Below are 57,671 nucleotides of genomic sequence, written 5' to 3'. Positions count from 1 at the left end.
ATGCCGACGTCGCTGCGCGCCTTGAGACTGGCCTGCTCGGTCGCAAAGTTGACGCTGACGTCCTGGACGCCAGGAACACCGGCCAGCGAGCGTTCCACACGCGCCACGCAGGACGCGCAGCTCATGCCCTCGATGGGGAGTTGCCACTCGCTCAGCGCGGCCGTGGCAGCAGGTGTGTTTTGGGGGGATGTGATGTTCATGTCTGCAGTCTGAACCTTACCACCATGGGAGGGTCAAGGCCTCTCAGGCAATAGCCCTGCACGCGAACAGGGCTTGGCAGGCGCCGCTTGACCCTGCCCCCATGGGAAGGTTCAGACTCGGGCCCAGGCTGTATCAACTTTCAGGAAATACGTTTATGGAATTCACCATCCCCGCCATGAGCTGCGGCCACTGCGTCGGCGCCATCACCCAAGCCGTCAAATCGCTGGACCCAGCCGCGCAGGTCGACGTTGACCTGGCATCGAAGAAAGTCGTGGTGCAGTCTTCGCAAGATAAGCCCGCCGTGGCGGCGGCGCTGGCCGAGGCGGGTTATCCCGCACAGTAGCGCGCCGATATCCGGCGGAAAAGACGTTTCGGCGTCGATAGAATGGCCCTTCCTCCCTCCATTCAAGCCGCCTAGTGTCCGACCGATTCGCCGTCCTCCCCCAATACCTGTTTCCCAAGCAGGCGCTGACCAACTTTGCCGGTTTTGTAGCTTCGCGCGAGCGTGGCTGGGTCACCACCGAAATCATCCGCCGCTTTGTCGCCAAGTACCAGGTCAACATGGACGAGGCGCTCAATTCCGATATTGGCAGCTATCTCACCTTCAACGACTTCTTCACGCGTGCGCTCAAGCCCGGCGCGCGGCCGCTGGCCAATGCCGAGCTGATTTCGCCGGTGGACGGTGCGATCAGCCAGTTCGGTGCGATCGAGAAGGACCAGATCTTTCAGGCCAAGGGTCACAGTTATTCGACCACTGCGTTGGTGGGCGGGGATGCGGCGCTGGCGGCGCATTACCAGGACGGCCATTTCGCTACGCTCTATCTGAGCCCCCGGGACTACCACCGCATCCACATGCCTGCAGGCGGTCGGCTGACGCGCATGATTTATGTGCCGGGCGACCTGTTTTCCGTCAATCCTGTTACCGCACGCGGCGTGCCGGGGCTGTTCGCGCGCAATGAGCGCGTGGTCTGCGTTTTCGAATCGGCGCGCGGGCCCTTTGTGCTGGTGCTGGTCGGCGCGACCATCGTTGGCAGCATGGCCACGGTGTGGCATGGCGTGGTGAACCCGCCACGCGGCAAGGTGGTGCGGCAATGGGATTACCCCGACGAGCCAACCTCCGCCATCCGCCTCAAGCAGGGTGAGGAAATGGGCCGATTCCTGCTGGGCTCCACCGTCGTCATGCTGTTTCCCAAAGGGCCGTTGCAGTTCAATGCCGAGTGGGCGCCCGGCCGCGAAATACGGCTCGGCGAAGCCATGGCGGTCTATGGTTAAGCAGAGGGCGTGAAGCCCAGGCGGTTTAAAAACGCCATGGCCGCCGCCGGCGCCCTTTCCTTGGCGCCGTTGATGAAATACACAAACACGTCGCGCGGCTTGCCCTTTACGGGAGCTTCTTCCAGCGTCGGCAGGTCGGCCGGCGCGGAGCCGTCAGCCCATTGCCGCGCGCGCTCAGCCCACGCGTTCAGCGCGCTTTCCTCGTAGCCGGTCTCCAGCCCTGCTTCGCTCATCATGAGGCGGGCATAGGCGAAGTCACCCGTGAGGTCGGCGAAAGACGGAAATTTGTCAGAGTCGGTAAATACAGTGGCGACCTTGTAACGGCGCGCCAAGGCCAGGTAATCGGGCGACATAAAGCTCTCGTGGCGAACGTCGACGACATGGCGCAGCGCCCGGCCGTCCACCTGTTTGGGCAGCAGCGACAGAAACGCCTCGAAATCCCCTGCCTCAAACACCTTGCCGGGCATGAATTGCCAGACGACGGGGCCCAGCTTGTCGCCCAGCTCGCTGATGCCGCTTTCAGTGAAGCGCTGGATGGACTCGCCCGCCTCGGCAAGCACCCGGCGGTTGGTCGCGTAGCGCGAGGCCTTGAGGGAAAACATGAAGTTGTCCGGCGTCTCGTCGTGCCATTTCCTGAAGCTGGCCGGCTTGAGTGTGCCGTAGTAGGTGCCGTTGACCTCGATGGCGCTCAGCCGGCGGCTTGCGTATTCGAGTTCGCGGCTGTGCGCCAGGCCGGCCGGGAAAAAGTTGTCGCGCCAGGGCTCAAAGGTCCAGCCGCCCACGCCAGCGCGGATGCGGGAATCGGCTGCCGTGGAAGGCGTGGCGGCGGAAGATGGCGCGTGTGCGCGGCTTGCTGGTGTCATGGCGGCTCCGTGGCGTACTTGTCTGCTTTCTCGTCCAATTAGAGGGGTTATCTTTGCCCACGCCGCCTGCGAGGCGCTGTAGGTTGAGTTCTCCAATTGCGGGTCTTCCCTTGGCCGGTGGCACGGTCTGTGTCGGAAGCGTACAGTAGCAGGTGCGGCAGCAAAACGCTGTCCTAAAAAAGCCGATATTCCTGTTCCCGGAGCCTTTCCAATGAACGCCCCACTGCACCGCGAAATTCCCGCCAGCATCCTCAACGCCGCCCAGGCCCTGTCTCAGGTCACGGCCCAATGGGACGGCGACATCGTCAAACAGATCACCGACTACATCTCCATCCCAGCCAAGTCCCCCACGTTTGACAGCGACTGGGCGCAGCACGGCTTCATCGACACCGTCATGCGCAATGCGGCGGCCTGGGTCGAGGCGCAGAAGGTCGAAGGCCTCAAGCTGGAGATCGTGCGCCTCGAAGGCCGCACCCCGGTGCTGTTCTTTGAGATCCCGGCCACGCGCGCCGATTCGACGCAAACCGTGTTGATGTACGGCCACCTCGACAAGCAGCCCGAGTTCACCGGTTGGCGCAATGATTTGAGCCCCTGGATGGCCAAGTACGAAGATGGAAAGCTTTATGGCCGTGGCGCCGCCGACGATGGGTATGCGGTCTACGCCAGCATTGCCGCGGTGCAGGCGCTCAAAGCGCAGAACGTGCCGCACCCGCGCATCGTTGGCCTGATCGAAACCTGCGAGGAAAGCGGCTCCTATGATTTGCTGCCTTACGTCAATGCGCTGCGTGAGCGCCTGGGCGACGTCGCGCTGGTGGTGTGCCTGGATTCCGGCGCGGGCAACTACGACCAGCTGTGGCTGACCACCAGCCTGCGCGGCAACGCGGCGGGCGTGCTCAAGGTGGAAATCCTCACCGAAGGCGTGCACTCCGGCGACGCCAGCGGCTTGGTGCCGTCGAGCTTTCGCATCATGCGCCAGGTGCTGGACCGCCTGGAAGACAGCAAGACCGGTCGTCTGCTGCCGCAGAGCTTTCACTGTGAGGTTCCGGCCGACCGGCTGGCGCAGGCGCAGGCCACCGCCAAAATCCTCGGCGAAGAAATCTACAAGCGCTTTCCCTGGGCGCACTACGACTGCGAAGGCTCCAGCGCATTTGCCTTGCCCACCACGACCGACCCGGTGGAAGCCCTGCTCAACCGCACCTGGCGGCCGACGCTGAGCGTGACGGGTGCCGAAGGTTTTCCGGCCCTCAAGGATGCAGGCAATGTGCTGCGCCCCTACACCGCTTTCAAGCTCTCGTTGCGTTTTCCGCCGCTGATCGACGCCGGCGCCGCGGTGCAGGAACTCAAGACACTGCTGGAAGACAATGCGCCTTACCAGGCCAAAGTCACGTTTGAAAGCAACGGCGGCGCCACCGGCTGGAATGCGCCCAGCACCGTACCCTGGTTTGAGAACGCGCTCAACGATGCGTCGCAAAGCTTCTTCGGCGCGCCCTGCGGCACCATAGGCCAGGGCGGAACCATTCCGCTGATGAACATGCTGAGCAAGGGCTTCCCCAAGGCGCAGATGATGGTTTGCGGTGTGCTCGGCCCCAAGAGCAATGCGCACGGCCCTAACGAGTTCCTGAACGTGCCCTATGCGAAGAAGCTGACCGCCGCGGTCGCGCATGTGATGGCCCGTGTTCCCGGTTGATGCGGGTGAGCTACCCTTCTTTGCGCCGCGGTTTGCCGGCAGCGCTTGTTTCAAGCCAGGCTTTTGCTGCCGCATGCATTCCACCGTCCTAGCGCCTTTTACCGCCCGCGACGGCGAGAACCTGGCTCTCTATGAGTGGCCACTGGATGCTTTGGCCATCGAAGGGGGTCAACATGCGTTGCCGCCGCGCGCCATGGTGCTGCTGGTCCATGGCTTGGGCGAGCACGCCAGCCGCTACGACCATGTCGCCAGCCAATTGCTCGACTGGGGTTTTGCCGTGCGTGCCTACGACCAGCGCGGCCATGGCGAATCGGGCGGGGTCCGTGGTGTGCTGCCCAACGAGACGGCACTGCTGGACGACCTGGCCGAAATAGTCGACGACACGCGCCTGCGTTGCGTGCGCCTTCTGGAGGAGGTCAACGCGGACGGACGAAGCCCGCAGCCGCCTGCGCATCTTCCCCTGGTTCTGCTTGGCCACAGCATGGGCGGTCTGGTGGTGAGCCGGTTTGTCGCACTGGGCATTCGCCCCGTGGATGGCCTCGTGATGTCTTCTCCCGCGCTGGAGCCGGGGCTCAACGTCTTGCAAAAGCTGCTGCTGGCCTTTATGCCGAGGCTGGCACCCGACCTGTGTGTGGGCAACGGCCTGGACGCGCGCTACATCTCGCACGATGAAGAGGTGGTCAAAAAATACTTCACCGACCGGCTGGTGCACGACAGAATCTCGCCACGCCTGGGCAAATTCATCGCAACAGCGGGTCCCGCGACGGTGGCGGCCGCCGCCCAATGGCGCACGCCTACGCTGCTGATGTATGCGGGTGCGGACCGGCTTGTCAATCCGGCCGGCAGCCGCGCTTTCTCGGAAAACGCGGCCCACTCACCGGCCGTGACCGCCGGTACGGTGACGTCGCGGTGCTTTGAGGGCCTCTATCACGAGATATTCAATGAAGTCGAGTCGGAGCCGGTGTTTGACACGCTCAAGGCCTGGCTGGACGCCCGCTTCTAGCGGTTAAGAAAATCTCAAGAGAAATTCGGCTTCAGCCCAATAAGAACGGGCGCAAACAGCTATAAAAACAATAGCAGTAACTGGCGACATCACCGGGTTCCATGCCCAGCCTGACCGCAATGTCGGACACGGTGCGAGGCGTAACCAGGTTCTCAGGCCTTCTGTCCCTTGCGTTGGCCGAGTGCAAGCCAGGCCAGAGCGGCGGCGGTGAGCCCCAGCGGCAGCAGTGACCCCAGGTTCAACAGCGCCCAGCCTTGGGTGGTCACCAGCACGCCGGAGGCCAGCGAGGAAACCGCCAGCACGGCAAAAATACAGAAATTGAGCGCGCCCTGCGCCTTGTCTTTTTCTTCCGGCCGATAGGTCTCAAGCGCCAGGGTGGTGCTGCCGGTGAAAAGAAAATTCCAGCCCAGACCCAGCAAAAAGAGCGCCGCCAGAAATTCCTTGAGCTCCACGCCCGAGAGCGCAATCAGCACGCACACCACGTTGAGCGCCAGACCCACCGCCATGATGGGCAAAGTGCCGAAGCGCCGGATCAGGTGACCGGTGAAAAAACCGGGTGCGAACATGCCGATCACGTGCCACTCCAGCACCAGCGCGACGCTGGAAAACGGCAGGCCGCAAACCTGCATGGCAATTGGCGTGGCCGCCATCAGCAGGTTCATCACGCCAAAGCCCAGGGCACCGGCTGCGGCGGCCACGATGAAGATCGGCTGCCGCATGATTTCGCGAAGTGGCCGGCCACCGCGGCTGGCATGCGCCTCGGGCGGCGGCGGAAACCGGATGAATGCCAGCAGCGCCATCGACAGCAGCGCCACGCCGGCCAGCGCCAGGTAGGCGCCTGCAAAGGGCACGTCGGTCAGCCCCCGCGTAGAGGCCGCCAGGTTGGGCCCGGCGACGGCGCCCAGCAGGCCGCCTGCCATGACCAGGGAAATGGCCTTCTCGCGAAAGGCCGGCAGGGCGAGCTCGGCCGCGGCAAAGCGGTAGAGCTGGGCATTGGCGCTGTAGTAGCCCGCCACCACTGTGGCGGCCACCAGAAGCCAGAAATTTTTGCTGTAAGCCGCATAGCAGCACAGCAGGGCCGAGGCGGCGGCCACCAGCAGGCCCAGCTGGAAGGAAATCTTGCGCCCGAAGCGCATTTGCGTGCGCGCCACCACGGACGTGGACAGCGCGCCACCCACCACATAGCCCATGACGGGCAGTGTCGCCATCCAGCCCAGCGGCGCCAGGTTCAGGCCGACCAGGCCGTTGATGGCGATGAAGGTGACGTTGTTGGTGAGAAAGAGGCCCTGGCAGACGGCCAGCAGCCAGAGATTGCGGTTCATGGCGTGCCGCCTGTCACTGCGAGAAACGACAGGCAGGCGAGCGGTGCGGTTTCGGCCCGAAGCACGCGCGGGCCGAGGGTGACGGCCGCAAAGCCGCAAGCCATGGCCGCAGCCTCTTCAGCCGCGCTGAGGCCGCCCTCGGGACCGCTCAGGAAGGTCAGTGCGCCGGCACCAGCTGCGGCCACCGCTTCGGCCAGCGGCCGGCTGCCGTCTTGTAATGAGAGTAGCAGCCGGGTGCCGCCAGCTGCGCCCTGCCCCGCGCCTTTGAGCCAGTCAGACAGGTTAGCGACGTCGTGAACGGGTGGTATGCGGCTGCGGCCGCATTGCTCGCAGGCCGCGACGGCGACGCCCCGCCAGTGCGCGATTTTTTTGTCGGCTCGCTCACCCTTGATGCGCAGCACGCTGCGCTCGCTCATCAAGGGCTGGATGCTGGCCACGCCCAATTCGGCGGCTTTTTCAATCAGCCAGTCCATGCGGTCATTGGCAGGCATGCCAACGGCCAGGTGAATGGAACGGCTGGCTTCGCGTGCCGTGGCGGTGTAGCCGCCGATAAGGACCTCCACGTCGCTGCGGCCCATGCGCTCGACGGTGGCGGCAAATTCCCCTTCGCTGCCGGGCTGGCCGTTGCCTTGGCCGTTGAATATTGTCAGGGCGTCGCCGGGCTGCATCCGCAAGACCTGGACGTGGCGCGCAGTGGACGGCGGCAGGCTGACGGTGCTGCCAGACGCCAGTGCGATGTCAGCGAAAAACCGGGCGGTCATGGTGCTGGTGCAGGAGGATGCATTGTTAGGTGCTTGCTGTGAATGCTATAAAAATAATAGCTGCTTGCGCAGAACCAGCGGGGGCTATGGCCTGATGGTGCATCAGAAGGTGTAGCCCACACGGGTTTCATTGCCCTCAATCTCGTCGAGCAGCACCATCAGCGGCCCGAGCTGCCGGTAGCGCGCAGCGGTGTTGCGGGCGTATTTGATGAAGCGGGGCGTGTCGGCCAGGTATTTGGGCTTGCCGTCACGCAGCGTGAGGCGCGCAAAGATGCCCAGAATCTTGAGGTGGCGCTGCAGGCCCATCCATTCCACGGCCCGGTAAAACTCGCCAAAATCGTCACCGACCGGCAGGCCGGCCTTGCGGGCTTTTTGCCAATAGCGCACGGTGATGTCCAGTACGAAATCTTCTTCCCAGCTCAGGAAGGCGTCGCGCATCAGGCTGGCGATGTCGTAGGTGATGGGGCCGTAGACCGCGTCCTGAAAGTCCAGCACGCCAAGGCCTGTCGCGCCGCGCTGAGGGGCCGTGAAATTTTCCGACGGGCCGCCCCTAGGAAAATTAGCCCCTTGAGGGGGCAGCGTAGTACGCGAAGCGACAAGCGTGGGGGCTATCAGATTGCGGGGCATGAAGTCGCGGTGCACAAACACCCGTGCGCCATCCAGCGAATTCAGGTTGCTGGCCTTGATCTGTTCGAAGATGACGTTCAGCTTGTCCTGAAGGCCAGTGTCCAGCGCCAGGCTGCGATGTTTGGCGACATACCAGTCTGGAAAGAGTGATAGCTCACGCGACAGGAGTGCATCATCGTAGGGCGGAAGCACACCGGGCTTGGAGGCGAGTTGCCAGCGCACCAAGGCCTCCACCGCATCTACATACAGGTCGTAGTGCGCCGGAGTGGGGCTGGCGATAGCGTCAACCTCGGCGGGCGGTCTAATTGCTTCCATCATGGTCTGCGCACCCAGGTCGCTTAGCAGCATGAAGCCCATTGGTTCATCCCAGGCCAGTACGCGCGGGGCAATCAAGCCGGCGCCGCTCATCAGGCCGGCGACCTTGACGAAAGGTTTGCAATCTTCCTGCGCAGGTGGTGCGTCCATGACGATGTAACTGCCATCGCCTGTTGCGGCGTCCACCCGGAAGTAGCGGCGAAAACTTGCGTCAGCTGATGCCGGCCTGATGGTGTCGACCCGCAGATTGTGCTGGGGGGCAGCGGCAGTCAGCCAGGCTTCGAAGGCCATGGCACGTGCCGGGTCGGCCCAGGCAATGGAAGGAGTGGTCATGTTTCTGGAGTCCCTGCCAGCCCTGCAATTGGGCGCTGGTTCGACATTGTGGGGACGGGGTGGAGGGTCATGGATAATCAGGCCTGATTTTACAAACGGGTTTATCTCACATAAACGATGCGCCGCGCATCCCCTTCGCCCTTTATTCTTTCCCCGATAGCTCAAGCTGTCTCCACGCTGGTGGTTTGCGCAGCACTGGGGATGACCGGTGCCGGGACGGCGTTCGCCCAAACTCCGGCTGCGTCACCTGCTCCTTTTCAGGCCGCTTCCGCCGTCCCCCCCGCGGACCGGCCCGCAGGCGACACCCCGAAACTCAAGTCTTCGCCCCAGCTGGCCGAGCAGGTTTCCAGCGATCCCCAGGACAAGGGCCCCACATTTGTTTTTGGCGACCGGATTTCCGGCCGCCCCGATCTTGAAACCGTGATTGACGGCAATGCGGAATTGCGCCGCGGGTCTACCGCCATCCGCGCGGACCGCATTGAGTACTACCAGCCTGAAGACCAGCTTAAAAGCCGCGGCAATGTTCGCATCAACCGGGCGGGCAACAGGTTTGAGGGTCCCGAGCTTGAGATCAAGCTGGACCGGTTTGAAGGTTTTTTCACCACGCCGACTTACCGTTTCCTCAGTAATGGGGGCAACGGACAGGCGGAACGGGTCGATTTCATTGATGAAAATAACCTGACAGCACAGCGCGCGAGCTATACCACCTGCGAGCGCAATGACGAGGCCAGTTGGGAGCCCTCGTGGGTATTGAGCGCCAGGAGCTTCGAGTTCGACCTGGAGCGAGAGGTGGGTGTTGCCAACGGGGCGGTTGTGCGTTTCAAGGATGTACCCATTTTGGGCTTCCCCCGGGTGAGTTTTCCATTGAGCGACAAGCGCAAGTCGGGCCTTTTGCCGCCCACGGTCGGCATGGGTTCGGTGAACGGTTTTGAGTATCGGCAGCCCTATTACTTTGATATTGCGCCCAATCGGGACGCGACTTTTTCACCGGGAATCCTGACCAAACGCGGGATAGACTTCGCTGGCGAATTTCGTTACCTGGAGCCAAAGTACACGGGCGAGCTGCGAGGAAATTTTCTTCCCGGCGACAAATTGCGCAACCGCGACCGCTGGTCCTACAGTTATCAGCACGCGGGTGCCATCAGCAGCGGCCTGTCATCCGTCGGCGACCTGGGCATCAACCTCAATCTGAACCGGGTGAGCGACAACGATTATTGGCGCGACTTCCCGACTCTCAAGGGCGCGACGACCCAGCGCCTTCTGTCCCAAGATGCGAGTTTGTCGTGGAATCGTGGATTCTTTTCTTCGTCCGTGCGAACGCTCAAGTGGCAGACCTTGCAGGATGTCACTTCGCCCATCGTCCCACCCTACGACCGTCTGCCCCAGTTTGCAGCGGCATACACCCGTGTGGACGCGCCCGTGGTGGGATTGGGCAAAGGCTTTGACTGGTCGGTGGAGGGGGACTTCACCCGTTTTTCCGCGAACCGCCAGCTGACCAACCAGCCCAACAGTGATCGGGCGTTCACGCGGCTGCAACTGAGCCGCCCCTGGCTGCTGCCTGCGGGGTACATTACCCCCAAAGTGCAGCTGCATGCCACGAGTTACAAATTTGATTCGGCGCTGCCCAACGGCGCAACAACGGCGTCACGTGTGGTGCCTACGTTCAGCCTGGACAGCGGCGTGCAGTTTGAGCGTAACGCCGGGTTCCTGGGCCGGAACTTTACCCAGACGCTGGAACCGCGCGCCTTTTATGTGCGCACGCCCTATCGTGACCAGAGCCTGCTGCCCAACTACGACTCAGGGTCCAACGACTTCAACTTTGCCACGGTCTTCACCGAAAACGCATTTGTCGGCAATGACCGCATTTCAGACGCCAACTTGTTGACCTTGGGCGTTACCTCGCGCCTGCTGGATCCTGCGACCGGCGCAGAAGCCGTGCGCGTCGGCATTGCTCAGCGCCTGCGATTCGAGGATCAGAAAGTGACCTTGCCGGGGGCGCTGCCGGTCACTGATCGCATCAGCGACTTGCTGGTTGGTGCGTCCGTCAATTGGGTGCCGCAGTGGTCTTTCGACAGCACAGTCCAGTACAACCCGAAAACCAGGCAGTCCGAGCGGACGTCGATCGGTGTGCGTTACAACCCCAGCAATTACCGTGTTATCAGCGCCGCATTCCGGCGCCAGCGCAATGTCAGTGAACAAATTGACGTGGGCTGGCAGTGGCCCATCAATGATTTATGGGGCGACAAGGGAAAAGATCTGGGCGCTGGGCAGGGCCAGGGAGGCGGCCGCTACTATGCCGTTGGGCGCCTGAATTACAGCGTGCTGGACAAAAAACTGGTCGACTCGATCATCGGTGTTGAATACGATGGTTGCTGCTGGATAGGGCGCGTGGTTCTGCAGCGCTCTCAAACCGGGACCGGAAGCTCGGATACCAAAATCCTGTTTCAGCTTGAACTTGTGGGGTTTTCGCGCCTCGGCTCCAACCCCCTGGAAACCCTGAAGTCGAATGTTCCACGTTACCAATATCTGCGTGAGAATACCAGCACGCCAAGCCGCTTTACTACTTATGACTAATAACCGCGCCGTCCCAAGATTCTTTTTGAACTCCACTCAAGCCGCCACAACGGTCTTGGCATTGACGATTGTGCTGATGGTGGGTGCTCAGGCGCAGGGGTTGCGGCCATCCGGTACATTGCGCCTGCCCGACGCGGCCACGGGCTCCCGGACTGCGTCGGCGCAAGGAAGCGCGCAGCGGCAGGCTGACTTCATTGTTGCCGTGGTCAACTCCGAACCCATTACCAACAACGAGGTTCGAAGCAAGTTGATTCGGACCGAGCAACAAATGCTTCAGATGGGCGCGACAGTGCCGTCGCGCAGTGAGCTGGTCGGACAAATTCTGGAACGCCTGATCAGCGACAAGGCGCAGCTGCAAATGGCGCGCAATTCGGGTCTGCGGGTCGATGACAATGCCGTCGAAGCTGCGGTCCAGACCGTCGCCAGCCAAAACCAGATCACGGTCGACGAGCTGCGCAACCGCCTGAAGGCAGACAGGATTGACTATGCCCAATTCCGCTCGGAATTGAGGGACGAGCTTTTGGTCAGCCGCCTGCGCCAGCGAGAACTGGAGGCGCGTGCGACGGTTACGGAGCAGGAAGTCGACCAATTTCTGCGTGATCAGGATGGCGGCACCCCATCGTCTTCGCTGGCTCTCAACCTCGCGGAAATTCTGGTGGCCGTGCCGGAAAATGCCACGCCCGATCAAGTCGCAGCACTGCAGGCCAAGGCCCAGCAGGTGATGGACCGTGCCCGCAACGGTGCCGACTTCACGGCACTGGCCGCCGAAGTTTCAGCGTCTCCTACGCGCGCTTCAGGTGGCCTGATGGGGCTGCGGACTGCAGACCGCTATCCTGATCTCTTTGTTGAGGCGACAAGCAAATTGCAGGCGGGAGGTCTCGCGGGGCCGGTTCGAAGCGGGGCGGGATTTCACATCCTCAAAGTCATCGAAAAACGGCAAGGCGGCATGCCCGGCATGATGGTGGCACAAACCCATGCCAGGCATATCCTGCTCCGGTTGACGCCACAGCTCAGTGAAGCCGCCGCGGTGGAGAAGCTGGCGGGTTTTAAAAGACGCATCCAGGCCGGGCAGGCTGATTTCGCGGCACTCGCACGTGAGAACAGCGACGATGCCTCCGCAAAGGAAGGCGGTGACCTCGGCTGGGCAAGCACCGGCATGTTTGTGCCTGAGTTCGAGAAAGTCATGAACGGGCTGGCACCCAATCAGGTCTCGGATCCCTTGGTATCCCGTTTTGGCGTCCATCTTATTCAGGTACTTGAACGCCGCGAGACCCAGCTATCGCAACGTGAACAGCGGGAGATGGCGCGCGGTGTGCTGCGCGAGAAAAAGCAAAACGAAGCCTATGCACTGTGGATTCAGGAGATTCGGGGCCGCGCCTATGTGGAGTACCGTGACGCTCCGCAGCTGTGAAGGTCGCCTCAGGCCTTCCTTCAGGCTCCATTCGCGCTGCGTGGGCGCGTCAACTTTCCGGGTGACTTCTCCAAAAACGGCAGCCTTGTTTGTATGCCAGTCTGGCGGCTTTAGGTCGCCCTCAATGTGAAACATATTCCGCGCAAGCGTTTTGGCCAGCATTTCCTCACCGACCAAGGCATCATTGAGGGGATTGTGCAGGCGATTGCTCCACGTCCCGGGCAGGCCATGGTGGAGATCGGGCCTGGGCTGGCTGCGCTGACCCAACCCTTGGTTGAACGGGTGGGGCACTTGACGGTCATTGAGCTGGACCGCGATCTTGCCCGTCAGTTGCGGCTGCATCCCCAGCTTGCCGTGGTTGAGTCCGACGTGTTGAAAGTGGATGTCCGCCAGCTGGCGCGAACAGCCTGCGTCGAAGGGCAAAAACTTCGGGTGGTCGGCAATCTCCCCTATAACATTTCTACACCCATCCTGTTTCATTTGCTGGATGCCGTGGAGGTCATAGAAGACCAGCACTTCATGTTGCAAAAAGAAGTGATAGACCGGATGGTGGCGGTGCCAGCTACCAGCGATTACGGCCGGCTCAGCGTGATGCTGCAGTGGCGCTACGCGATGGAAAACGTGCTGTTCGTGCCGCCGCACAGTTTTGATCCACCGCCGCGGGTCGACAGTGCCGTGGTGCGCATGGTGCCGCATGCGGCGCCTGTGACGCTGGACGTCAAACTCCTGAGTGAGCTGGTGCAGGTCGCTTTTAGTCAGCGCCGCAAGCTGCTGCGTCACACCTTGGGAAAGTGGCTGGACAGCCACGGTTTTAGCGGACGGTTTGATGTCCAGCGGCGCGCTGAAGAAGTCGCGGTGACCGAGTATGTGGCCCTGGCGCAGAGCGTAGCGCAACTGCACAATTAGCGGTTCGGTACACCTGATATGAAGATATTTGTCATCTCACTTCCCGAGGCGACCACCAGGCGAGCAAGCATTGACAGGCAAATGATGGCGCTAGGGTTGCGCTATAGCCTGATTGATGGTGTGCGGGTTGATCCAGGACGACTGGCCGAGGTCGGCTATAGCGAAAGCATGCGTTTGACTCGCTATGGTTACGGCATGTCGCTTGGGGAGGTCGGCTGTTTTCTGGCGCATCGGGATGCATGGAGAGCAGTGCAGGCCCAAGGCGAAAAATGCCTGGTGCTGGAAGATGACGTATTAATTTCCGCGCTAAGTACAGCGTTGCTCGCCAAGCTTGAATTGGCACCGTATCCCATGGTCAGGCTCGCAGGCGTTTTTGAGAAACGACACAAATTCATCAGCGGCACATCGTACGCAAAGTACTGGGGTGACCCTTCCGGCGCGGCGGCTTATGTGCTGGGACCGCGAGAGGCCACGGAGTTGATACGGCGATCAGCGCGGTTTTACATGGCCGTTGACGACTTTATGGAGGCGAGGCATTTACACGGTATCAATACCTATGCCTTGTTGCCCTATCCGGTCCGCCAGGCGGGAACCGACACGCAAATCGGCCATCGGGTTCGACCGCGATTGTCCGGCATCGCGCGTCTTCAGCTGATGCTGGTGCGCATCCCGATTGATATCAGCAAATATTTTCACCGCATTCTTTACTACATGTTTTAAGTCGTGGCGCGGTGTTGTCGGATGCGGCCATTGTCTTTAACTCCCGGTCTGGCGAAAAAAAGCCCGCAACAAGCGGGCCTTTCGTGAACCGGACAGCGCGCCTTTTTCAGGCAGCTGCCAGCCAGTAACCCGCATTAAACGGGCTGCTCATGCGCAACGCCAGTGGCGACACGTCTACCAATTTGTCGGTTGGCATGACTTCTTCGCCTTCCGCGGTTGCTTGCTGGGCCTCATTCGCCCGATCCCCTTGGCCAATGTCTGGGGAGCGGGCTACAGAAAAGAATAGAAACATCTGAACGGTATCTTGCGATCCGCCCAGTAATCAGAGGCATCCCGGAAGATGTCGAGCAACTGCTCGCGCGCTTCCTTGTCAAATTTGGCGTTGGCCGGAATTTGCTCAAGCACGACGATAAAGCCGGGTTGCGGGCCTGACTTGTGGACCAGGTCCGTCATGCAGTCATACAGTGCGTCGAAGTTCTTGCCGAAATGCGCCGGAAAGGTGTACTGCGCCGCAATCATGTCCAGCACGTCCTGCTTGCTCTGGGCGTTGCCCAGGTTGGCGTACAGGAAATGCTGGTTTAGATGTGTCGCGGCATCCTGCAGGTCTTGCACCCGGAAGGCCCGTATGGATTGAACGATATTGGGACGTACGCCGCGCAAGGGCGTTTCACCGTCCTTGCGCAAAGGCGTTTCGTTGTCCCGACGAAGTGGTGTATCCATCTCCGCTACTCTTTCTCTTAAGTCAAAAACTCAAAATAACGATCACAGTTCAATTTATTGAACGATTTTGCGAAAACTCGCATAGTGATCGTCGGTGTAATAACAGGCATCAGGTGCGACAGGTTTCAAGCCACCACAAACGATGCGCCGGGCTCCCCGGCTGCGCTCACCGGGCGTTCTGACGGTGTATTCACGGTAGTAACCGCGACGTTGAGCCGGTAGAAGTCGTTCCCGGTTCCCAAACACCACGCCGTCCTTTTCATGCTTGAAAGGCCCGCCCTGGTAGATCAGCACCATCATGTCGCGACCCTGGGGGGGCAATTGGACGGTCGCTATGGTCCCGATCGGAACCGGGCCCTTTGCCTGCACCATGCTGGGGATTGACCCGGCCAGACCGGTTGCCAAAACCAGCAACATGGCCGTTTTGGCCGCCCACCCATTGCGCAACATGAAAAAAACCTTTTCTCGAATCCAGAGTTACCCACCGATTTTTCGGGTTAACCCTTAAATTTCAAGAGAGGTAGTTTGCCGCATGTGGCTAAAAAACGCAAGTGGATGCTGAAAATTTAGGCAGTAAAGAGAGAGGTCATTGATGCGCTAAGTTAGTGCTAGCTATCTAATTTTTGCTTATCGACTCGCATTAGCATCCGCTACCGTCAGTGCGGTCATATTGACAATACGGCGCACCGTTGCCGTGGCGGTCAGGATGTGCATGGGCTTGTTTGCTCCCAGCAAAACCGGGCCGATGGCGATATTGCCCCCTGCCGCTGTTTTCAGCAGGTTGTAGGAAATGTTCGCTGCATCAATATTGGGCAGTACCAGGAGGTTGGCCTCACCCGTCAGGGTGCTGTTCGGCATGATGAGGGCGCGCGCATCGGCGTCCAGTGCCATGTCGCCATGCATCTCCCCATCAACCTCAAGCCATGGCGCTTTTTCGCGCAGCAACTCCAGCGTGCGGCGCATCTTCAGGGCGCTGGGCAGGTTGGAAGAGCCAAAATTCGAATGCGACAGCAGAGCCGCCTTCGGTTTGATGCCAAAGCGCATCATTTCCTCGGCCGCCATGGTGGTGATCTCCGCGAGCTGCTCCGCAGTCGGATCGCAGTTGACGTGCGTATCGAGCAGAAACACCTGGCGCCCCGGAAGCAACAAGCCGTTCATGCAGGCATAGGTGTTGACGCCTTCGCGCTTGCCGATGACCTGATCCAGATAGTCCAGATGATGGGCCGTCGTGCCCCAGGTGCCGCAAATCAGCCCGTCTACATCGCCTTTGTGCAGCAACATGCCGGCGATCAATGTGAGGCGGCGGCGCATTTCGATTTTGGCGATCTGCACCGTCACACCGCGGCGTTCCATGAGGCGGTGATAGGTTTGCCAGAAGTCGCGGTAGCGATGATCCTGCTCGACATTGACCACGTCGTAGTCGAGCTCCTCCTTCAGGCGCAGGCCGAATTTTTCGATGCGCTGGGCAATGATGGCGGGTCGGCCAATCAGTGTCGGGCGTGCGAGTCCTTCGTCCACAACGATCTGGCAGGCACGCAGCACGCGTTCTTCCTCACCCTCGGCATAGGCCACACGCTTGCGGCTTGCGGCCTTGGCGGCCGCGAAAATCGGTTTCATCACCGTGCCCGAGGCGTAGACAAAGCTTTGCAGCCGCTCGCGGTAAGCGTTCATGTCCTGAATGGGCCGCAGGGCCACACCGCTGTCGGCCGCCGCCTGCGCGACGGCGGGCGCGATCTTCATCATGAGGCGCGGATCGAAAGGCTTGGGAATCAGGTATTCGGGCCCGAACGCCAGCTTTTCACCCACGTAGGCGGCTGCCACGACTTCACTTTGCTCGGCCTGTGCCAGCTCGGCTATGGCGTGTACAGCCGCGATTTCCATCTCGATGGTGATGGTGGATGCTCCGGCATCCAGTGCGCCGCGGAAGATGTAGGGAAAGCACAGGACGTTGTTGACCTGATTCGGGTAGTCGGTGCGGCCGGTTGCCATGATGGCGTCGTCACGCACAGTCCGGACGTCCTCCGGTGTGATCTCGGGATTGGGATTGGCCAGCGCCAGGATGATGGGCTTGGCGGCCATTTTGGCAACCATGTCTTTCTTGAGCACACCACCGGCGGAAAGGCCCAGGAAGATGTCCGCGCCAGCGATGACGTCGGCAAGCGTGCGTGCATCGGTCTTCTGCGCGAACTGGATCTTGTCTTCGTCCATCAGCTCGGTGCGGCCTTCATAGACCACGCCGGCCAGATCGGTCACGAACACGTTTTCGCGCTGGATGCCCAGTTTGAGCAACAGGTTCAGGCAAGCCAGGGCGGCCGCGCCCGCGCCGGACGTCACGAGCTTGACTTGGCCCGGGCCTTTGCCGACAACCTTGAGCGCATTCAGGACGGCCGCACCTACGGTGATGGCGGTACCGTGCTGGTCATCATGGAAGACCGGGATCTTCATGCGCTTGCGCAGCTCACGCTCGATATAAAAACAGTCGGGCGCCTTGATGTCTTCAAGGTTGATGGCGCCGAAGGTCGGCTCCAGCGAAGCAATGATGTCGACCAGTTTGGCCGGGTCTTTTTCGTCGATCTCAATGTCGAACACGTCCACGCCGGCAAACTTCTTGAACAGCACGCCCTTGCCTTCCATGACCGGCTTGGAGGCCAGCGGGCCGATGTCGCCCAGGCCCAGCACGGCTGTGCCGTTGGTCACGACGGCCACAAGGTTGCCGCGGCTGGTGTACTTGAAGGCGTTGTTCGGGTCCTTGACAATTTCTTCGCAAGGTGCGGCAACGCCTGGCGAATAAGCCAGGGCCAGGTCGCGCTGGTTGGTCAGCTGTTTGGTCGCCGCGATGGCGATCTTGCCCGGGGTCGGAAACTCGTGGTATTCAAGTGCGGCGAGGCGCAATTCGGCGCGTTTTTCTTCGCGATTGGCTTCAGTGCTATTGGGCGTCGCGGTGGGGGGTGTCGGCATCAGCAAGGTCTCCAGCGGAAACGGTCGGGTCGACCGTCAATTTCTTGTAAGGTCTGCGATTGTAGGCCGTCGAAGGGGAAAACCCTAGTAAGTGAATCTACGCAAAAAGGTGTATTGCTTTTGACTTTTCAGCACAGAAAGCCGCTTTGCCCCGGAGCTCATTCATGATGGCGACGCGTAGCCGTTATTTGAGCGCTTTAAGCGCAAATTAAAAAAGGGCAGGTTGGCGGGCCTGCCGCCGCTCAGCGCGCAACACCCAGCAAATGGTCCAGGCGCTCGGGCTGCTCGCGCAACGCCTGGGCCGTTCCGGTGTGGACTACCATGCCGCGGTCCAGCACCACGGCGCTGTCGGAAATCGCCAGAATGGCCTGGGGGTGCTGCTCCACGATGATGGCGCTCAGGCCCTCTTCGCGCGTGATGCGGCGTATGGCGCGCAGCAGCTCCTCCACGATGATGGGCGCCAGGCCCTCCAGCGGTTCGTCAAGCAGCAGCAGCTTCGGGTTGAGTACCAGCGCCCGGCCCACCGCCAGCATCTGCTGCTCGCCTCCCGACAGCTGCGTGCCCAGGTTGCCCTTGCGCTCGGCCAGGCGCGGGAACATGGCGTACACGCCCTCGGGGTTCCATTTGCCCGGGCGCGCCACCGCCGTCAGGTTCTCGTGCACCGTCAGCGACTTGAAGATATTGCGCTCCTGCGGCACCCAGCCTATGCCGGCCGCCGCGCGTTCGTGCGAGGGCAAATGGTGCAACGCGACCATGGATGTGCCTGCCCCGAACGAGATGGTGCCGCCGTGCTGCCGCGTCGCGCCTGCCAGTGTGTTGATCAGCGTGGTTTTGCCGGTGCCGTTGCGGCCCAGCAGCGCGAGCGTCTGACCCTCGCCCAGTGCGAACGACACCTCGTGCAGCACCACTGCCTCGCCGTAGCCGGCGCGCAGTTTGTCGACCTTGAGGAGTTCAACCATGAGCCACCTCTTCGCCATGGCCCAGATAGACCGCCTTGACCTGAGGGTCGGCCGCGATTTCCTCAGGCGTGCCCTCGGTCAGCAGCGTGCCGTTGACCAGTACCGTCATGGTGGTGGCGAAGCTGAACACCAGGTCCATGTCGTGCTCGATCAGCAGTACCGACACGTCAGCGGGCAGTGCGGCCACGGTCTGCAGCAGTTCTTCGCGCTCGCCGGCCGGCACACCCGCCACGGGTTCGTCGAGCAGCAGCACACGCGGCTCGCAGGCCAGCGCCACGGCGATTTCCAGCAGGCGGCGCTTGCCGTAGGCCAGCATGCGGGTCGGTTGATCCATCACTCCGGTCAGGTGAAACTGCTCCAGCAACTGTTCGCAGCGCTCGGCCACGCGCTGGTTGCGCCCCAGCGCCTGCCACCATTTCGCGCCGAGCCCCGCTTGTTGCGATACGGTCAGTGCCAGCGTTTCCAGCGGTGTGAGCGAATCGAAGAGCTGGTTGATCTGGAAGGTACGCACCATCCCGCGCTTGACGCGCTGGTGCGGCGCCAGCCGCGTGATGTCTTCGCCGTCGAGGAGGATGCGGCCTTCCGTCGGCTGCAGCACGCCCGTCAGCAGGTTGACCAGCGTGGTCTTGCCCGCGCCGTTCGGGCCTATCAGCGCATGGCGCGCGCCGCGCTGCAGGTTCAGGCTCACGTTGTTGGTGGCGGCAATGCCACCGAAGCGCATCACCAGCCCTTGCGCGGACAGTACCGCGTCGCTGTTCGGTGTCGCGCTCATGGCTGGCCTCCGCGCTGGCGCTTGGGCAACCATGTCCAGGGCCGGACCAGGCGCTCGCGCCCCACCAGCACCAGCACCACCAGGAAGAGGCCTATCCAGAAGGTCCAGTACTGCGGCGTGATGGACGACAGCGCGTCCTGCATCAGCTTGAACACAATCGCCCCAGCCACGCCCCCATACAGCCAGCCCGCGCCGCCGACCACCAGGATCAGCAGCACGTCAGCGGAGCGGTGGAACTCAAACAAGTCCAGCGAAGCGAAACCGGTGGTCTGCGTCAGCAGCGCCCCGGCGGCACCCGCCACGCCCGCCGCCACCGTATAGACCACCGCCAGGCGGGAGGCGACCGGAATACCGATCGCCATGGCGCGCAGGCGGTTGTCGCGTATCGCCTTGAGTGTCGCGCCCAGCGGTGAATGCACGAGGCGACGCATCAGCACAAACAAAATGAGCAGCACGGCCAGCGAGTAATAGGCGGCGGTGCGGCCCGACAGGTCAAACTCGAAGCGGCCCAGCAGCGGGCCCATGACCACGCCCTGCAGGCCGTCGGCGCCGCCGGTCAGCCAGTCAAGCTTGTTGGCCAGCTCCAGCAGGATCAGCGCCACGCCCAGTGTCACCATAAGCCGTGTCAGGTCGCTGCCTCGCTGGATGGTGAGTGAACACACAGCACCCAGCAGCGTGGCGGTGGCGATGCCCACCGCCAGGCCCACCAGCGGGTCCGGCATGACCAGCTTGGCGAACAGCGCGGCGGCATAGCCGCCTATGCCGAAAAAAGCAGCATGGCCCAGCGAGACGATGCCTGTGTAACCCAGCACCAGATCCAGCGACACCGCGAAGAGCGCGACGATGGCGATCTCATTGATGATGGACGCGTGGCTGGGCATCAGCACCGGCGCGGCGAAGGCGGCGAGCCAGAGCACCGGTTCCCAGAGCTTCCAGCGGCTGTTTTTAAGCAGGGACGTTTGAGGGTTCATTTATCTGCCGCCCTTGCGCACAAAGAGGCCCTGCGGCCGCCAGATCAGGATCGCGATCATCAGGCTGTAAACGATGAAGGCCCCCAGCTTGGGGATGTAGTACTTGCCCGCCACGTCGGCAATGCCCAGCAGCAGCGCGGCCAGCAGCGGTCCGGTGATCGACGTGGTGCCGCCCACGGCCACCACGATCAGGAAGTAAATCATGAACTTGAGCGGAAAGCTCGGGTCCAGCCCCAGCACTTCGGCGCCCAGCGCGCCGCCCAGGCCGGCCAGGCCCGAGCCGACGGCGAAGGTCGAGAGGAACACAATGTTGACGTTGATGCCCAGGCCGGCCGCCACGCGCTGGTCGTCCACCGAGGCACGCAAGCGGCTGCCGAAGCGCGTGCGAGTCAGCACGTATTGCAGGCCCAGCGTGAGCGCGGCGCACACCGCAATGATGAACAGCCGGTAGTGGCCCATGCCCAGCATCCAGGCGCCGCTGCCGATCTCGGTGCGGCCCTTGAGCCATTGGGGCAGCTGCACGATCTGCTGCGTCGAGCCGACGAAGTAGTCCACGCTGGCCACCGCCATGAACACCAGGCCGATCGAAAACAGCACCTGGTCCAGGTGCGGCTTGTTGTACAGCGGCCGGTACAGCGTGCGCTCCAGCACAGCGCCCAGCAGCGCTGAGCCGGCGAAGGCAAGCGGCAGGCACAGCAAAAAAGGCACGCCGAAGTGCTGCATCAGCAACACGGTGATGTAGCCGCCGGCCATGGCGAAGGCGCCATGCGCGAGGTTGATGAAATTCATCAAGCCCATGGTCACCGCCAGGCCCACCGCCAGGATGAACAGCAGCATGCCGTAAGCGATACCGTCGAAGAGAATAGTGAGCATGTGTCTTTACCAGGAACACCGCGGAACCGGCTTCGCCGGGCCGCTGGTGTTGCCCCAGCAGGGGGGAGGCGACGCGAAGCGGCGCTTCGGGGGGTTACTTATTCTTCCCGGGATCTTTCACGTCCTTGATCACGTCAAATTCCACGTTGTAGAGTTGCCCGTCCTTCTTCTCGACTTTGCGCAGATAGACGTCCTGCACGATGTCGCGCGTCTGTGCGTCGATGAAGATCTTGCCGCGCGGGCTTTCAAAGAGCTGGCCCTTCATGGCTTCGAGCAGCGCGTCGCCGCCACCCTGGCCCTTGCTGGTTTTGAGCGCCTCGTAAATTACCCGCATGCCGTCATAGCCGCCCACGGCCATGAAGTTCGGGCGCAGGCCCTTGTTGGCTTTGGCAAAGGCTTCCACGAATTTTTTGTTCATGGCCGAGGGGTGCGCCGCCGAGTAGTGGTGGGAGGTCACCACGCCGATCGCGCCGTCACCCATGTCGTTGAGCTGGTCGTCGTCCGTCACATCGCCGGTGGCGATCAGGCGGATGCCGGCCTTGTCCAGGCCGCGCTCAAGAAACTGCTTCATCACCGCCGCGCCCGCGCCGGAGGGCACGAAGACGAAGAGCGCATCAGGCTTGTTATCCCGCACTTTTTGCAGGAAGGGCGCGAAGTCGGGATTGCGCAGCGGCACGCGCAGCGCGTCGGTCACCTGGCCGCCATTGAAGGTCAGGCGGTCCTTGAAGAATTTTTCGGCATCAATGCCGGGGCCGTAGTCAGACACCAGCGTGACCACCGTCTTGATGCCGTTCTTGGGCGCCCAGTCAGCCAGCGCGACCGAGACCTGCGGCAGCGTGAAGCTGCTGCGCACGATGTAGGGCGAGGCCTGCGTGATGCTGGACGTTGCCGCAGCCATTACCACCATGGGTGTTTTGGACTGTGTCGCGATGGGCGCGGTGGCCAGGGCCGAGGGCGTGATGCCAAAGCCTGCCAGAACGTTGACCTTGTCGTTGACCACCAGCTCCTGCGCCAGGCGGCGCGTGGTGTCCGGCAGTGAGGTGTCGTCCTTCACGATCAGCTGGATTTTCTTGCCCGCCACGCTGTCGCCGTTCTGCGCCATGTAAAGCCGTACGGCCGCTTCAATCTGCCGGCCGGTAGTGGCCTGCTGGCCCGTCATCGGCAGGATCAGGCCGATCTTGAAGGTGTTGTCCTGGGCCAGTGCCGAAGTAGCCGAAGCCAGGCTGGCGACGGCAAGGGCTGCAGCGGTAAAGAGGCGTCTTTTCATGGTTTGTCTCCAGTGGTCGATTTTGAATTTATAAGGGCGGGATGCTGGCGTTAGTTTACTGAGCGTTCGCAACAAGTACCAATGTTCTGTATGCGAACTTCACTGGCGCGCCATGGTGGACCGGTTCAGAGATCAACTGTCGGGCCGGTAGGAAGAGTCCAGCGTCACCGAACCCACCACCCGTGAGACACAGGCGCACAGCCGCGTGTTCTGCTGTTTCTCGTGCTCGCTCAAAAATACGTCGCGGTGGTCGATCTCGCCGTCCAGCGCCAGCACGTCCAGTGTGCACAGGCCGCATTCGCCGCGCTTGCAGTCGAAGACGGCCTGCACCCCAGCCTGCTCCAGCGCATCCAGCAGGCTGCAGTCGGCCGGCACAGTGATGTCCAGCGCGTGGCGGGGGAGCTGCACCCGGAAAGCCTGCGGTGCGAAGCGCCCGCTGTTGCCGAAGGTTTCATAGCGCAAGTCGGCCGCCGGCCGGCCCGAAGCTTCCCAGGCATGGCGCGCAGCGTCCAGCATGGGCACCGGGCCGCAGACGTACATTTGCGCGCCCGCCGGCAGTGCCGCAATTTCGCCGGCAAAGTCGATGCGCGCGTCGACGGCCGCATGCAGCCGTTGGCCCAGGAAAGCCCGCAGTGTTTCGCCGTAAGCCAGCTCAGATTCACTGCGCGTGCCATACAGCATGCGCAGCGGCCGGCCCGACTGCGCACAGCGGGCGGCCAGCGCTTCGGCCATGCCAACCAGCGGCGTGATGCCGATGCCGCCGGCCACGAGCAGGTAAGCCGGGGCATTGAAGTCCAGCGGGAAATGGTTGCGCGGCCCGCTCACCTGCAACCGGTCGCCGGCGGCCAGCTGCCACATCGCGCGCGAACCGCCGCGGCCGTCATCGAGCCGCTTCACCGCGATGCGATACGTTTGGTCATCGGTCTCGCCGACCAGGGAGTAGGAACGAAGTTGCGGCCTGCCGTCCACCAGCAGCTGCACCTGCAGGTGGCTGCCGGGTTCGTGGCGCTGCACGCCTTGGGCACTGCCTGTGGGCCGAATGATGAATTCACGCACGGTTGGCGTGAGGTCACAGAAGGACTCAATGACTGCATCGGTCCAGGTAGCGTTGGCTCTCATTCTTCAGTTCTCCGTGGTCTCTTCAATTCAGGGCCGCCGTGGAACCGGCTTTGCCGGGCCACAGGCGGCGCCCCCTTTGGGGGGAGGCGGCCGCAGGCCGCTTCGGGGGGTCATTTTTTTCTAATTAGACGCACGCCGGGCATCTGGTCCAGGTTGTGGCTGGCCACGGCAGCGCGCAGGTTGCGTTGGGCCAGGCGTGAGTGCTCGCGCATGATCGCTTCGGCGCGCGAGCCCTCGCGCTGCTCAATGGCGTCGAGCACCTGGCGGTGCTGGTCTTGCGCCACGACCAGCATGTCGCGCGCGCCCGGGGAATTGGCCTGCACCACCACAAAACCCGAAGGCGACGCAAACGGCAGGCTGAACACGCGTTCGAGTTCTTTGGCAATGACGCTGCTACCGGCCATTTCACCCAGCAGTTCATGAAACCGCTCGTTCAGCGCGACGTAGGAGGAGAAAGCCTCATCGTCCAGCGCAGGCTGGCTGAGCACAGCATCAATCTTGCTCAGGCATTCGCGGGCTTCGTTCAGCACCACGGTAGGTGCGCCGCGCTCGGCGGCCAGCCGCGCCGACAGCCCTTCGATGGTGCCGCGCAACTCGATTGCTTCGGACACATCGCGTTCGGAAAACGTGCGCACGGCGTAGCCTCCGTTGGGCAGCGATTCCAGCAGGCCTTCCTGCTCCAGCCGCATCAATGCCGCGCGGATCGGCGTGCGTGAGAAGCCGAGTTTTTCAACGATGGACAGCTCGGCAATGCGTGCGCCGCCGGGCAACTCGCCGGCCAGGATCATCTCGCGAAGCTGCAGCTGCGCCCGTACCTGCGCGCTTTCAAGGCTATTTTGGCCTGTAGCCCTTTCTGAATGGGCGCCAGCAGCTATTGAATTGATAGCGGTTGTTGTGGTTGGCATGGGAGGTGATTTCCGCCTCAGGCGGCCCGGCGGATGGCGATGACGGGTGCCGGTGGTTTTTCCCGCGCGATCAGCCCGTCGATCAGGCGCCGGGCCCACATGGAACCGGCATCGATGTTGAGGTTGTAGAACTGGTGGTCCGGGTGTTCATCGATGGCGATTTGCTGGGCTTCCAGCACATGCTCGTCCTCGCGGAAGATCCCGGCCACGCCCTCGCGCAGCTGGTGCGTCAGGCGCTGTTCACCCAGGCAGTAGTTGCGTGCGAAAGCCCAGAAGTAGTGGCAGCTGCCGTCTGTTTCTGGCGTCACCGTGTTCAGCACAAAACCATTGACGCCCTTGCTGCGGTCGCCCGGCTCGCCGTCTTTGGGTGGCGCGCCTGATCCGGCTTCGGCCACGCCGACGTCGATGTTCACAGTGCAGGGCGCTTCGAATTTGATGATTTGCCAGCGATCCACTTTGCCCCTGTAGCCGCGCGCGTGCTCAATCTGCCCGGCCCAGAAAGGCGGTGCGTCGATGTTTTCCATCCAGCGCGTGACGGTGGCGGTGCGGTCGCCATGCGTGGCTACGAAGGGTGCCTCGGCCACCGCGCGCTGGCCGATGCTGGAGCCATGCACAAAGGTTTCGTGGGTCAGGTCCATCAGGTTGTCCACCACCAGGCGGTAGTCGCACTTCACCGTGATCAGCTTGCCGTCGCCGGCCCAGTCTGCGTCGTCGTTCCAGTGCATGTCGGGCACCAGCGCCGGGTCGGCCTTGGCCGGGTCGCCGGGCCAGATCCAGACAAAGCGGTGCTTTTCCAGCACCGGGAAGGCACGCACGCAGGCCGAGGGGTTCAGCGTTTCCTGGCTGGGCATGTGGGTACAGCGGCCTTGGGCGTTATAGACCAGGCCGTGGTAACCGCAGGTCACCTCGTCGCCGTTCAGCGTGCCCATGGACAGCGGCAGCAGCCGGTGCCAGCAGGCGTCTTCCAGTACTGCGACCTGGCCGTCGGTGCGGCGGAACATCACCACCTTCTGTTTGCAAATCGTGCGCGCCAGCAGCGTGCGGCCCACCTCCACGTCATAGGCGGCGGCATACCAAGCGTTCAGGGGAAAAGTCGATTTCTGGGCATTCATGGATACTCAATGTATACATAAATTGCAAAAAATCCAAGAAAAATAGGGAAATTCAGGGTAAATACGGAGTTTATGTATTCAATGAGGGGAGATTTTGCTGGAATACCATGGGGGTTTGTTCCTGCAACCGATGGAGACTTTCCCATGACCGCCAAGCTACCCGCCCGTTATGACCATGTCGGCAGCTTTCTGCGCCCGCAGTACCTGCTGGAAGCCCGCGAGCAAAAAGCCAAGGGCCAGATCACGCCCGAACAACTGCGCAAGGTCGAAGACCAGGCCATCACCGAAATCGTGAAGTTCCAGGAAGACGTGGGCCTCAAAAGCATCACCGACGGCGAATTCCGCCGTACCTACTTCCACATCGACTTCCTCGAGCAGATCGGCGGCGTGAAGACCGACATCCCGGTCACCATCCAGCGGCCCGACGGCAGCATGGAACTGGCGCCGCCGGTGATGCGGGTGATCGACAAGGTGCGCCACGTCAAGGACATCCAGCTCGCCGACTTCCAGTACCTCAAAAGCCAGGTCAGTGCGGGCAACACGCCCAAGGTCACGATTCCCTCGCCCACCATGCTGCACTTTCGCGGCGGCCGCGCCGGCATCAGCAAGGAGGCCTATCCCGAACTCGACCCGGCTTTCTACGACGACGTGGCAAAAGCCTATGGCGACGAGTTGCGCAGCCTGGCCGCGGCCGGTTGCACCTACGTGCAGATGGACGACACCAATCTGGCCTACCTGTGCGACGAAAAAATGCGCGAGGCGGCGCGCCAGCGCGGCGACGACCCCAATGAGCTGCCGCACCGCTACGCCAAATTCATCAACAAGGTGGTCGCGCAAAAGCCCGCCGGCATGACGCTGGCCATGCATTTGTGCCGCGGCAACTTCAAGAGCACCCACGCCGCGGCCGGCAACTACGAGCCGGTGGCCGAGGCGCTGCTCAAGGAGATGGACCTGGACGCCTATTTCCTCGAGTACGACGACAGCCGCAGCGGCGACTTCAAACCCCTGCGATACCTGCCCAAGGGCAAGACCGTGGTGCTGGGCCTGGTCACCACCAAGTTCGGTGAAATGGAAAGCAAGGACGACCTGAAACGCCGCATTGAAGACGCCGCGAAATACGCGCCGCTGGAGCAGCTCGCGCTGTCACCGCAGTGCGGCTTCAGCAGCACCGTGCACGGCAACAACATCGCCGTGGAAGCGCAACGCAACAAGCTGCGCCTGGTGGTCGAAACCGCACGCGAGGTATGGGGCACAGCCTGAGCTGAGGCCCCGGGACGGGTGCGCGTCGTCCTCTCCTTCTCGTGTCTTTAGCGAGGGGCCTGGCTGACTCCAGCCTGTTTTTGAGGCCGTTAACCGGCGCTTTCTGCTGCGTCGGCAGTTTCGCTGCGGCTAGATGGCTCCCGGTTGGCGGCGATCCCGTGGGCAACCCCGGTGAACGGGTCGGTGCCATGATTGAGCATTAAAACGGCTCACCATCCCCACTGAACGCGCGCAAGCAGCTCTCAAAAAGATAGCAAATACGGCCTGGGCATGCCGTCTGCAGGCTTCTGGCGCAGCCCTCGCAAGTACTGGCGCTGCCGGCTGGCACAGACCCCCATGAGTGCTGTTCCCCCTTCTTTGCCTCTTCTTCTCATCTTGTTGACCAGCGCTCCATCAAGCAGCCGACGACCACTTCTGTCTGCCTGTCGGCGGGAATAATTTGTGTAACATTTATTTACAAATGGTCGATGACTATTGAGCGCGCCCCTTTATTTTCCTAAAGAGCTTAAATAATCGTGCAAAAACAAACACTTACAGCGAAAATGGAAGGAGTTCCAGCGAAAAATATTGGACAGCGTAAGGCTAAAGCGCTACAACCAATAAAACATTTTGTTTCATTTGTCCACCGAAAGGTCGCTCCTTGCGCAGTTCAGTCTTTCTGGCATCCAGGCTTTTCGCCTGGGGGGTTCTGGGCGCATGTATCGCCCTGGACGTCCCTGCGCTGGCGCAGGCCCGCGTGGACGTGCGGCCCGATGCCGGAACGCTGCTGGAGCCGCAAGGTTCGTTACCGCTGCTACCCCCGCGTAGCGGCCCACTGCCCGAACTGACACCACCCCGGGTTGCGGAGCCAGCAGCCGGAGCTGCGCGCATCACGCCGGCGGCGTTCAGTTTTTCCGGCAACAGCGTTTTCTCCAGTGAAGCACTTGCGGCTTTGCTGTCGAGCCGGCTCCACCGGCCCACGGATCTGGCCGGCCTCACAGACGCCGCCAATGCCATCAGCGCGCTTTACCGGCAGAACGGCTATCTGCTCACGCAGGCCTACCTGCCCGAGCAGGCGTTTCCCGCGGAAGGCGGGACTGTCGCCATCACCATCATTGAAGCGCGGGTCGGCCGCGTCACTGTGCGTGTCGACGGCGCCGGCATCTCAAAAACATTTGCGGAAGAACTGGTGGGCAGCCAGCTGCGCTCCGGTGACGCCGTTACCGAATACGCACTCGACAAGCCCGTGTTGTTGCTGCGCGACCTGGCGGGATATGACGCCGGCGCTACGGTCGAGCCCGGAGATCGCCTGGGCCTGGCGGATGTCCTGATCACCGTGCAGGGCAAAGGGCCGCGCGCCGACGGCTCGGTCAGCGTAGACAACCATGGCGCGCGCGCCGCTGGTGCCGCGCGTGTCACGTTAAGTGCCAATCTCAACAACCTGCTGGGGCGCGGTGACGTGCTGGCCTTGAGCACCCAGCAAAGCGACCAGGCTGGCTCGACCCTGTACCGCGCCGGCTACACCGTGCCGGTCGGCGCTTACGGCACGCGGGTGGGTGTCAGCGCGGTGCGCCTGGATTACGCGCTGGGCAAGCAATTCGAGCCGCTGGGGGCCAGCGGCCGGGCCGACATTCTCGGCCTCAACCTGTCCCACCCCCTGCTGCGCGGGCGCGCCAACAATTTGTACGGCCTCATCAGTGCAGAGCAAAAAAAGCTCGTTGACGAAACGCGCACACCTGCACTCAAAAGCGAGCGCGACATCGTCGCGCTCAGGCTGGGGCTGGCGGGTAACTTCATCGACGAGCTGGCGGGCGGCAGCAGCCTGAACAACTATGCCGTGAACGCCACCTTCGGCCGCCTCACGTTGAATGCTGCCGATCAGGCGCTTGACGACGGCCTCGGCGGCCTGCGCACAGCGGGCGGTTTCAGCAAGCTGAACCTGGAATTCCAGCGCTCCCAGTTTTTTGATGCCGCTTACAGCTTTCACGTCGCGGCACAGGCTCAGCTTGCGTCGAAAAACCTCAGCTCGGCCGAAAAAATGGTCCTGGGCGGGCCCAACGGCGTGCGCGGCTACCCGGTGGGCGAAGGCGTCGGCGATACAGGTTTCCTGTTGAACCTGGAGTCGCGTTACCAGCTCGCGCCAACGGTTTGGGGTGAGCCTTTGACCCTGCTGGCTTTCTATGACCATGGGCGCATTCGCTTCAACCAGAACGGCCCCACTGTGCCGGGCAATGCCAACACGCTGAACCTCGGTTCCGTCGGTGTGGGCGCCACGCTGGGCCAGCCCGGCAAATTTCTGGTCAAGACCTACCTGGCCTGGCGCACGACGACGGCGCTGCCGTCCACCGGCGACCCGGACCGTGCGCCGCGCGCATGGCTTTCGCTTCAAACCTGGTTCTAGCCCGGCCCCAACCCCTGCTCTGCATACCCATCATGACCGCCCCCACTTCTTCAGCTCGCGCCGCCTACCGCCCCTGGTCCGTGCGCACGGTGGTGGTCCGCCTGTCGCGCAAGCTCTCGGCCACTTACCGCATCCGCAGCGACCGCAGGCTGTCGCGCCTGCTTGCAACCCTGCTGGCGGCTGTCTCGCCCTGGGCCACCGCCTTGCCTGAAGGTGCCCAGGTGGTGGCCGGCCAGGCCAGCGTGAGCACGCCGTCGGCCAACGCCATGGTGGTCAACCAGACCAGCGACAAGGCGGTGCTCAACTGGCAAAGCTTCAACATCGGCGTCGGCCAGTCCATGCAATTTGTGCAGCCGGGCGCCTCGTCCGTCGCGCTGAACCGCGTCATCGGTAACGGCGCCTCGTCCATCTTCGGCTCGCTGAGCGCCAACGGCCAGGTCTTCCTGATCAACCCGTCCGGCGTGATGTTCGCCCCGGGGGCGCAGGTCAATGTGGGCGGGCTCGTCGCCTCCAGTCTCGACATCGGCAACGGCGACTTCATGGCGGGCCGCTACACCTTCAGCGGCAACGGCTCCGGCCCGGTGGACAACCACGGCAGTATCAACATTGCGCGCGGCGGTTACGTGCTGCTGGCCGCACCCCAGGTCAGCAATACCGGTGCCATCACCGCAGACGCTGGCTCGGTTGGCCTGCTGGCAGGCTCCCGCGTGTCGGTCGACACTTCGGGCACAGGCCTGGTGCGCTTCTCGGTGGACGCCGCGGCCGCGCAGGCCGCGATCACCAACAGCGGCAGTATCACGGCCACGGGCGGCCAGGTTGCCGTGCTGGCCAGTGCCATGGGCGATGCGTTGGCCACCGTCATCAACCAGTCCGGCGTGATACGTGCCAACTCGGCGGTGGAGCGCAACGGCACGATTTTGCTGAGCGGCGGTGGCACTGGTGTGGTTCATGTGACCGGCGAGCTGAGTGCCGCAGGTGTTGAAAACGGACAGACCGGCGGCACCGTGAAGGTCCTAGGCGACAAGGTGGGACTGGCAGGCACCGCCCTCATCGATGTCTCGGGAGACGCAGGCGGGGGCACGGCGCTGGTCGGCGGCAACTACCAGGGCCGGGGCCCTGAGCAAAATGCGACAGCCACTTTTGTGGGCGAGCAGGTGCGGATTGACGCGAGCGCCCACCGCAGCGGCGACGGCGGCAAGGTGGTGGTGTGGGCCGACGACACCACCCGCTTCGGCGGCCGCATTGCGGCCCATGCCGGCAGCGATGCAGGCAACGGCGGCATGGCCGAGGTTTCGGGCAAGCGTTATCTTGACTACAACGGCTTTACCGACCTGACCGCTGCGAACGGAAGCACCGGCACCCTTTTGCTGGATCCCTCCAATATCACGATCTCTTCAGTCGCCGACTCGGGTGGATTGGGCGCGGGCCCCACATTTGAGAGCGGCACCGGCACGGCCAACCTGAATGTCGGTACCCTGCTCGGCCAACTCGCGGGCGCCAATGTGATCGTTAATACCTCGCCGGGAACAGGCGGTACGGGCAACATCACGGTTTCCAACAACATCGCATATACGGGCGCCACCGCCCGCTCATTGACCCTCAACGCCGACGGCAACATCGCGATCAACGCGGCCATCACTTCGACGGCCGCTTCGCTGTCAACCAACCTGAACGCTGTGGGTACCACCGCCTTCGGCATAAACGGGTCCTTGTCCACTTTCGGTGGTGATGTCGCCATCGCGGGAGCGGCCAAGACGCTTCGCAGTATTACGACGACGGGCGGCATTGGCACTGGCAACCTGACCATCTCAGGAACCGGCGCCGTGTCGCAGACCTCCGGCGCGCTTGTGATCAAAGGAGCCACCTCCGTCACTGCAGGCGCAGCCAACAGCGTCACCCTGAACACGGCCACCAATGATTTCCAGGGCGATCTGTCGGTTGTGTCGGGCAACAATGTTTCGCTGCGCGATGCCAATGCGCTGGTGCTGGGCGCTTCCAACGTCAGCGGAACCTTGACTGTCGTCACCGCCGGCGCCGTGACGCAAAGCGGCGCCCTGAGCGTGACCGGGGCAACTTCGCTCACAGCAGGAGCTGCCAACGACATCACACTGAACAACGCAGCCAACAACTTCGGCGGAGCAGTTTCAACCGTCAGCGGCCGCAACGTCGCTCTGACCGACGCTAACGCGCTGACGCTGGGTGCCTCGACCGTCTCGGGCACGCTGGGCGTCAATACCACTGGCGCCATCGCGCAGAGCGGCGCCCTGATCGTCGCCGGCGCCACCACGCTTGCGGCGGGCGCTGCCAACAACATCACGTTGACCACGACAACCAACAACTTCACGGGTGCCGTGTCGGTCGCTTCTGGCAACAACGTCTCGCTGCGTGACGCGAATGCCCTTGACCTTGGCGCTTCAACGGTCAGCGGCACCCTTGCGGTGACCACCAACGGCGCCTTGACCCAGAGCGGCGCACTTGCCGTGGGCGGCGCCACCACCCTTGTGGCTGGCGCGGCCAACAGCATCACGCTGAACAACGCCGGCAACGACTTCACCGGTGCTGTGGCCGTGACCTCGGGGCTGAATGTCAGTCTGGCCGACGTCAACGCCCTGGTGCTGGGCGCATCGACGGTGTCCGGCACGCTTGGCATCAGCACCGCCGGTGACATCACGCAGACCGGCACATTGGCCGTGACAGGCGCCACCACGCTGGCTGCGGGCGCGGCCAACAACATCGCGCTGACCACGACCACCAACAACTTCACGGGTGCCGTGTCGGTCGCTTCTGGCAACAACGTCTCGCTGCGCGACACCAATGCACTGGCGCTTGGCGCTTCCAATGTCAGCGGAACCCTGACTGTCGTCACCGCCGGCGCCGTGACGCAAAGCGGTGCACTGAGCGTGACCGGGGCAACTTCGCTCGCAGCAGGAGCCACCAACGACATCACGCTGAACAACGCAACCAACAACTTCGGCGGAGCAGTTTCAACCGTCAGCGGTCGCAACGTCGCGCTGACAGACGGCGATGCGATCAGCCTGGGTGCTTCGGCGGTGTCCGGTACGCTGAATATCAACGCGGGCGGCGCGATCACCCAGACCGGCGCAGTGACGGTGATCGGTGCCACGACGCTGGCTGCGGGCGCGGCCAATGACATCACACTGACCACGGCGACCAACAACTTTGCCAACGTGGCCGTGACCAGCGGAAACAATGTCTCGCTCAGCGACAGCAACGGAATCGCCTTGGGCACATCGACGGTAGCCTCCAGTCTTACCGTGAAAGCCGGGGGCGCTGTCACCCAGACGGGCGCACTGGTTGCACCCGCGCTGAACGTGTCGACTTACAGCACGGCTGGCTCGGCCATCACTTTGACCAACGCCGGCAACGATGCCGCCACCGTCAATCTGCAAGTTGCAACTGGCACGGTCGCAGCGCCTGGGACGGCGAACGCGAACGCCGCGATCCTCTACACCGACACCAATGCTGTTTCGGTAGCCGGCATCAACAGCGGCACGGGCGGCACAGCAGGCGCGGTGACGCTGCTGGCCGGCGACGCCATCACACAGACCGGCGCCATCAAGGCCAGTACGCTGACTGCAAGCACGGCCAATGCCGCCGGTGCCACTATCACGTTGACCCATGCCGGCAATGACGTGACCACTGTCAACCTGCAATCGCGTACCGGTACAGTGGCGGCCGTTGGTGCGGCCAACGCGGGCGCGGCCATCCAGTACACAGATGCCAATGGATTCGGCACTTCGGGCATCAACAACACCGGCACAGGCGCAGGCGGCGACGTCACGCTGGTGGCTGGCGGCGCCATCACGCAGACCGGCGCAATCAAGGCGGGCGTGCTGTCCGCCAAAACGCTGAACAACACACCGGCAGCCATCACGCTGACCAACACCGGAAATGATGCGGCCAGCATCGTCTTGCAAACGCGAAATGCGGCAGATACCGACCGCACCGCCGCGGCCATCGCCTACACCGATGCCAATGCAGTGGTGATCGGCGGCATCAACGCGGGCAGTGGCAGTGCGGCAACAGGCAGCCTCGCGCTTATGGCCACCGGCGCCGTCACGCAGACCGGCGCCATCATCGCAAGCGGCAACACCACCTTCGCTGCGGGCGCGGCCAACAACATCACGCTGGACAACGCGGGTAACGACTTCACCGGCACCGTCTCCGTGACCTCAGGGCTGAACGTCGCGCTGACCGACGCTAACGCGCTGACGCTGGGCGCCTCGACGGTTTCCGGCACGCTGAACCTGAACAGTTCCGGCGCCATCACGCAGACCGGCACACTCGCGGTTACGGGCGCTGCCACGCTGGCCGCGGGTGCGGCCAACAACATCACGCTGGTCACCACGACCAACGACTTCGCGGGCACCGTGTCTATCGTTTCCGGTAACAACGTTTCGTTGCGCGACACCAATAGCCTGGCATTGGGCGGCTCGACGGTGGGCGGTAACCTTGTCGTTACCACGAACGGCGCCTTGACTCAAAACGGCGCGCTTGGCGTGGGCGGCGCCACCACCCTCACGGCCGGCGCGCTCAACAGCATCACGCTGAACAATGCGGGCAATGATTTCACCGGTGCTGTGGCCGTGACCTCGGGGCTGAACGTCAGTCTGGCCGACGCCAACGCACTGGTGCTGGGCGCATCGACGGTGTCCGGCGCGCTGGGTGTCAGCACTTCCGGCGCCATCACGCAAACCGGCACATTGGCCGTGACAGGCGCCACCACACTTGCTGCGGGCGTGGCCAACGACATCACGCTGAACACGGCAACCAACAACTTCACAGGCGCGGTTTCGGTCGTCTCCGGCAACAACGTCTCGCTGCGGGACACCAATGCCCTGGCATTGGGCAGCTCGACGGTGGGCGGAACCCTGGTCGTCACCACAAATGGCGCATTGACCCAAAGCGGTGCCGTCACCGTGGCCGGTGCGACCACCCTCGCAGCAGGCGCGGCCAACAGCATCACCCTGAACAACACGGGCAACGACTTTACCGGCGCGGTGTCGGTGACCTCTGGGCTGAACGTCGCCCTGGTAGACGCTAACGCGCTGGCGCTGGGCGCCTCCACCGTTTCGGGCACGCTGGGCATCAACACTTCCGGTACGATCACCCAGACAGGCGCAGTGACGGTGACCGGTGCCATGACGCTGGCAGCAGGGGCGGCCAACGACATCACGCTGACCACCGCAACCAACAATTTCACCACCGTTGCTGTGGCCAGCGGCAACAACGTTGCGCTCAGCGACGCCAGCGGCATTGTGCTGGGGGCATCGACGGTAGCCTCCAGTCTTACCGTGAAAGCCGGGGGCGCTGTCACCCAGACTGGCGCGTTGGTGGTTCCTTCTCTGAATGTGGCGACTTATAGCGCAGCGGGCTCAGCCATCACCTTGACCAACGCCGGCAACGATGCCGCCACCGTCAATCTGCAAGTTGCAACTGGCACGGTCGCAGCGCCTGGGACGGCGAACGCGAACGCCGCGATCCTCTACACCGACACCAATGCTGTTTCGGTAGCCGGCATCAACAGCGGCACGGGCGGCACAGCAGGCGCGGTGACGCTGGTGGCGGGTGACGCCATCACGCAGACCGGCGCCATCATGGCCAGTACCTTGACCGCAACGACCCGCAACAATGCCGGCGCGGCCATCACGCTCAACCACACCGCCAACAACGCCGCCACCCTCAACCTGCAGGTACGGGATGCCGCCGGTAGCGCCAATAGTGCCGCAGCCATCCAGTACACGGACGTCAATGGCGTGAGCATTTCCGGCATCAACAACGGCGCCGGCGCTGGGGGGAACGTCACGCTCGTGGCCGGAGGCGCCATCGCGCAAACCGGTGCGATCAAGGCGGACGTGCTGTCGGCCAAGACACTCAACAACACGCCAGCGGCCATTACCCTGACCAACGCAGGAAATGATGCAGCCAGCATCGTTTTGCAAACCCGTAATGCGGCGGACGCGGATCGCACCGCCGCGGCCATCGCCTACACCGATGCCAATGCAGTGGTGATCGGCGGCATCAACGCGGGCAGTGGCAGCGCCGCAACCGGAAGCTTCACGCTGGTGGCTGGTGGCGCTGTCACGCAGACCGGTGCCGTCATCGCAGGCGGCACCACCAGCATCACGGCCGGCGCAGCCAATAACGTGACGCTGGACAACCCGGCCAACGACTTCTCCGGTGCCTTGAGCGTTGTTTCGGGCAACGACGTCAGCATCAAGGACGTCAACGCGCTGCAACTGGGTGCGGTCACCGCGGCCACCAGCCTGACCCTGGCAGCCGGCGGTGCCATCACCCAGACGGGCGCGATCACCACACCCACATTGATCGCCAAGACGCTGTCCGCGGGTACGGCGAACATCACGCTCAGCAATGCCGCCAACCAGGTGAACACGGTCGATTTGCGCGCTCGTAACCTCACCGATACCGCGAACGCGAATGGTGCGATCTCCTACCGGGACGCCACCGGCTTTGATGTTGCAGCGATCAACACCACGGGCGCGCTGAGCCTGCAGTCCAACGGCAACATCACGCAATCGGGAGCTATAGCGGCTGCTTCACTGACGGTGGCCGGTACGGGCGCTGGTTCGCTGAACCTAGGCACCCAGGCCAACAGCATCGTCACCCTCAACGCCATCACGGCGGCGGGCGGCTTCACGCTCAATAACGGCAACAACGCCGTGACGGTGGCAGGCGCCCTCAACACCACCAATAGCGCTGTCTCCATCGACACCGGCACGGGCGCCTACACCCAGAACAACTTCGATGTGACGGCCGGCAGCGGCCCCATCAGCATCACGGCAGATACCGTCAACATCACCGCGAATACCGGTAACAACGCCTTGACCACCAGCGGCGTGCTGACACTCAAAGCCAAAACTGCGAGTCGCACCATGTCGCTGGCAGGCGCGGCCGGGTTTGACCTCACCGCTGCAGAGCTCACCGCCATTGCCACCGGTGCCACCGGCCCCATCGTCATCGGCGATGCCGCCAGCACCGGTGCCATGACCATTGGCGGCCCGGTCAACCTGGCCTTAAAGACGCTTACGCTCAATGCCGGTTCCATCAACGATGTGGGCGTGCAAACCATCACCGCGCAGAACGTCACCCTCAACGCCAACGGTCAGATCGGCGCCAACGCCAGCAATGGCATCGATGTGGCGGCCACCAATCTGAGCGTCAACACCACCGGCAATGCCAACGCTTTCGTGCGAAGCACTGGTGCCATCAACCTGGGTGTTGGCGGCTTGGGATCGAACGTCGGCACCGGCACGCTTAGCCTGACTGCGACTGGTGCGGTCAGCCAGACCGCAGCCATCACGGCGTCAGGGCTTGCGTTGACGGGCGTGGGGGGTGCCTACACGCTGGGCCATTCGGGCAATGCCGTCACCACGCTCGCCGCCAGCACCGGCAGCGTGGACTACAGGCAGGCCGGCGCACTGATTGTGGGCACGGTCGGTGCGACAGCAGGCGTAACGGCCACCGGCGCGGTCAAAATTGAAACCACCGGCGCGGCGTCAAATCTCACGTTGAACAATGCCGTGAATTCTTCCGCCACCGGCGATGCCGTGGTCCTCAAGGCCGGCAGCGCCAATGCGGCCGGCGTCAGCACCGGCGGCCAGCTCATCAACAATGTGGGCGCGGGCGGCATCGTGGCCGCATCCGGCCGCTACCTCGTCTACAGCGGTGACCCCGGCACCACGCTCGAGGGCGTTGCCGGTTACAGCAAGCGCTACAACAGCGACGCCAGCTATGTACCGGCCGGCAGCGCAAATACTTTCCTCTACCGCGTTGCGCCGACCTTGACGGTTACGGCCGACAACAAGACCAAGGTGTATGGCGACACCAACCCGCTGCTGACCGGCTTGGTAAGCGGGCTGATCGACGGTGACACGATCGCCGGCCTGGGCGTGAACTACACCACCACAGCCGTTGACCGGACAGCCGTGGCGGCCGGACCGGTGGCTATAACTGCCGGCGTAGGGACCAACAGCGAAAACTACACCCTGGCCTTGACCAATGGCGCGCTGACCATCACGCCGCGCGCGTTGACGGTCAGTGCCACCGGCCAGAACCGTGTCTATGACGGCGGCGTTGCTGCTACCGTCACGCTCACCGACAACCGTCTCAGCGGCGATGTGCTGACCACCACGAATACCGCAGCGAGCTTTATCGACAAGAACGTCGGCACCGGCAAGACAGTGAACGTCAGCGGCATTGCCCTCACCGGCGCCGATGCGGGCAACTACAGCGCCAACACCACGGCCGCCACCACCGCCAACATCACGCAACGCGCCCTGACGGTGGGTGCCACGGCCCAAAACAAGGTGTACGACGGCGGCACTGCCGCAACCGTGACACTGGCCGACAACAGGGTCGCCGGCGATGTACTCGCGGCCAGCAACACCTCGGCCAGCTTTGTCGACAAGAACGCCGGCGTGGGCAAAACCGTCAACGTCGGTGGCATTGCCATCACCGGTACCGATGCAGCCAACTACAGCGCCAACAGCACGGCGGCCACCACGGCCAATATCACGCCGGCTTCGATTGCGAATGTCAGCGGCATCACCGCCGCGAACAAGGTGCAGGACGGCACCACATCAGCCACGCTGGCAACGGGCGGTGCGGCGTTTACCGGCCGGATAGGCGCGGACGTTCTCACCGTGGGGGCGGCTACCGGCAACTTTGATTCGCCTGCCGTCGGCAATGGCAAGCCCGTCAGCATTACCGGCATCACCCTGTCGGGCGCCGATGCCGGCAACTACACCTTGCAGAATACGGCGGCCGCCACGACGGCCAATATCACGCCGGCCCCGGCCAGTACCGCGGAGCGTACCGGTGACGCGCGCATTGTGAACGGTACGGCACTGCCAGTCCTGGCAGGCGATGAGCGCCGTCAACAGTCCCTGCGCGCCGCCGGCATCAAGGATGCCGAAGGCGGCGTTGCGGCCGATGTGCCGACTTTCCGCCTGGCAGGGTTCCCTGATCCGCGCAGTGCCGGGTTGGTCCCGCAGGACTGCGCGGAGCAGGGCCGCGGCCTGAACTGCACTGGGGGCGGTCAGGGCCAGTAAATAACGTAAAAACGTCGTTATCGGCGGGTATCATGTGGCCGACAACCACTCAAGGGAGCGCGCTATGGCCTTAATGGACTTCATCAAGAAACAGTTCATCGACATCATCCAGTGGACCGAGGACGACGACGGCACACTGGCCTGGCGTTTTCCGATGGCCGACATGGAGATCCAGTACGGCGCCTCGCTCACCGTGCGCGAATCGCAAATGGCGGTCTTTGTCAACGAAGGCAAAATTGCCGACGTGTTCGGTCCCGGCACGTACAAGCTGACGACGCAGACCGTTCCGGTGCTGACCTACCTCAAGAACTGGGACAAGCTGTTTGAGTCCCCTTTCAAGAGCGACGTCTACTTCTTCAGCACCCGCCAGCAGATCGACCAGAAGTGGGGCACGCCCCAGCCCATCACCATTCGCGACAAGGACTTCGGTGCCGTGCGGCTGCGCGCCTTCGGCAACTACAACTTCCGTGTTGCCGACCCCAAGCTTTTCCACACCGAAATTTCAGGCACACGCGATCGCTACACCACGGCCGACCTTGACGGACAGCTGCGCGGCCTGGTGCTGCAGAACATTTCCGCCGCCATTGCAGCCAGCGACATTGCCTTCCTCGACCTGGCTGCGAACCAGCTCGTGTTTGCGCAGGCGCTGGCGGCGCAGCTCGTGCCCGAATTTGCCAAGATAGGCCTGAAGCTCGAGGGCATGACGGTGCAGAACCTCTCGCTGCCCGAAGAGCTGCAGAAAATCCTCGACCAGAAAATAGGCATGGGCATGGTCGGTAACGACATGGGCAAGTTCATGCAGTACCAGACGGCGCAGGCCATCCCGAAGTTCGCCGAAGGCGGCGGGGGCGGCAGCGGTATTGCCGGTGACGCCATGGGCCTGGGTGCCGGTGTGGCGCTGGGCCAGGTGCTGGCGCAAAACCTGCAGCAGGGCCTGCAGGGCGGCGCAGCCCAGGCGGCTTCGGCTGCCGCCGCCGCGGCGGTCAAGCCGGACGATGTCATGGCCACGCTCGAGAAGCTGGGAGAGCTCAAGACAAAGGGCATCCTCACGCAGGACGAGTTCGACGCCAAGAAGGCCGAGCTGCTAAAAAAACTGGTCTGAGAATGTGGCCCCCACGCTTTCCCACTTCGTGTGGGTCGCTGCCCCCCGAGGGGGCCGTCGCTTGCTCGGGGCGGCCCTTCGCTGCGCGGGTCCTCTGACTGGCGCTGACCTGCTGCCGCTGTGACTGAAATCAACTCGCAACGCGCCTACCGCGCGCCGTGTCCCGGCTGCGGTGCGCCTGTTGAATTCCGCAGCGCGCAATCCACCCATGCGGTGTGCGGCTATTGTCAGAGCACCGTCGTGCGCGACGGCGACACGCTGTCGCGCATCGGCAAGATGGCCGAGCTGTTCAACGATTTCAGCCCCCTGCAGCTGCAGGCCTCCGGGGTCTGGCAGGGCCGCAACTTCACGCTCGTGGGCCGGCTGCAATACAAGTACGCCCAGGGAACCTGGACCGAGTGGTATGCCATCCTGGACGACGGCAGCGCGGCCTTTCTGAGCGAGGACAACGGCGCGTATGTGTTCAGCCGGCCCACCAGCCTGCAGCGCGCCGTACCGCCCGCAGAAAACTTTCGCATCGGCGCCACCACGGCGATCAATGCCAAGCCCTTCAGTGTGGCCTCCAACGAGAGCGTTGTGCTGCTGTCAGCCCAGGGCGAGTTGCCGCGCTTGCCGGCGCTGGGCATGCCTTTTGCCGTGGTTGAATTGCGCAGCACGGATGGCGATGTACTCAGTGTTGACTACGGCACGGCATCCGGTAGCGGCGCACCGGTGCTGTCGCTGGGCCGCTCGGTGTTGCTTGACGAACTGAAGCTGGCTGGCCTGAAGGATGAGTCTGCCAAGGAAGAAAGCGGCAGGCAGTTCAGCTGCCCCAACTGCGGAGCGACGGTGGCGGTCACACTGGCTGCCAGCAAAAGCATCACCTGCAGTTCCTGCAACAGCCTCATCGACCTGACCCAGGGCACAGGCGCCGCGCTTCAGCATGCGATCCAGGATGAACCGGTCGCCCCGCTGATCGCACTGGGAAGCACGGGCCAGTTGCTGGGCACGCAATGGCAGGTCGTCGGGTTCCAGCACCGCATGGGGTACGAGCCCGACGACCCGGACGAGCATTTCGGCTGGGATGAATACCTGCTCTACAACCGCAAGCGCGGCTTTACCTTTCTGGTGGACGCCACCGACGGCTGGAGCCTGGTCAAGCCCCTGACCGGCGCGCCCACCTTCAAGACGGGTGGCGACAGCGCCACCTACCTCAAGACCACCTATCGCCTGCAAAGCAGCTACCGCGCCGAGACCACGTATGCCGCCGGCGAGTTCTACTGGCAGGTGCAGCGCGGGCAAAAAACCTTTAACCGCGATTTCGCCAGCGGCAGCGCATTGCTGTCCCAGGAAGAGGCGCCGAACGAAGTCACCTGGTCCAGCGGCAGCAAGCAGGACGGCGAACTGATCGCCAGGGCTTTCAAGCTTGAAGGCAAAAAAGACCTCTTCAAGCGCGCGGACGCCAAACCCCTGAGCAGCGCGTCGGGCATGGGTTGCGGCACCATCGTTGTGGTGGTGCTGGTGATACTGGTGGTTCTGTTGCTGGTCACACGCTGCTCACGCTGCGACCCGAATGTCGAGAACTGTTCTTCGTCCAGCAGCTCGCGCAGTTCAGGCGGCTCATTCGGTGGATTTTCCGGCGGAGGCGGCCATAAATGACGCCGGCCCCTTCCTATTCAACCTGGCAGATTTTTTCTGGAGAACATCATGGGACTTGAATGGCTTAAACCCGCCGCATTCCTCGGCTCGATTTTGTTCGCGCTGATCGGCGTGATCATCTTCTGGCTGAGCTTTGTCATCATTGACAAAATGACACCGTACGACCTGTGGCTGGAGATTGTCGAGAAGCAGAACGTGGCGCTGGCGCTGGTGGTTGCCGCCATGGCGTTAGGCATCTGCGTAATAGTAGCCGCCGCCATCCACGGGTAGTTCCCGGCTACTGCGCGGACCGGGGGCGGCGTTGGTCCGGTGCTCCGAATCCTCACGTACTTCAAGTACGTTCCGGTTCGTCCGCTCCGTCCGCCTTGCCCGCGGCCCGCTCGCTACGCCCTGGGCGCCGTCGTTGATCGGCTCGCTGCGCATCGCCTCACTTACGTCCTGCTATCACCTGGTCTGTTTTGAACACTGAATCCTCCCCCTCCACCACACCGCGCCCTCTTGAGGTCGCGCTGCTGGCCAGCGTCTTTGTGGTGGCGGCGTGCGGGCTGGTGTATGAGCTGGCGGCGGGGGCCCTGGCGTCTTATCTGCTGGGCGACTCAGTGCTGCAGTTCTCCACCATCATCGGAAGCTACCTGTTCGCCATGGGCATTGGGTCCTGGCTGTCGCGGTTCTTCGAGCGGCAGCTGCCGGCCCATTTTTTGCGCATTGAATTGATGGTGGCGCTGGTGGGCGGTGCGCTGCCGGCCACGCTATTTCTGGCAAATGCCTATGTGCCTGGCGCTTTCCGTTTCCTGCTGTACGCCATGGTGCTGCTGGTCGGCACGCTGGTGGGGCTGGAGATTCCGCTGGTCATGCGCATCCTGCGGCGTAATGTGGCGCTCAAGGAGCTGGTGTCGCAGGTGCTCACCTTCGACTATCTGGGCGCGCTGGCTGTGTCGCTGGCGTTTCCGCTGGTGCTGGTGCCGCATCTGGGCCTGATCCGCACCGGGCTGTTGTTCGGCCTCATGAACGCGGCTGTCGCGGTGTGGGCGCTGTGGCTGTTCCGCCATGAGCTGCGGCACGTCAAGTCGCATGCCCTGGCTTGCCTGGGTGTCTTGTGCGCACTGGGCGCCGGCTTTGTGAGCGCGAACCAGATCACCACGCTGGCCGAAGACCATTTCTACCAGGACCGTGTAATTTTCACCGCCACCACACCTTACCAGCGCATCGTGGTGACAAACGGCCGCGCCGGCCACCGCCTCTTCCTCAACGGCAACCTGCAGTTCGCCGAGCGCGACGAATACCGCTATCACGAAGCACTGGTGCACCCCGTGATGAGCGCACACGGTGCGCCGAAGACGGTAGCGGTTTTGGGCGGCGGCGACGGCATGGCGGTGCGCGAAGTCCTGAAATACCCCAGTGTGGAAAGCGTCACGCTGGTAGAGCTGGACCCGGCCATGACGCAGCTCTTCAGCCAGCAGCCCGCCTTGAAGCGCCTGAACGCCGACGCGCTGCTGTCACCCAAGGTACACATCGTGAATGCCGACGCCTTCCAGTGGCTGGACAAAAACGCCGGCATGTTCGACATCATCATCGTGGACTTCCCCGATCCGACCAATTTTTCCATCGGCAAGCTCTACACCAACTCGTTTTATGCGCTGCTCGACCAGCACCTTTCGGCCAGCGGTTATGCGGTCATCCAGACCACGTCTCCCCTGGTAGCGCGGCGCAGCTACTGGACGGTGGTGAGCACGCTGGAATCCGTCGGGCTCAAGGCCGCCCCCTATCACGCCAATGTGCCCAGTTTTGGCGAATGGGGTTTTGTGGTCGCCAGCCGGCGGCCTTTCAGCCCCACGACGCAGATGGGCACCCTGCCTGCCGGCCTGCGTTTTCTGGACCCGCAGACCTTGCCCTTGCTGTTTGATTTCCCTGTGGACATGGCACGCGTGCCGGCGCCCGTCAACCGGCTCTCCAACCAGGAACTGGTGCACAGCTACGAGCAGGAATGGGGCAAGGTGCTGCATTGAAGCGCCGGGATTTCCTGGCCGCCTCTGCACTCCCGCTGCTGGGCTGCAAGGAGGCCACGCACGTTGAAGGCGGTTTTGTGGGTGCAAACCATGAGCGCGGCCATCTGCTTCGGCCTGACGAGACCGGCGGGGCCCGTGCCTGGCCGGCCCCTTCCGTCACCCGGCGCACCCGCGTACTGATTGCCGGCGGCGGTGTCGCCGGCCTGGCGGCGGCGCGCGCGCTGCGCCTGCGCGGCATGCAGGACTTCGCGCTGCTGGAGCTGGAAGACCAGGCCGGCGGCAACAGCCGCGCAGGCTTGGTCAGTGGCGTGCCCTGCCCGCTGGGCGCGCACTACCTGCCGGTGCCCGGGGATGCGGCGCGTGACGTCCAGGATTTGCTCGAAGAACTTTCACTGCGCCGGCGCGTGGCCGGCCGCTGGGTGTACGACGAACGCCATCTGTGCCACAGCCCGCAAGAGCGGTTGTTCATCAACGGCCAGTGGCAGGAAGGGCTGCTGCCCCTGCAGGATGCAGGTGCTGCCGTGCTGGCCGAGTACCGGCGTTTTGCGGCGCTGGTGCAGCACGCCCCGTCTGCGGCCACTTTTCCGATTCCTGTTGCCGGAGTGCCCCTGGCATCGCAACACCGCGCGCTGGATGCCGTGACGTTCAAGGCATGGCTGGACCAGCAGCAACTCACCAGTACGCCGCTGCGCTGGTACCTCGACTATTGTTGCCGCGACGACTACGGCGCGGGCCTGGACACCGTATCGGCCTGGGCCGGCATCCATTACTTCGCCAGCCGGCATGGTTTTCAAGCGCCCGGCGACGCAGCTTCTGCGGAGCGCGAAGCGGGTGTGCTCACCTGGCCCGAGGGCAATGGCTGGCTCACCCGCCAATTGGCTGCACCACTCGGTGAACGCCTGTACGCCGGCCGCACCGTGGTTCGCGTGGCTGCGGGCCGGCATGGTGTGGAGGTTGACGCCTTCAATGCCGCGACCCAGGTCATTGAGCGCTGGCAGGCCGACCAGTGCATCCTGGCCATGCCCCTGTTTGTGGCGGCGCGTGTGGTGGAAAGCCCGCCGCCCGCATTGCGCGAAGCCGCCGGCCAGTTGCGTTACGCACCTTGGCTGGTCGCCAACCTGCACATCCAGGCCGCGCTGCACGACCGGCCCGGCGCCGCACCCAGCTGGGACAACGTGATCTACGGCGGGGACGCATCAGACAGCGCCGCGCAGGCAGGCCTGGGTTACGTCGATGCCATGCACCAGAGCCTGCAGGCCGTGCCTGGGGCCACGGTGCTCACGTATTACCGCGCCTTCGGCATTGAACCGGCGGGGCGCAAAACCTTGTACGAGAAACCCTGGACGCACTGGCGTGACAGCGTGCTGGCCGAGCTGTCGGTGCCGCACCCTGATCTGCCCGGCAAGGTCACGCGCATGGACATCATGCGCTATGGCCATGCGATGAGCACGCCGGTGCCGGGTGTGCGCAGCAGTGCGGCTCTGCGGGCGCTGCAGGGGCGTTTGCAGGCGCCCTGGCAGCGGCTGCATTTTGCGCACGGTGACTTATCGGGGTATTCGGTGTTTGAAGAGGCGTTTACGCAGGGGCATTTGCGGGGGATGGGTTTGGGTTTGGTTTGAGTTTTGTTTTGGCTGGGTTTGTTCCGGCTGTGTGCTTTTTGCCGAGTGTTGCTGGCCGGGGGTTGCCCGGCATGCAACTCACTTTCTTTTGCTTCGCCAAAAGAAAGTAAGCAAAGAAAAGGCGACCCTGGCTCCTGCGACCCTGCGCTGCGCTACGGGCAACCTGCGGTGCTCGGTCCAGCCGGGGTCAAAAACAACTCGCTTCGCTCAAACAAGTTTTTGCCCTGATCCGTCTGGCCCTGCGCTCCTCGGCGCATACACAAGGGGTTGGGGGAAGGAATACCAACAGCCAAAGACAAAACCCCGAATACCTGAAGAAACAAGGACACGCCATGGCGTGTCCTTGTTGGTATTGGAGTTGGTATTTGTCTTCGGTCCCCGCTCCCGATTGCCCCTTCTGTCTGCGCCGAGGAGCGCAGGTTCAGGCGGATCAGGGATCGCGATTGTCTGAGCCGAAGGCGAGTTCGAGCGAGACCCCGCCTGAACCGAGCACCGCAGGTTGCCCCGTAGCGCAGCGAAGGGGTCGCAGACAGCAGGGTCGCCTTTTCTTTGGTGACTTTCTTTTGGCGACGCAAAAGAAAGTTACTTGCTGCCGGGCAACCCCCGGCCAGCAGTCCCAAGAAGCGCGCGCTCCAATGAAATCAAACACAACCTCAAAAAAGGTTGCTATTAATTCAATAGCTGCTTGCGCCCGTCTCTATTGGCCCCAAGCCATTTCTGATGTCTAAAAGAAGGCTCGAAAGACCTCCCGAACGCGCCAGGAGAAGATTTTTGGCATCCCAAATTGAAGTCGGGCCCGTTTCAGGCCCATTTCAAGAGGTATTTTGGCCTCAAACCCAATAAGGTCGGGCGCAAGCAGCTATCAAATAAATAGCGTTTTTGAAGACGTCCATCCAGCTCTGCGACAGAACCCCGCGCCCTATCACCCCTTCATCAACGCCTCAATCTCATCCCCATCCACCGGCACCCCCCGCGTCATCAACTCACAGCCCTTGGCGGTCACCAGCGCATCGTCCTCAATCCGGATGCCGATGTTCCAGAACTCCTTGGGCACGTTTTTGCCGGGCCGCACATAAATGCCCGGTTCGATGGTCAGCACCATGCCGGGTCGCAGGATGCGTGAGGGCTTGCGCATCACGGTCTGGCCCAGGGCGTCCTTTTCCTCGCGCGGCTTGCTGCCGGGCTCGGTGTAGTCGCCGCAGTCATGCACGTCCATGCCCATCCAGTGGCCGGTGCGGTGCATGTAGAACTGGCGGTAGGCGCCGGACTCGAGCACGTCGTCGACCTTGCCGTGCTTCTTTTTGTCGAGCAGGCCGGTGTCCAGCATGCCTTCCACCAGTACGCGCGTCGCCGCATCGTGCGGGTCCAGAAAGCGCTTACCGGGCTTTGTCACCTTCACCGCGGCGTCCTGCGCGGCCAGCACGATGTCGTACAGCGTGCGCTGGGCCGGCGTGAACTTGCCGTCTGCCGGGAAGGTGCGGGTGATGTCGCTGGCGTAGCCGTCCAGTTCGCAGCCGGCGTCGATCAGGCACAGCTGGCCGGGTTTGAGCTCGGTGTCGCCGGCGCGGTAATGCAGGATGCAGGCGTTGGCGCCGGCGGCGACGATGCTGCCGTACGCCGGAAACTGCGAACCATGGCGGCGGAACTCGTGCAGCAGTTCGGCTTCGAGGTGGTATTCACGCAGGCCGCCCTTCAGTTTCCCGTTGGCACCGTTGTGCAGCATGGCGGCGGAGGTCTGCATGGCGCGTACGTGGGCACCGGCTGAAATCTTGCCGGCGCGCTTGAGGATGGCGACTTCATGGCTGTCTTTGACCAGCCGCATTTCGTCGAGCAGCTTGCACAAATCGTGCTGGCTTTGCGGGCATTCGGCGCCATAGCGCACGCGGGCGCGTACCTTGTTCAACCAGTCGTCCACCTGTGTTTCGAGGCCTTTGTGCGTGGCAAACGGAAACCACACCGCACTCTGGTTGGCCAGCTGCTGCGGCATTTTTTCTTCCAGCGCTTCCACACTGAAGGCGGCGTCCACACCCAGCGCGGCGGGCGCGGCCTTGGGGCCCAGGCGAATGCCGTCCCAGATCTCACGCTCCAGGTCCTTGGGCCGGCAAAACAGCGTGGTCTTGCCGCTGGCCTCAATCACCAGCCAGCTGTCGGGTTCGCTGAAGCCGGTCAGGTAATAAAAGTAGCTGTCGTGGCGGTAGGGGAAGTCGCTGTCGCGGTTGCGCGGGTATTCGGGCGCGGTGGGCAAGAGGGCGATGCCGCCGCCGGCCGCCTTCAGGGCGCGGGCAATGGCGGCGCGGCGTTTTTCGTAGATCGTGGTGGTGCTCATGTGCGTTCCGCTTTAGTGCTTCAGATCGTGGTGGTTTGGTTCAACTCGTGCAGCCGCGCCGGTGTGCCGACATCGGTCCAGGCGCCCTCATACAGCTCGGCGCTCACGGCCTGATTGTCCATCGCCGTACGCAAAAGCGGTGCCAGTGGGGCTTTCAGGCCCTGCGGGTTGCCGAAGGGCAGGCTGTCGAACAGTTCGCGCCGGTACAGGCCGATGGTGCTGTAAGTGAATTTGGGCTGCGGGCTGTCCTTGGGCAGGTTCAGCGCCAAGCCGTCCGGGCCCAGGCCGAAGTCGCCTTGGGGGTTGTGTGCGGGGTTGGGCACCAGCCAGAGGTGGGCCAGCTTGTTGCCTGCAGCAAACCGGGTGACGGCGGCCTGGGTGAATTCAAAGCCGGGCACAAACACATCGCCTGCCAGCACCCAGAAAATGTCGCCCAGCAGCGGCAGCGCACGCGCAATGCCGCCCGCGGTTTCCAGTGCGCCACCAAAATCCACGCCTTCGTGCGAGTATGAAATTGATAGCTGCTTGCGCCCGTCCTTATTGGGCTGGAGCCCGAAATGGTTTGAAGAAAGAACCGAAGAATGGGTCGAGAAATGGGCCGGAACCTGCTCGCCCAGCCAGGCCGTGTTGATGACCAGGTCGGCAAAGCCACCGCGCACCAGCGCCTCAACCTGCCAGTCAATCAGCGGCTTGCCGCGCACCGCCAGCAAGGGTTTGGGCGTGGTGTCGGTCAGTGGCCGCATGCGCTCGCCACGGCCGGCGGCCATGATCATGGCCTTGATGGGTGCGCCGGTCATTGCGTATCGCCCCGGTCCAGCGACCGCTGCTCGGTCCATTCGGGGTTAAAGCGGCGCACCAGCGCATCCATCAGGCCGCGTGCCCGGGCGGAGTGGTCGCCGCCGAAGTTGCACACATAGACGTCCAGCGTCACGGCTTTCTGTTCAGGCCAGGTGTGCACGCACACATGCGACTCGGCCAGCAGCACAGTGGCCGTGATGCCGCCTGGGCCGTGCACGGTGTCGGGAAAAGTGTGAAACAGCTGGTTAACGGCCTGCAGGCCGGCTGCCTGCACCGCCTGCACGCACCAGTCGCCCAGTCGGGTAGCGTCGGTCAGCCAGGCCGGGTCGCAGCGGCATTTGTAAAGGTCGGCGGTCAGGTGAAGGCCTTGCATCCCCCCGACTTTAGTTCATGGCGAGGGGCCGTCCAGCCAAATCGGGGCCAAACCCCCGCCAAACCGGCGGGCTGGGCCCAAACGGTAAAATACCGGGTTACCCCTGATCTTTCCCCCTCCCGGAGCTGCCTACATGGCCAATACGCAAATGATGGCGAATGCGATACGCGCACTCGCAATGGACGCTGTTCAACAAGCCAATTCCGGACATCCCGGCGCCCCCATGGGCATGGCCGACATGGCAGTCGCCCTCTGGGGCCGCCACCTCAAGCACAGCCCGCACAACCCCAACTGGTTCGACCGCGACCGTTTTGTGCTCTCCAACGGCCACGGCTCCATGCTGATTTATGCCGTGCTGCACCTCACCGGCTACAAACTGCCCATCGGCGAACTCAAGAACTTCCGCCAGCTCCACAGCAAAACCCCCGGCCACCCCGAATACGGCTACACCCCCGGCGTTGAAACCACCACCGGCCCGCTGGGCCAGGGCCTGACCAATGCGGTCGGCATGGCGCTGGCTGAAAAGCTGCTCGCCAAAGAGTTCAACCGCGAAGGCCACACCGTCGTCGACCACAACACCTATGTGTTCATGGGCGACGGCTGCCTGATGGAAGGCATCAGCCACGAAGCGGCTGCGCTCGCCGGCGCGTGGAAGCTGAACAAGCTGGTCGCGCTGTACGACGACAACGGCATCTCGATTGACGGCCAGGTCGCGCCCTGGTTCATCGACAACACCGCTGTGCGCTTTGCCGCTTACGGCTGGAACGTGTTGGGTCCTATCGACGGCCATGACGCCGAGCTGGTGGCCAACTCCATCGAAGGCGCCAAAAAATCGAACGACAAGCCCACGCTGATCATCTGCAAGACCCACATTGGCAAAGGCTCGCCCAACCGCGCAAACACCGCCAAAGCTCACGGCGAGCCACTGGGCGCCGAAGAAATCAAGCTCACGCGCGAAGCCCTCAACTGGCCGCATGCGCCGTTTGAAGTGCCGAAGGAAACCTACGACGCGTGGGACGCGAAGGCCAAGGGCCTCGCTGCGGAAGCCGCCTGGGACGCGAAATTTGCTGCCTACAAGGCTGCGCACCCTGCTCTCGCCGCCGAGCTGACGCGCCGCATGAAGGGCGACTTGCCCAAGAGTTTCTCGCAACTGGCTGTCGACACCGTCATCGGCGCGCACACCAAGGCCGAAACCGTGGCCTCCCGCAAGGCTTCGCAGCTCGCACTCGAAGCCTTCACCGCCGGCCTGCCCGAGTTGCTGGGCGGCTCGGCCGATTTGACCGGCTCCAACCTCACCAACACCAAGTCCACGCCCAACCTGCGTTTTGACATGAACGGCGAAGTCGTGCTGACGGCCAATGCCGAAGGCGTGAGCGCGGGCGGGCGCCACATCAACTACGGCGTGCGCGAATTCGGCATGGCCGCCATCATGAACGGCATTGCGCTGCACGGTGGCTTCATTCCGTACGGCGGCACCTTCCTGACCTTCAGTGACTACAGCCGCAACGCCATCCGCATGGCCGCGCTGATGAAGATCCGCGTCATCCACGTCTTCACGCACGACTCCATCGGCCTCGGCGAAGACGGCCCGACGCACCAGTCGATTGAGCACGCGGCCAGCCTGCGTTTGATTCCCAATCTGGACGTCTGGCGTCCGGGCGACACGGCCGAAACCGCCGTCGCATGGGCCGTCGCGCTCGAGAACAAGAACAAGCCGACGGCATTGCTGCTGAGCCGCCAGAACCTGCCTTACGCACCGAAGAACGACCTCGGTGAAATCAGCAAGGGCGCTTATGTGCTGGCCGAACCCGCCGAAGTGGGCCTGAACAAGAAGGCCCAGGCCGTCATCATCGCCACCGGCTCCGAAGTGCAACTCGCGCTGAAAGCGCAGGAGCTGCTCGCCGCCCACAAGATCGCAGTGCGCGTGGTCTCCATGCCCAGCAACACGACGTTTGACAAACAAAAAACGGCGTACAAATCCGAAGTGCTGCCAGAAGGCATCCCCCGCATCGCGGTGGAAATGGGCGTGACGGACGGCTGGTGGAAATACGGCTGCGCCGCCGTGGTGGGCATCGATAGCTACGGTGAATCGGCGCCCGCGCCAGTGCTGTTCAAGCACTTCGGCTTTACCGCTGAGAACGTGGCCGACACCGTGCGCAAGGTACTGCGCAAGTAAACACGCGGATAACGGACACGGCCGCCCAATTCAACAAGATTTCAACTTCCAGGAGCAACAGCAGATGACTATCAAACTTGGCATTAATGGTTTTGGCCGTATCGGCCGCAACGTGTTTCGCTCGGCCATCAAAAGCTTTGGCGACATTGAAATCGTCGGCATCAATGATTTGCTCGAGCCTGAGTACCTGGCCTACATGCTGAAGTACGACTCGGTGCACGGCCGCTTCGAAGGCGATGTGTCCGTTGAAGGCAACACGCTGATCGTCAACGGCAAGAAGATCCGCCTGACGCAGGAACGCGACCCCGCCAACCTCAAGTGGGGCGACATCGGCGCCACCGTGGTGCTGGAGTCCACGGGCCTTTTCCTCGACAAGGCTTCCGGCGAGAAGCACCTTGCCGCCGGCGCGAAGAAGGTCATCTTCTCGGCACCGTCCAAAGACGATACCCCGATGTTTGTCTTCGGCGTCAACGACAAGACCTACAAGGGCGAGGCGATCATCTCCAACGCCAGCTGCACCACCAACTGTCTGGCGCCCATCGCCAAGGTGCTGAACGACAAATGGGGCATCAAGCGCGGCCTGATGACGACCGTGCACGCGGCCACGGCCACACAGAAAACCGTGGATGGCCCGTCGAACAAAGACTGGCGCGGTGGCCGCGGCATCCTGGAAAACATCATTCCGTCGTCCACCGGCGCGGCCAAGGCCGTAGGCGTGGTGATCCCCGAGCTCAACAAGAAGCTGACCGGCATGTCCTTCCGCGTGCCCACCTCCGACGTGTCGGTGGTTGACCTGACCTGCGAGCTCAACAAGGAAGCCACGCTCAAGGAAATCTGCGCCGAAATGAAAGCGCAAAGCGAAGGCGCACTCAAGGGCATCCTGGGCTACACCGAAGACAAGGTCGTTGCCACCGACTTCCGCGGCGATGCCCGTACGTCGATCTTCGACGCTGACGCCAGCATCGCGCTGGACGGCACCTTCATCAAGGTCGTCGCCTGGTATGACAACGAATGGGGCTACTCCAACAAGTGCCTGGAAATGGTCCGCGTGGTGGCGAAGTAATTCACTTCGACATCGCCAATAAGAAAGCGCCTTCGGGCGCTTTTTTTGTCTTGGCGCAATACTTCGGCCGCCCATCACCCGGAAAGGTTAATGTCGATGCCCCTGACCCTCAAAAAAATTAACGAACAAGTGGTGAGTGTTCATCTGGACAACGGCGAGCTGGCGGGCCAACTCAAGCTGATTGGCGGCGTGTGGAAGTTCAAGGCCATTGGCTACACCGCAGACGGCCATGTGGTGCCCGGCGGCGGGCCGCTGACGGAGCGCCACAACATGACCTTTGCCGCGCTGGATGAGGCGGCGGTCAACGCAGGGTTGATGCCTCTCTGAGTGGCCAGTCAGTCCGGCAAACTTAGGCCGGGCCGTTCATCGTCCCAGGCCATCGCGCTCATCTTCCAGCCTTCAGGCGTTTTGACGAACTGCGTCGAGATCATGCCGCGCGCCTCGAATGCCTCGCCGTTCATCGTGCCGGCCTTGCCGTAAGCGCTGTAGCGATGGGCAATGTTGCCGAAGATTTGTGTGGTTTCCGACAGCTCCCATTCCCTGAAGCGCGTGAGGCTGCCGCTGTCCACCAGAGCCTGCCGCGGCGCGATGAATTCGCGCAGGCTGGAAATCTCAGGCGCGGCCCCCGTGTTCTTGATCAGGAGGCCTGCGTCGATGAAGAGCGCGTGAATGTCATCGTAAGGCGGCACGCTGCCGGGCTCAAACGAGACGGCGCGAAAGAACGCCTGCGCCAGCGCATTCAGTTCGTTTTTGACCGCTTGGGAGTTGGGCTCCTGGCTCATGGCATCTCCTTGTGTTGGCGGGAGTTTAGGCGTCTGCTGCCGCACCCCACAGGCGGCGTTTGCGAAACCCGATATTGCCTGGGGGTACTGCGGGGAGGTTGACTGGTAATGCCGGAGTTATGCGAAAAGTGCCCCGGAGCAGCTAAGAACAAGCGCGGGCAGCTATTAAAAATATAGCAGCGAGGTGCTGCTCGGCCGTCAGTCGCCCGTCGGCCGCTCTTCGCGTCCGCCCGGGTGCCGCGCAAAGCGCGCCGGCTCCCGCCCATGCACCGGCGCGTCATCGCCAAACGACCAGCCACCAAACTGCGTGCGCTGGTAGTCCGCCATGGTTTGCGCGATTTCGGCTTGCGTGTTCATGACAAACGGGCCGTACTGGACCACCGGCTCACCAATGGGCTTGCCTTGCAGCATCAGGAATTCGGCTTCCTCGCCGCCGTTGACGATCTCTGCGTCCACGCCGGCCCGCAGCTCGATGGCGCTGTCCACACTCACCGCCTGACCGCCCAGCGTCGCCGACTGCCCCTTGAAAAAATAGAGCTGGCGCCGCGTGCCTTCGCCCGTTGCGGCGGGCAGCGTCCAGCGGGCGCCGGGCGCCATGCGAATCGTCCAGATCGCCACGTCGGCCTCGGCCTGCGAGGCCCACGAATCCGGCGGCGGCGCCAGCGGCGCGGTTTGGGTATTTTGAATACGGCCGGCAATCACGGCCACTTCGGTGCCGCGCCCTTCGGCATCCTGGATGTCCAGGCGCGGAATGTCCTGCGACCAGAACATGGTGAAGTGCGGCTCGCTCATCTTGCCGGCCGCCGGCAGGTTCAGCCAGATCTGGAACAGCTCCAGTGGATTGGGATTTTGCGGGTCCAGCAACGGGAACATCTCGGAATGGACCACGCCCTTGCCGGCCGTCAGCCACTGCACGTCGCCGCGGCCAAAGCGCGCTGTCGCGCCCAGGGAGTCGGAATGGTCGATCAGGCCCTTGCGCACGATGGTCACGGTTTCAAAGCCGCGGTGCGGGTGCGCGGGAAAGCCCGGCACCGTGCTGCCGTGGTACATGTTCCAGCCGTCCTTGCGGGCAAAGTCCTGGCCGATATTGCGCCCCGCGAGCGAGGCATCCGGGCCCATCTGCGCATTGCCGCGAGGGTAGGCGTCGTCGTGGTACACGCAAAAGAGGAACGGGTCGAGCGTTGCCCACGGAAAGCCGAGCGGCTTGACCTGGAGGATGGGGTGGATGGCGGAATTGGTGGCGAGGTCGGCAGGCATGAAGAGGCCTTTCTGGCGTGAAACTTTCAAAGAACGCATATGAGGTTGGCCGCTGTCCTTTCAAGCTGCGCCCCCAGCCCGTCCGGCGGGCCTGGCCTTGGAAATTTAAGGAAAATATGCCTGTAATCCTTATGTGGCGGGCGCAAGCAGCTATAAAATCAATAGCATCTGCAGGGCGCTCTCACCAGCCGCCAGCCCCTTCCTCAGGCCTTCAGTTTCCAGCCCGTACGGAAGATCCACCACACCGCGCCGAGGCACAGCCCCAGAAAGCCCATGATGGCCGCCACGCTGATGCCTACGTTGACATCGGCAACGCCGTAAAAACTCCAGCGGAATCCGCTGATCAGGTAGACCACCGGATTGAACAGGGCGATCTTCTGCCACAGCGGCGGCAACATGTTGATCGAATAAAACGCGCCACCGAGGAAAGTCAGCGGCGTCACCACCATCAGCGGCACAATCTGCAGCTTCTGGAAGTTGTCGGCCCACAGCCCGATGATGAAACCGAACAGGCTGAAGGTCAGCGCGGTCAGCAGCAGGAAGCACAGCATCCAGAAAGGGTGCGCGATCTCATAAGGCACGAACAGGCGCGCCGTTGCCAGGATCAGTAGCCCCAGCATGACGGACTTGCTCGCCGCAGCGCCCACATAACCCATCACCACTTCCATGGACGACACCGGCGCCGACAGCAGTTCGTAAATTGTCCCCGACCATTTCGGCATGTAGATGCCGAAGGCGGCGTTCGAGATGCTCTCGTTGAGCAGCGACAGCATGACGAGGCCGGGGATGATGAAGGCACCGTAGCGGATGCCGTCGATGTCTCCCATGCGCGAACCGATGGCCGCGCCGAAGACCACGAAGTACAGCGAGGTCGAGATCACCGGCGAGGCGATGGATTGCATCAGCGTGCGGAAGGTGCGCGCCATTTCAAAGCGGTAAATAGCGCGGATGGCGTGCCAGTTCATGCGGCCTCCTTCTGGGCGGTCGGTTTGTCGGCATGCACCAGGCTCACGAAGATGTCTTCGAGCGAACTCTCGCTTGAATGCAGGTCCTTGAAGTCAATGCCGAGTTCGGCCAGCTGCTTGAGCAATGCCGCAATACCCGTCTCCTCGGTCTGAGTGTCGAAGGTGTAGACCAGGGTGTGGCCCTCTTTCGTCAGTTCAAGCGGCAGCCCTGCCAGCGCCTGCGGAATGCTTTGCAACGGCGTTTGCAGTTGCAGGCTCAATTGCTTCTTGCCCAGCTTGCGCATCAGAACCGTTTTGTCTTCGACAAGAATCAGCTCGCCCTTGTTGATGACGCCAATGCGGTCTGCCATTTCCTCGGCTTCCTCAATGTAGTGTGTGGTCAGGATGATGGTGACGCCGCTGTCGCGCAGCTCCCTCACCATCTGCCACATGCCCTTGCGCAGCTCGACGTCGACGCCCGCACTGGGCTCATCGAGGAACAGGATGGTGGGCTCGTGCGACAGCGCCTTGGCAATCAAAACCCGGCGCTTCATGCCGCCGGAGAGCGCCATGATCTTGCTGTCCTTCTTGTCCCACAGCGAAAGGTCGCGCAGCACTTTCTCAATGTAGGCCGGGTTGGGCGGCTTGCCGAACAGGCCCCGGCTGAAGCTCACGGTGGACCAGACGGTTTCGAACGCATCGGTCGAAAGCTCCTGGGGCACCAGCCCGATTTTGGCGCGAGCGGCGCGGTAATCCCGAACGACGTCATGTCCATCGGCCGTCACGCTGCCCGAGCTCGGATTGACAATGCCGCAAACGATGCTGATCAAGGTGGTCTTGCCCGCGCCGTTGGGGCCGAGCAGGGCGAAAATCTCGCCGCGCTGGATGTCCAGGTCCACCGACTTGAGCGCATGAAAGCCCGAAGCGTAAGTTTTGCTGAGTTTCTGAAGGGAAATAATGGGTTGCACGCGGCATCCTGACAAGAAAGCGGCGCCAGAATGTGACGCCAGAAGAGACCCGAATCATTCTATAGAGCAAGGCTGAAAAAGCCGGGAGCAGGGTTTTCAAGACAGTGCGCTCAGGCATCCTGGTTTTTTCTCAGCGTCGGCAGGCCGACACCGGCAGACTCAAAGCCACCATCCACCGCCAGCACCTGGCCATTGACATAGCTGGCTGCCGGGCTGCACAAAAAGCCCACGGCCGATGCGATTTCTTCCACGGTGCCGTAGCGCCCCAGCGGAATCACGTCGTGGTAGTCCGAGCGGATCGCCACGCTGTGAACCAGCTTGGCCATTTCCGTGTCCACCGGCCCGGGCGCGATCACATTGGCCCGGATGCCGACGGTGCCCAGCTCAACCGCCTGCTGTTTGGTCAGCTGGATGAGCGCGGCCTTGCTGGTGCCGTACGCCACGCGAAGCGTGCTTGCGCGCAAGCCCGAGATCGACGCGATGTTGACAATGCTGCCGCCGCCCGTGCGCTTCATGATGGGCGCGCAGGCCTGGCTGCACAAAAATGCGCCGTCCAGGTTGACGCCCAAAACCCGGCGCCATTCTTCAAATGTTGTCTCACCGATAGGCTTGAACACCGCGATGCCGGCGTTGTTGACCAGCGCATCGATACGGCCAAAGCGGGCGTCCACCTTCTCCATGGCCGATTGCACCTGTGCCGGGTCGGCCACGTCGCAGTGCACCGCCAGTACGCGGCCTGCATCTTGAATGGCGGCAGCGGCGGGGAGCAGCGTGTCGCTGTCGATATCCAGAAGTGCCACACGGTAACCATTGGCCAGAAACCATTGCCCGATGGCAAGACCAATGCCGCGTGCACCCCCTGTTACGACGGCCACGGGGCTGGTTGAAGAAGTTGCAGTCATGGATGTCCTTGCCTTGTTGTCTGGTGTGAATGAAGAATGGGCTTTGGCAGTGGTCGCGGCTTTGGCGAAAGTTCAGCTTGAAGTTTGCACTACTGGACGTGGTTGCGCGCGTTGGCGATGCTGCCGATTCGGGACACGCTGTCGTGGGCCCGTCCTACAGCATGGGCGATTGCCAATGGGTACCTTGAGCACTCATCCTGTTGTCTGCATCAGAAATGATTCTTTCAAGAGGGCCAGGCATACGGCAGCCGTTAGCGGTTTTCGAATGTGTGACCTTCAGCAAAAGCGTTGTGGCTGGTATCGGTTTCATGCACATGATCCGTAAAAAAAACAGTTCACGGTCAAGGCAGGAACGAACTGTTGACGCACCTTGGTGCGAATTTTCCCAGAGGATCACTATGACAATGAAACACGCATTACTTTTATCCACACTGGTCGCAACGTTGGGCCTTGTTGCCTGTGAGCGGACGGTTGTCGCGCCGCCTGCGGCAGTTGTCACCGTGCCGGGGCCTGCGGGTCCTGCGGGCGCCACGGGTGCCACCGGCACTGACGGCGCCAAAGGAGCCACGGGCGCTGGCGTTGGTATTCCCGGCCCGACCGGCGCTACCGGTGCGACTGGAGCGACGGGCTCTACCGGCTATGAAGGCGCAACAGGTGCTACCGGCGCGACTGGCGACACCGGAAAGACCGGCAGAACCGGTGCCACGGGTGACACGGTTGTGATCGTTCCCGCGCCTGCTCGCTAAGGTTCTTTCGCACGGGCCGGCGAACGCGTGAGCGCTCGCCGGCTTTTTTGTTTTCAGCGGCGGGTACAAGGTGCTTAACCGTGCCGTCATTCGGGAAAGGGCTCACGCCAGGCCGGCAGCTGATTGAGCCGGTCGTGCCAGCGCCGGATTTCCGGGAAATTGTTCAGCGGCAAGTGAGCCTTTTCGGCATACGGCAGGGTGATGGCCACCGCAAAGTCGGCCACCGTCAGTGCGTCGCCGACGAGGTATTCGCGCCCCTTCAGGTGCGCTTCGAGCACGCCTGCGTAGCGCTCGAAGGTCGGAGTCACCCTCGCAATCTCGGCCGGGTCGGCCTCGCGCTGCAGGAAGCGCGGCTTGATGATGTGCTCGAAATAAAACGTTCCGGCGGCCGGCGCGAACTCGGTGGCATCCCACATCAGCCAGCGCATCACCTCGGTCTGGCGTTGGTCGCGTGGCCACAGGTCGGAACCGGCTTTCTCCGCCAGGTGGCACATGATGGCATTCGACTCCCACAAGGTCGTGGTGCCGTCCACCAGCACGGGCACCTTGGCATTGGGGTTCATTGCGCGGAACTGCGGCGTACGGTGC

The 57,671-nt window shown here is 62.8% G+C and carries 45 protein-coding genes and 1 other RNA gene (2 of these 46 cut by a window edge); 21 read left to right on the top strand and 25 right to left on the bottom strand.

Annotated elements, in window-relative coordinates; translation table 11 throughout:
* Nucleotides 1-200, bottom strand: partial view of a heavy metal translocating P-type ATPase gene (locus AC1DYQ_RS19650; protein ID WP_477688200.1) — the beginning only. It extends 2,242 nt beyond the left edge of the window; 200 of the gene's 2,442 nt are visible here — the first part of the coding sequence; it begins with the start codon at nt 198-200; the stop codon falls past the left edge of the window.
* 155 nt (nt 201-355) lie between these two features.
* On the opposite strand from AC1DYQ_RS19650, the gene AC1DYQ_RS19645 reads away from it, so the two are divergent.
* Nucleotides 356-544, top strand: coding sequence for a heavy-metal-associated domain-containing protein (locus AC1DYQ_RS19645; RefSeq protein ID WP_477688199.1), 189 nt, complete (start codon nt 356-358; stop codon nt 542-544).
* Between the two features lie 74 nt (nt 545-618).
* The gene (gene asd, locus AC1DYQ_RS19640) at nt 619-1,473 is read left to right on the top strand and encodes an archaetidylserine decarboxylase (protein WP_477688198.1); all 855 of its coding nucleotides are present in this window, start codon (nt 619-621) and stop codon (nt 1,471-1,473) included.
* Here asd and AC1DYQ_RS19635 read toward each other — a convergent pair.
* The gene (locus tag AC1DYQ_RS19635) at nt 1,470-2,336 is read right to left on the bottom strand and encodes a DUF72 domain-containing protein (protein ID WP_477688197.1); all 867 of its coding nucleotides are present in this window, start codon (nt 2,334-2,336) and stop codon (nt 1,470-1,472) included. The two genes, asd and AC1DYQ_RS19635, sit on opposite strands and share 4 nt — an antisense overlap.
* Before the next feature lie 211 nt (nt 2,337-2,547).
* On the opposite strand from AC1DYQ_RS19635, the gene AC1DYQ_RS19630 reads away from it, so the two are divergent.
* The gene (locus tag AC1DYQ_RS19630; RefSeq protein ID WP_457281927.1) at nt 2,548-4,023 is read left to right on the top strand and encodes a M20 family metallopeptidase; all 1,476 of its coding nucleotides are present in this window, start codon (nt 2,548-2,550) and stop codon (nt 4,021-4,023) included.
* Between the two features lie 73 nt (nt 4,024-4,096).
* Nucleotides 4,097-5,026 (top strand): alpha/beta hydrolase, encoded by a 930-nt coding sequence (locus AC1DYQ_RS19625; protein ID WP_457281928.1) that lies wholly within the window; start codon nt 4,097-4,099, stop codon nt 5,024-5,026.
* Between the two features lie 152 nt (nt 5,027-5,178).
* On the opposite strand, the gene AC1DYQ_RS19620 is transcribed toward AC1DYQ_RS19625, so the two are convergent.
* The 3 genes from AC1DYQ_RS19620 to AC1DYQ_RS19610 form a co-directional block, all read right to left on the bottom strand.
* On the bottom strand, nt 5,179-6,348 hold the full coding sequence (locus tag AC1DYQ_RS19620) for an MFS transporter (protein ID WP_457281929.1): 1,170 nt from the start codon (nt 6,346-6,348) through the stop codon (nt 5,179-5,181).
* Nucleotides 6,345-7,109 carry a 16S rRNA (uracil(1498)-N(3))-methyltransferase gene (locus AC1DYQ_RS19615; RefSeq protein WP_477688196.1) on the bottom strand — a complete coding sequence of 255 codons (765 nt, stop codon included), beginning with the start codon at nt 7,107-7,109 and terminating at the stop codon, nt 6,345-6,347. Before AC1DYQ_RS19615 ends, AC1DYQ_RS19620 begins: the two co-directional genes overlap by 4 nt.
* Nucleotides 7,110-7,211: 102 nt before the next feature.
* Nucleotides 7,212-8,384 carry an aminoglycoside phosphotransferase family protein gene (locus AC1DYQ_RS19610; protein WP_477688195.1) on the bottom strand — a complete coding sequence of 391 codons (1,173 nt, stop codon included), beginning with the start codon at nt 8,382-8,384 and terminating at the stop codon, nt 7,212-7,214.
* Between the two features lie 117 nt (nt 8,385-8,501).
* Between AC1DYQ_RS19610 and AC1DYQ_RS19605 the strand changes: the two genes are divergently transcribed.
* From AC1DYQ_RS19605 to AC1DYQ_RS19590, 4 genes are all read left to right on the top strand, one after another.
* Nucleotides 8,502-10,958, top strand: a complete 2,457-nt coding sequence (locus AC1DYQ_RS19605) for an LPS-assembly protein LptD (RefSeq protein WP_477688194.1) — start codon at nt 8,502-8,504, stop codon at nt 10,956-10,958.
* Nucleotides 10,951-12,369: a peptidylprolyl isomerase gene (locus AC1DYQ_RS19600; RefSeq protein WP_477688193.1), complete on the top strand. Its 1,419-nt coding sequence runs from the start codon at nt 10,951-10,953 to the stop codon at nt 12,367-12,369. Before AC1DYQ_RS19605 ends, AC1DYQ_RS19600 begins: the two co-directional genes overlap by 8 nt.
* Before the next feature lie 126 nt (nt 12,370-12,495).
* Nucleotides 12,496-13,275 (top strand): 16S rRNA (adenine(1518)-N(6)/adenine(1519)-N(6))-dimethyltransferase RsmA, encoded by a 780-nt coding sequence (gene rsmA / locus AC1DYQ_RS19595; RefSeq protein WP_477688192.1) that lies wholly within the window; start codon nt 12,496-12,498, stop codon nt 13,273-13,275.
* A gap of 18 nt (nt 13,276-13,293) precedes the next feature.
* The gene (locus AC1DYQ_RS19590; protein WP_477688191.1) at nt 13,294-13,995 is read left to right on the top strand and encodes a glycosyltransferase family 25 protein; all 702 of its coding nucleotides are present in this window, start codon (nt 13,294-13,296) and stop codon (nt 13,993-13,995) included.
* Nucleotides 13,996-14,265: 270 nt separating this feature from the next.
* Here AC1DYQ_RS19590 and AC1DYQ_RS19585 read toward each other — a convergent pair whose 3' ends face one another.
* The 11 genes from AC1DYQ_RS19585 to AC1DYQ_RS19535 all read right to left on the bottom strand — a co-directional run bounded on the left by AC1DYQ_RS19585 (nt 14,266) and on the right by AC1DYQ_RS19535 (nt 25,651).
* Nucleotides 14,266-14,715 carry a barstar family protein gene (locus AC1DYQ_RS19585; protein WP_348050784.1) on the bottom strand — a complete coding sequence of 150 codons (450 nt, stop codon included), beginning with the start codon at nt 14,713-14,715 and terminating at the stop codon, nt 14,266-14,268.
* Between the two features lie 54 nt (nt 14,716-14,769).
* Complete coding sequence (locus AC1DYQ_RS19580; RefSeq protein WP_477688190.1) at nt 14,770-15,165, bottom strand: guanyl-specific ribonuclease; 396 nt, start codon at nt 15,163-15,165, stop codon at nt 14,770-14,772.
* Nucleotides 15,166-15,342: 177 nt separating this feature from the next.
* A complete protein-coding gene (locus AC1DYQ_RS19575) occupies nt 15,343-17,673 on the bottom strand; it encodes an NADP-dependent malic enzyme (protein ID WP_457281935.1) in 2,331 nt (776 codons plus the stop codon).
* A 242-nt stretch (nt 17,674-17,915) separates the two neighbouring features.
* Nucleotides 17,916-18,632: an ABC transporter ATP-binding protein gene (locus AC1DYQ_RS19570; RefSeq protein WP_477688189.1), complete on the bottom strand. Its 717-nt coding sequence runs from the start codon at nt 18,630-18,632 to the stop codon at nt 17,916-17,918.
* Nucleotides 18,625-19,404: an ABC transporter ATP-binding protein gene (locus AC1DYQ_RS19565; protein WP_477688188.1), complete on the bottom strand. Its 780-nt coding sequence runs from the start codon at nt 19,402-19,404 to the stop codon at nt 18,625-18,627. The genes AC1DYQ_RS19570 and AC1DYQ_RS19565 overlap by 8 nt, the downstream gene beginning before the upstream one ends.
* Complete coding sequence (locus tag AC1DYQ_RS19560) at nt 19,401-20,375, bottom strand: branched-chain amino acid ABC transporter permease (RefSeq protein ID WP_477688187.1); 975 nt, start codon at nt 20,373-20,375, stop codon at nt 19,401-19,403. The genes AC1DYQ_RS19565 and AC1DYQ_RS19560 overlap by 4 nt, the downstream gene beginning before the upstream one ends.
* Nucleotides 20,376-21,248, bottom strand: a complete 873-nt coding sequence (locus AC1DYQ_RS19555) for a branched-chain amino acid ABC transporter permease (RefSeq protein WP_477688186.1) — start codon at nt 21,246-21,248, stop codon at nt 20,376-20,378.
* A 94-nt stretch (nt 21,249-21,342) separates the two neighbouring features.
* Nucleotides 21,343-22,515, bottom strand: a complete 1,173-nt coding sequence (locus AC1DYQ_RS19550) for an ABC transporter substrate-binding protein (protein ID WP_477651321.1) — start codon at nt 22,513-22,515, stop codon at nt 21,343-21,345.
* A gap of 132 nt (nt 22,516-22,647) precedes the next feature.
* Nucleotides 22,648-23,634, bottom strand: a complete 987-nt coding sequence (locus AC1DYQ_RS19545) for a PDR/VanB family oxidoreductase (protein ID WP_477688185.1) — start codon at nt 23,632-23,634, stop codon at nt 22,648-22,650.
* 110 nt (nt 23,635-23,744) lie between these two features.
* Complete coding sequence (locus AC1DYQ_RS19540; protein ID WP_477688184.1) at nt 23,745-24,539, bottom strand: GntR family transcriptional regulator; 795 nt, start codon at nt 24,537-24,539, stop codon at nt 23,745-23,747.
* 17 nt (nt 24,540-24,556) lie between these two features.
* Entirely contained in the window at nt 24,557-25,651 is a 1,095-nt protein-coding gene (locus tag AC1DYQ_RS19535) for an aromatic ring-hydroxylating dioxygenase subunit alpha (RefSeq protein ID WP_477688183.1), read from the bottom strand.
* Nucleotides 25,652-25,795: 144 nt separating this feature from the next.
* On the opposite strand from AC1DYQ_RS19535, the gene AC1DYQ_RS19530 reads away from it, so the two are divergent.
* The 9 genes from AC1DYQ_RS19530 (at nt 25,796) to AC1DYQ_RS19490 (ending at nt 44,748) form a co-directional block, all read left to right on the top strand.
* On the top strand, nt 25,796-26,911 hold the full coding sequence (locus AC1DYQ_RS19530; RefSeq protein ID WP_457281944.1) for a 5-methyltetrahydropteroyltriglutamate--homocysteine S-methyltransferase: 1,116 nt from the start codon (nt 25,796-25,798) through the stop codon (nt 26,909-26,911).
* A 640-nt stretch (nt 26,912-27,551) separates the two neighbouring features.
* Entirely contained in the window at nt 27,552-29,291 is a 1,740-nt protein-coding gene (locus tag AC1DYQ_RS19525) for a ShlB/FhaC/HecB family hemolysin secretion/activation protein (protein ID WP_477688182.1), read from the top strand.
* Nucleotides 29,292-29,323: 32 nt separating this feature from the next.
* Nucleotides 29,324-38,383 (top strand): YDG domain-containing protein, encoded by a 9,060-nt coding sequence (locus AC1DYQ_RS19520; RefSeq protein WP_477688181.1) that lies wholly within the window; start codon nt 29,324-29,326, stop codon nt 38,381-38,383.
* A gap of 64 nt (nt 38,384-38,447) precedes the next feature.
* Entirely contained in the window at nt 38,448-39,485 is a 1,038-nt protein-coding gene (locus AC1DYQ_RS19515) for an SPFH domain-containing protein (RefSeq protein WP_477688180.1), read from the top strand.
* 120 nt (nt 39,486-39,605) lie between these two features.
* Nucleotides 39,606-41,123, top strand: coding sequence for a DUF4178 domain-containing protein (locus AC1DYQ_RS19510; protein WP_477688179.1), 1,518 nt, complete (start codon nt 39,606-39,608; stop codon nt 41,121-41,123).
* Between the two features lie 48 nt (nt 41,124-41,171).
* Nucleotides 41,172-41,393, top strand: a complete 222-nt coding sequence (locus AC1DYQ_RS19505; RefSeq protein ID WP_007871890.1) for a DUF350 domain-containing protein — start codon at nt 41,172-41,174, stop codon at nt 41,391-41,393.
* A gap of 54 nt (nt 41,394-41,447) precedes the next feature.
* A non-coding RNA gene (locus AC1DYQ_RS19500) (sX9 sRNA) lies at nt 41,448-41,522 on the top strand.
* 59 nt (nt 41,523-41,581) lie between these two features.
* A complete protein-coding gene (locus tag AC1DYQ_RS19495) occupies nt 41,582-43,129 on the top strand; it encodes a polyamine aminopropyltransferase (protein ID WP_477688178.1) in 1,548 nt (515 codons plus the stop codon).
* Complete coding sequence (locus AC1DYQ_RS19490) at nt 43,108-44,748, top strand: FAD-dependent oxidoreductase (protein ID WP_477688177.1); 1,641 nt, start codon at nt 43,108-43,110, stop codon at nt 44,746-44,748. Before AC1DYQ_RS19495 ends, AC1DYQ_RS19490 begins: the two co-directional genes overlap by 22 nt.
* A gap of 922 nt (nt 44,749-45,670) precedes the next feature.
* Here the strand turns inward: AC1DYQ_RS19490 and AC1DYQ_RS19485 are convergent.
* Genes AC1DYQ_RS19485 through speD form a run of 3 tightly spaced genes read right to left on the bottom strand, consistent with a single transcriptional unit; the run spans nt 45,671 to nt 48,245 of the window.
* The gene (locus AC1DYQ_RS19485) at nt 45,671-47,074 is read right to left on the bottom strand and encodes an aminopeptidase P N-terminal domain-containing protein (protein ID WP_477688176.1); all 1,404 of its coding nucleotides are present in this window, start codon (nt 47,072-47,074) and stop codon (nt 45,671-45,673) included.
* Between the two features lie 20 nt (nt 47,075-47,094).
* Entirely contained in the window at nt 47,095-47,871 is a 777-nt protein-coding gene (locus AC1DYQ_RS19480; RefSeq protein ID WP_477688175.1) for a nucleotidyltransferase family protein, read from the bottom strand.
* Nucleotides 47,868-48,245, bottom strand: coding sequence for an adenosylmethionine decarboxylase (gene speD, locus AC1DYQ_RS19475; RefSeq protein WP_477651193.1), 378 nt, complete (start codon nt 48,243-48,245; stop codon nt 47,868-47,870). Before speD ends, AC1DYQ_RS19480 begins: the two co-directional genes overlap by 4 nt.
* A 133-nt stretch (nt 48,246-48,378) precedes the next feature.
* Between speD and tkt the strand changes: the two genes are divergently transcribed.
* The 3 genes from tkt (at nt 48,379) to AC1DYQ_RS19460 (ending at nt 51,811) form a co-directional block, all read left to right on the top strand.
* Nucleotides 48,379-50,421, top strand: a complete 2,043-nt coding sequence (gene tkt, locus AC1DYQ_RS19470) for a transketolase (protein WP_477688174.1) — start codon at nt 48,379-48,381, stop codon at nt 50,419-50,421.
* Between the two features lie 64 nt (nt 50,422-50,485).
* Nucleotides 50,486-51,484: a type I glyceraldehyde-3-phosphate dehydrogenase gene (gene gap, locus AC1DYQ_RS19465; RefSeq protein ID WP_477688173.1), complete on the top strand. Its 999-nt coding sequence runs from the start codon at nt 50,486-50,488 to the stop codon at nt 51,482-51,484.
* A gap of 96 nt (nt 51,485-51,580) precedes the next feature.
* Nucleotides 51,581-51,811 (top strand): hypothetical protein, encoded by a 231-nt coding sequence (locus tag AC1DYQ_RS19460; RefSeq protein ID WP_477688172.1) that lies wholly within the window; start codon nt 51,581-51,583, stop codon nt 51,809-51,811.
* Nucleotides 51,812-51,819: 8 nt separating this feature from the next.
* Here AC1DYQ_RS19460 and AC1DYQ_RS19455 read toward each other — a convergent pair whose 3' ends face one another.
* The 5 genes from AC1DYQ_RS19455 to AC1DYQ_RS19435 form a co-directional block, all read right to left on the bottom strand.
* Nucleotides 51,820-52,266, bottom strand: a complete 447-nt coding sequence (locus AC1DYQ_RS19455; RefSeq protein ID WP_477688171.1) for a hypothetical protein — start codon at nt 52,264-52,266, stop codon at nt 51,820-51,822.
* Between the two features lie 198 nt (nt 52,267-52,464).
* Nucleotides 52,465-53,523: a pirin family protein gene (locus AC1DYQ_RS19450; protein WP_477688170.1), complete on the bottom strand. Its 1,059-nt coding sequence runs from the start codon at nt 53,521-53,523 to the stop codon at nt 52,465-52,467.
* A gap of 203 nt (nt 53,524-53,726) precedes the next feature.
* Nucleotides 53,727-54,488 (bottom strand): ABC transporter permease, encoded by a 762-nt coding sequence (locus tag AC1DYQ_RS19445; RefSeq protein WP_477649495.1) that lies wholly within the window; start codon nt 54,486-54,488, stop codon nt 53,727-53,729.
* Nucleotides 54,485-55,435 (bottom strand): ABC transporter ATP-binding protein, encoded by a 951-nt coding sequence (locus AC1DYQ_RS19440; RefSeq protein WP_477649494.1) that lies wholly within the window; start codon nt 55,433-55,435, stop codon nt 54,485-54,487. The genes AC1DYQ_RS19445 and AC1DYQ_RS19440 overlap by 4 nt, the downstream gene beginning before the upstream one ends.
* Nucleotides 55,436-55,545: 110 nt before the next feature.
* Complete coding sequence (locus AC1DYQ_RS19435; protein WP_477688169.1) at nt 55,546-56,337, bottom strand: SDR family NAD(P)-dependent oxidoreductase; 792 nt, start codon at nt 56,335-56,337, stop codon at nt 55,546-55,548.
* Between the two features lie 404 nt (nt 56,338-56,741).
* Between AC1DYQ_RS19435 and AC1DYQ_RS19430 the strand changes: the two genes are divergently transcribed.
* A complete protein-coding gene (locus AC1DYQ_RS19430; protein ID WP_477688226.1) occupies nt 56,742-57,083 on the top strand; it encodes a collagen-like protein in 342 nt (113 codons plus the stop codon).
* Between the two features lie 86 nt (nt 57,084-57,169).
* On the opposite strand, the gene AC1DYQ_RS19425 is transcribed toward AC1DYQ_RS19430, so the two are convergent.
* On the bottom strand, nt 57,170-57,671 hold the 3' portion of the coding sequence (locus AC1DYQ_RS19425; RefSeq protein WP_477688168.1) for a glutathione S-transferase family protein. It continues 107 nt past the right edge of the window; the window shows 502 of its 609 coding nt (coding positions 108-609); the start codon falls outside the window, past its right edge; it ends in the stop codon at nt 57,170-57,172.

It is taken from the genome of Polaromonas sp. P1_F4, assembly GCF_056405675.1.
Note: the sequence above shows the minus strand (reverse complement) of the source record. Positions and strands in the feature narration are given on the sequence as shown.

Bases quoted from the DNA above. Each gene is read 5' to 3' on its own strand.
- AC1DYQ_RS19480 (WP_477688175.1), bottom strand. From the start codon at position 47,871: ATGACCGGCGCACCCATCAAGGCCATGATCATGGCCGCCGGCCGTGGC.
- AC1DYQ_RS19580 (WP_477688190.1), bottom strand. From the start codon at position 15,165: ATGTTGCGCAATGGGTGGGCGGCCAAAACGGCCATGTTGCTGGTTTTG.
- AC1DYQ_RS19460 (WP_477688172.1), top strand. From the start codon at position 51,581: ATGCCCCTGACCCTCAAAAAAATTAACGAACAAGTGGTGAGTGTTCAT.
- AC1DYQ_RS19430 (WP_477688226.1), top strand. From the start codon at position 56,742: ATGAAACACGCATTACTTTTATCCACACTGGTCGCAACGTTGGGCCTT.
- AC1DYQ_RS19520 (WP_477688181.1), top strand. From the start codon at position 29,324: ATGACCGCCCCCACTTCTTCAGCTCGCGCCGCCTACCGCCCCTGGTCC.
- AC1DYQ_RS19540 (WP_477688184.1), bottom strand. From the start codon at position 24,539: ATGCCAACCACAACAACCGCTATCAATTCAATAGCTGCTGGCGCCCAT.
- AC1DYQ_RS19630 (WP_457281927.1), top strand. From the start codon at position 2,548: ATGAACGCCCCACTGCACCGCGAAATTCCCGCCAGCATCCTCAACGCC.
- AC1DYQ_RS19555 (WP_477688186.1), bottom strand. From the start codon at position 21,248: ATGCTCACTATTCTCTTCGACGGTATCGCTTACGGCATGCTGCTGTTC.
- AC1DYQ_RS19560 (WP_477688187.1), bottom strand. From the start codon at position 20,375: ATGAACCCTCAAACGTCCCTGCTTAAAAACAGCCGCTGGAAGCTCTGG.
- AC1DYQ_RS19530 (WP_457281944.1), top strand. From the start codon at position 25,796: ATGACCGCCAAGCTACCCGCCCGTTATGACCATGTCGGCAGCTTTCTG.
- AC1DYQ_RS19505 (WP_007871890.1), top strand. From the start codon at position 41,172: ATGGGACTTGAATGGCTTAAACCCGCCGCATTCCTCGGCTCGATTTTG.
- AC1DYQ_RS19615 (WP_477688196.1), bottom strand. From the start codon at position 7,109: ATGACCGCCCGGTTTTTCGCTGACATCGCACTGGCGTCTGGCAGCACC.
- AC1DYQ_RS19485 (WP_477688176.1), bottom strand. From the start codon at position 47,074: ATGAGCACCACCACGATCTACGAAAAACGCCGCGCCGCCATTGCCCGC.
- AC1DYQ_RS19620 (WP_457281929.1), bottom strand. From the start codon at position 6,348: ATGAACCGCAATCTCTGGCTGCTGGCCGTCTGCCAGGGCCTCTTTCTC.
- AC1DYQ_RS19605 (WP_477688194.1), top strand. From the start codon at position 8,502: ATGCGCCGCGCATCCCCTTCGCCCTTTATTCTTTCCCCGATAGCTCAA.
- AC1DYQ_RS19570 (WP_477688189.1), bottom strand. From the start codon at position 18,632: ATGGTTGAACTCCTCAAGGTCGACAAACTGCGCGCCGGCTACGGCGAG.
- AC1DYQ_RS19450 (WP_477688170.1), bottom strand. From the start codon at position 53,523: ATGCCTGCCGACCTCGCCACCAATTCCGCCATCCACCCCATCCTCCAG.
- AC1DYQ_RS19435 (WP_477688169.1), bottom strand. From the start codon at position 56,337: ATGACTGCAACTTCTTCAACCAGCCCCGTGGCCGTCGTAACAGGGGGT.
- AC1DYQ_RS19445 (WP_477649495.1), bottom strand. From the start codon at position 54,488: ATGAACTGGCACGCCATCCGCGCTATTTACCGCTTTGAAATGGCGCGC.
- speD (WP_477651193.1), bottom strand. From the start codon at position 48,245: ATGCAAGGCCTTCACCTGACCGCCGACCTTTACAAATGCCGCTGCGAC.
- gap (WP_477688173.1), top strand. From the start codon at position 50,486: ATGACTATCAAACTTGGCATTAATGGTTTTGGCCGTATCGGCCGCAAC.
- AC1DYQ_RS19565 (WP_477688188.1), bottom strand. From the start codon at position 19,404: ATGAGCGCGACACCGAACAGCGACGCGGTACTGTCCGCGCAAGGGCTG.
- AC1DYQ_RS19455 (WP_477688171.1), bottom strand. From the start codon at position 52,266: ATGAGCCAGGAGCCCAACTCCCAAGCGGTCAAAAACGAACTGAATGCG.
- AC1DYQ_RS19550 (WP_477651321.1), bottom strand. From the start codon at position 22,515: ATGAAAAGACGCCTCTTTACCGCTGCAGCCCTTGCCGTCGCCAGCCTG.
- AC1DYQ_RS19490 (WP_477688177.1), top strand. From the start codon at position 43,108: ATGGGGCAAGGTGCTGCATTGAAGCGCCGGGATTTCCTGGCCGCCTCT.
- AC1DYQ_RS19585 (WP_348050784.1), bottom strand. From the start codon at position 14,715: ATGGATACACCACTTCGTCGGGACAACGAAACGCCTTTGCGCAAGGAC.
- AC1DYQ_RS19575 (WP_457281935.1), bottom strand. From the start codon at position 17,673: ATGCCGACACCCCCCACCGCGACGCCCAATAGCACTGAAGCCAATCGC.
- AC1DYQ_RS19545 (WP_477688185.1), bottom strand. From the start codon at position 23,634: ATGAGAGCCAACGCTACCTGGACCGATGCAGTCATTGAGTCCTTCTGT.
- AC1DYQ_RS19600 (WP_477688193.1), top strand. From the start codon at position 10,951: ATGACTAATAACCGCGCCGTCCCAAGATTCTTTTTGAACTCCACTCAA.
- AC1DYQ_RS19515 (WP_477688180.1), top strand. From the start codon at position 38,448: ATGGCCTTAATGGACTTCATCAAGAAACAGTTCATCGACATCATCCAG.
- AC1DYQ_RS19535 (WP_477688183.1), bottom strand. From the start codon at position 25,651: ATGAATGCCCAGAAATCGACTTTTCCCCTGAACGCTTGGTATGCCGCC.
- AC1DYQ_RS19590 (WP_477688191.1), top strand. From the start codon at position 13,294: ATGAAGATATTTGTCATCTCACTTCCCGAGGCGACCACCAGGCGAGCA.
- tkt (WP_477688174.1), top strand. From the start codon at position 48,379: ATGGCCAATACGCAAATGATGGCGAATGCGATACGCGCACTCGCAATG.
- AC1DYQ_RS19645 (WP_477688199.1), top strand. From the start codon at position 356: ATGGAATTCACCATCCCCGCCATGAGCTGCGGCCACTGCGTCGGCGCC.
- AC1DYQ_RS19635 (WP_477688197.1), bottom strand. From the start codon at position 2,336: ATGACACCAGCAAGCCGCGCACACGCGCCATCTTCCGCCGCCACGCCT.
- AC1DYQ_RS19625 (WP_457281928.1), top strand. From the start codon at position 4,097: ATGCATTCCACCGTCCTAGCGCCTTTTACCGCCCGCGACGGCGAGAAC.
- AC1DYQ_RS19610 (WP_477688195.1), bottom strand. From the start codon at position 8,384: ATGACCACTCCTTCCATTGCCTGGGCCGACCCGGCACGTGCCATGGCC.